Below are 56,868 nucleotides of genomic sequence, written 5' to 3'. Positions count from 1 at the left end.
GGGCTGGTTCCGGTCACCGCCGGGCTCGTCACGGCCAGCGCCATCGTCATCACCCACGCATCGGCCTCGAGCTGGGGCACCATCCTGATCGCGGCCGGCGTCGCGATCGCCACCACCACGACGCGCATCCATCCGCTTGTCGCGCTCGCCGCCGGCGCGGTGCTCGGCCTGTCCGGCATCGGACAGCCCTGACGCTCTGCTTGCGGCGATGGCGTCTCGTTCCACGCGGCGATGTGCGCGCTTTCGCCGCAATGGATGCGACGTCGCCAGCGGCTATGTTGATAATGCCATGATCGACACGCTCCGCATCGACACCCGTATTGCGCGCCGCGAATTGCGCGCCGGACGTCTGCACGCAGGCAATTAGCCGGCCGGCGATCGCGCGCCGTCCGGATTCCTCTACGTCACCAAATCATTTCAGTCCGTCGCGTCGCGAGATGTCCGCGCGCCGGCGCTCGTGCGCCTCCGATCAACCGCAAAGATCAACCCACATGACCCGAACCATTCAGAACAGCTTTACCGCCCCGGCATTGCCGCCGATCGTGATCACCGCGAGCGAGGCGCATCGCCTCAGCGCGCTGGCCGATTCCAGCATGGCGGTGTTTCCCCGCGTCGCCCAGTTCCTCGCACGCGAGACGGACCGCGCCCAGCTGGTCGCCGACGATGCCGATCTGCATGACGTGGTCCGCATGGGCTCGCTTGTGCGCTACCGCGACGACGAGACCGGCGACGTCAGGGAGGTCGTGCTCGTCTATCCGCACGAAGCCGACATCGCGCTGCGGCGCATCTCGGTGCTGACGCCGGTCGGTGCCGCGCTGATCGGATTGTCGGTCGGCCAGACGATCGATTTTCAGACGCCGAGCCAGCAGACGCGTTCGGTGACGGTTTTGGCCGTGACGCATGAGGGCTAGCGACTTTACGCCGCCTGATGACACTGTCCCATCTCGATCCCGTGCCGGCGCCCGCGCGCGATGCCTTCGGCGATCGCCTTCACGACGATCTCGGCGTCTTCGGGGGAGAGGTGATCGAGCGGCTGCCAGGCGCGCATGATGTCGCGTGCGCGATCGAGGTCGCCGTAGATTGCAAGGAGAGGAAGCGATTTGCTCGGCATGTCCGTTGCTCCCAACCGCAGCTGAGCGAGTCTACCTCATCTGGACAGGTCGAGCCATGCGTCCGGCAACCGCGATTGGGTGCATTGCAGATCGCCGATGCATGGCGAGGGCATTCCTGCCCCCGCCGTCAACGCATTCGGTTACTCCGCGCCGGAGCCGCCCTGCACGATCTTCTCGTTCAGCTTCTGATCGACGGTCTCGACCGTGCGGTCGATCTCGGCGCTCGGCGTGCCGAGCTGATGCGAGATCAGCTTCACCAGCAGGTCGACGCGTTCTATGAAGGGCGCGCCGGCGGCGACCGCGCGGGCCGCCGATGACGGCTTGAGCAGGCTTTCCGCGGCCTTGGCGTATTTCGCGAACGGCACCTGGTCCGCGGGGTCGGCGCCGAGCTTGCGCGCGATGCCGTCGACGTGGTCGTAGATCGCCTGCGAGCGCGTCAGGTCGCCGTGCACGGCATCGCGGATCGATTGCGGCTCAGTCGGCGTGATGCAGCGATAGTTGCCGGTCAGCAGCATCGACCACTTCGCCAGCGGCACGAACAGCGAATCGAACACCTTCAGCTTCACCGGAACGTCCTGGCCGTCGAGCGTCACCGCGTCGATGTCGGCTTCGAGCTCGCGCAGCACCTTGTTGTGCTTGTCGTCGGCGAAGGCGGAGGCCTTGAAGTTGGTCGGCAGGCCGACATGCAGCACATTGGCCTTCTCCTCCGGCGGACGGAAGGCCTGCGGATCGGGCGAGCACAGCGTGACGAGGCCCGGCTCGAAGCGCTCCCACACCTGCGCGTTGGTGTAGGCCTCCTCGAGGTCCATGCCGGCGAGTGCGGGGATCCGCTTCAGATACGGCAACGGCGGCATGTTCATGATCGACAGGCAGGGCAGCTTCGCCGCCGCGATCTTGATCATCAGCACGCGAACCGTGTGGTTGGTGTATTGCGGCTCCTGCATCGCAAGGCCGACCATGTCGTAGCGCGACACGTCGACATCGGCGGGCGTGACGGCATCGAGCTTGCCCGGCAGATCGCGCGAGAAGATCGAGCGGTGCTCCTTCTCGTCGCGCAGCTTGATCCGCACCTCGGTGCCTTCGCGGTTGATCAGGTCGGCGGTGTTCTTCCGGCACACCAGGGAGACGTTGTGACCCGCCATCAGCAGCTTGGTCCCCAGCAGGGAGCCGTAGGAAGCTCCCAAAATCAGAATGTTGCGCGCCATGCTCTCTCCAATAGCCCTTCTCGCGAAAGGCTTGCTCTCCAAAATCCTGTCCGAAGCTGCTGCCGAACCGATGCCCGGTCGATATTGGCCGTCCCGCATCCACGGGCCGACGGTCGCCAAATCACCAGACAATCAAGACCGCTGGTGTATGGTATGCCACCGTCTATCGCAGATCGACAAGCGGCTGCCAAGGGGATTATCTCGCGTGCGGACTTTCGTTCCGCGGTTAAGAAGGGCATTCGAGCTTGCAAGTCGCCGCCGACCCGACGGATCGGGCTGAAGAAATCCTCGTCTCAGCTTCCCGGCTGTTTGCCCGCCACTCCTATGCCAACGTGACGATGGAGCAGGTCGCAGCATCGGTGCAGGCCGTGCCGGGCGCGCTGTATCACTATTTCCGCGACAAGGAAGATCTGATCTTCCACTGCTATCTGCGCGGCCTTGCGATCTATCGCCACGAGATCGAGGCGGCCGCCGAGCCCGGCATCGACGGGCTCGAGATCATCAGGCGCTTCGTGCGCGGCAGGCTGAGGCCCGAAGGCCAGCGCATGATCCTGTTCAGCGATATCGATGCGCTGGCCGCGCCCTACAGCAGCGAGGTCCATGCCAAGCGCTGGCAGAACGCCGCGCTGCTGGCGGACATCCTCGATCGGGGCGTGGCGGACGGCTCGATCGCCTGCGACGAGCCGCTGCTCACGGCGGTGGCGCTGATCTCCATCCTCGACTGGGTTCCGTTCTGGCTGTCCGAACGCGACTACTACACGCGGCAACAGGCGATCGATGCCATCGACGACATCATCACGCATGGCGTCTACCGGCGCGAGATCGCGCTCCCCAAAATGCCCGAGCCGCTCAGCCTCGCCCCTTTTCTCGAGGCTCGCGCAGCGTTGAACAAGCGGGCCGCCAAGTTCGACAGGATGCTGTCGATTGCTTCCGACAGTTTCAACCGAAGGGGCGCCTCGGGCACGTCGCTCGAGAGCATCGCCGTGGATGCGGGCATGACGCGCGCCGGCATCTACTATCACTTCAGTGAAAAAGAGAGCCTGCTGCTGGCCTGCCTGCGACGCGGGCTCGCCGGCGAGGTCAGCATTCGCGAGCATCTGCAAGAGCACAGCCTTGGAGCATTCGATCACATCGTTCAGCGAATTCGCCTGCTGTTGATGCTGCACGACACGCCCTGCGGCCCAAAGGCGACCTACCACAACATCAACTATCTCAACGACGCAGACCGAAAAGCCTATGTCGGAGACGTGCTGGCGACGATCCGACAAGACCAGAACAGCTATCAGCGCTGGGTCGACGAGGGCCGTTTCCGCCGCATCGATACCTATTTCGCGGAGCGCATTCTCACCGGAATGGGCCACTGGTATCCGATCTGGTTCAAGACCAGGCGTGACTGGTCTCCAGCCGAGATCGCCGATCATTTCGCGCGGCTGTTCCTCGCGGGCCTCAAGCCGCGCCGACATCCAGGCTAGATCCGCCACGGTAGCGATCCCGGTTTCCCCTTCCCCCTGAAAGGGGGAAGGTCGGGATGGGGGTCAGCCGCAGGCGACGCTCCAAGTGGAGACAGCCGATCCCCACCCGCTTCGCTCTAACGAGCGAAGCGACCTCCCCTTTTCAAGGGGAGGTTTTGGAGACGGACGACGCCGGTTCGGAACCGAGAATAAGCGTGAGCCCCATCCAAAAGTTTACCTGTAATTCAAAACTGCGCCCGATTCCGGCGACATATGGCCTATAACATCATAATACCTTCTGCTAAAACTTGACGCAGTATTCAAAGCGAAAGTTGCGAAGGCTCGGCGATTGGGGTTATGAGACGGCCTCGATCGCTAAAGATCAAGAAACACGAGCAAGGGAGAACGCAGGATGCATAGGCTGATCGTTGCCGCCGCGGCAGCGCTGACGGTGTTGGGAGGCGCGGCGTCCGCGCAGGAATCCATCAAGATCGGCTATATCGATCCGCTCTCCGGCGGCGGCGCCAGCGTTGGCGAAGGCGGCCTGAAGACGTTTCAGTATCTCGCCGACGAGTTGAACGCCAAGGGCGGCATCCTCGGCCACAAGGTCGAGATCGTCCCACTCGACAACAAGACCAATCCGCAGGAAAGCCTGGTGCAGGCGCAGAAGGCGGTCGACGCCGGCGTCCACTACATCACCCAGGGCAACGGCTCGTCGGTCGGCGCGGCGCTGGAAGACTTCGTCACCAAGCACAATTCGCGCAACCCCGGCAAGGAAGTGCTCTACTTCAACTACGCCGCGGTCGATCCGGCGATGACCAACGAGAAGTGCAGCTACTGGCACTTCCGCTGGGATGCGAACTCGGACATCAAGATGGAAGCGCTGACCAACTACATGAAGGGCCAGCCGTCCATCAAGAAGGTCTACCTGATCAACATGGACTATTCGTTCGGCCAGTCGGTGCGCACCACGGCGCGCAAGATGCTGGGCGAAAAGCGGCCGGATATCCAGGTCGTCGGCGACGAACTGCACCCGATGCTCAAAGTCACCGACTTCTCGCCCTACATCGCCAAGATCAAGGCGTCCGGCGCCGACACCGTCGTGACCGGCAACTGGGGCCAGGACTTCGCGCTGCTGCTGAAGGCGGCGGCTGACGCCGGCCTCAAGGTCAACTGGTACACCTATTATGCCGGCGGCGCCGGCGGACCGACCGCAGTCAAGCAGGCCGGCCTCGAGGGCCAGGTGTTCCAGATCAGCGAAGGCGTCCCGAACTCCGGCAACAAGGCGGCGATGGATTTCGAGAAGGACTTCCGCGCCAAGACCGGCATTTCCGTCTGGTATCCGCGCGCGGTCAACGAGATGCGGATGTTCAAGGCGGCCGCCGAGAAGGCCAATTCGATCGATCCGGTGAAGGTCGCGGCCGCACTCGAAGGCATGAAGTTCGAAGTGTTCGACGGCGGCGAGGGCTTCATCCGCAAGGACGACCACCAGTTCTTCCAGCCGATCTACATCTCCTCGTTCGGCGCGCTGGCCGACAAGACCAAGGAGCCGTTCGACGAGGAAAACACCGGCTGGGGCTGGCGCATCGTGTCCAAGATCGACACCGCGCAGACGATGCTTCCGACCACCTGCAACATGAAGCGGCCCTGATCGGCCACATCAGTCATTCCGGGATGGTGCGCAAGCACCAGACCCGGAATCTCGAGATTCCGGGTTCGCCCGCTGACGCGCGCGCCCCGGAATGACGGGTAAGTTCCTTTCACTCGACAGGCTTTACTCACGTGAACCGTTCCAGTCTCAAGCGAGTGCGCCGTGGCTGAGCTGATCGTCATCTCGACGCTCAACGGCGTCCTGTTCGGCATGCTGCTGTTCCTGTTGTCCAGCGGGCTCACCGTCATCTTCAGCATGATGGGCGTGCTGAACTTCGCGCATGCCAGCTTCTACATGCTCGGCGCGTTCTTCGGCTTTCAGCTCACCCGCTGGATCGGATTCTGGCCAGCCCTGGTGCTGGCGCCGCTGCTAGTCGGCGCGGTCGGCATGGCGGTCGAGCGCTACGGTCTGCGCAACACCCACAAGCACGGCCATGTCGCCGAACTGCTGCTGACCTTTGGTTTAGCCTTCGCGATCGAAGAGATCGTCTCGATGATCTGGGGCAAGAGCCCGGTCGACTACCGCGTCCCGGCGGCGCTCGACTTCCCGGCCTTCACCGTTTTCTCCACCAATTACCCCGCCTACAAGATCTTCATGCTGGTGATCTCGGTCGTGATCTTCATCGCGCTGCTGGTCACCTTGAAGAAGACGCGCGTCGGCCTGATCGTGCAGGCCGCGCTGACCCATCCGAGCATGGTCGGCCATCTCGGCCACAATGTCGGACGCGTGTTCATGCTGGTGTTCGGCGTCGGCAGCGCCCTTGCGGGTCTCGCCGGCGTCATCGCCGGTCCCTCGCTGGTGACGCAGTCCGACATGGCCGCGCTGCTCGGCCCGATCCTGTTCGTCGTCATCGTGTTCGGCGGCCTCGGCTCGCTGCCCGGCGCCTTCATCGCTTCGCTCCTGATCGGCTTGATCCAGACCTTTGCAGTTGCTTTGAACGGCTCGCTCGCCAGCGTGTTCGGCCCGCTCGATCCGAGCCTCGGCCCCTCGCCGCTCACGGACATCTGGAACGTCACGATCGCGCAGATCGCGCCGATCCTGCCTTATGTGCTGCTGGTGCTGGTCCTGATCTTCCGCCCCATGGGCCTATTGGGGACGCGCGAGTCATGAGCAACGCTTCCACGCCCTCCATCGCTGCGGCCAAGCAGGAGCCCGGCAGCGCCTTGAGCTTCTATGGTGTCTGGCTGCTCGCCGCGGTCGCGCTGGTCGTGCTGCCGCTGGTGTTCGGCACCGGCGGCTCGCTGACCTCCTTCAGCCTGATCGGCATCGCGATCATCTTTGCGCTGTCCTACAACATCCTGCTCGGCCAGACCGGGCTGCTGTCGTTCGGACACGCGGTGCAGTACGGCCTCGGCGGTTTCCTCGCCGTGCATGTCATGAACGCGGTCGCGAGCCACAACTGGCCGATCCCGCTGCCGGTGATCCCGCTAGTCGGCGGCATCGGCGGCATGGCGTTCGCCCTCCTCGTCGGCTGGGTGATGACCAAGCGCGCCGGCACCGTGTTCGCGATGATCTCGCTCGGCATCGGCGAGCTGGTCGCCTCGTCGTCGCTGATCCTGCGTAGCGTGTTCGGCGGCGAATCCGGCATCACCACCGACCGCACCTCGCTGATGCCGATGTTCGGCTGGACCTTCGGGCCGCAGATCCAGGTCTATTACCTGATCGCGTTCTGGGTGATGGTGTCGGCGATCGCGATGTATGCGCTGACCCGCACGCCGCTCGGGCGGATCTGCAACGCGGTGCGCGACAATCCGGAGCGCGTCGAGTTCATCGGCTACGATCCGCATGTGGTGCGCTATCTCGCCTACATGTTCGCCGGCTTCTTCGCCGGCATCGCCGGCGGACTCGCCGCGATCAATTTCGAGATCGCCAACTCGGCCTATCTCGGCGCGACGCAGTCGGGCCTCGTGCTGTTCTCCGCGTTCATCGGCGGCACCGCCTATTTCTTCGGTCCGATCTTAGGTGCCATCCTGGTGACCTATCTGCAGCTCGGGCTGACCAGCGTCACCTCGGTCTGGCAGCTCTATTTCGGCATCATCTTCATCGGCATCGTGATGTTCGCACCCGGCGGCATCGCCGGCATCCTGATGAAGCACCGCCCGCTGATCCGCGCCGGAACGCTTCGTTCCGTGATCCCGTCCTATCTGGTCGCGACGATCCCGACGCTGGCGCTGGCGCTCGGCATCATCCTGACCATCGAAACCGTTGCGCGCTTCTCGGGCGGCGATGTGATCAACCTGCTCGGCGTTCCCTTCGTCGCCACGGCGCCGACGACCTGGGCGGCCGCGGCGGTCCTGCTCGTCGGCGGCTTCCTGGTCGCGCGCATCACCTGGCGGCGCGTTGCGGAAGCCTGGGACCGCGCCGCGACGGTGGCCCGTGACCGGGGGTATCTCGCATGACCGCTGCCATCCAAGTCAACGCCGTCGAGAAGAGCTTCGGCAATGTCGCCATCATCCGCGATCTCAACCTGAGCGTCGCCAAGGGCGAACGTCACGCCATCATCGGCCCCAACGGCGCCGGCAAGTCGACGACGTTCAACCTGATCAGCGGCCACATCAAGCCGACCTCCGGCGAGATCCGCCTCAACGGCGAGGTGACCTCGGGCTTGCGGCCCTTCGAGATCAACCGGCGCGGGCTGTCGCGCTCGTTCCAGGTCACCAACGTGTTCGCCCGCATGACGGTGTGGGAGAACGTCCGCTGCGCCGTGCTGTGGGCGACCGGCCACCGCTACGCGTTCTGGAAGAACGTCGACAATCTGCCCGAGGTGAAGCAGCGCACCGCGCAGATCCTCGACGACATCCATCTCAGCCACCGCCGCGACGTGCCGGCGGGCCTCTTGACCTATGCCGAGCAGCGCGAGCTCGAGATTGGCATCACGATCGCGGGCGGCGCCAGCGTCATCATGCTGGACGAACCGACCGCGGGCATGAGCCACGCCGAGACCGAGCGCGCCGTCGCGCTGATCCGCCGCCTCACCGAGGGACGCACGCTCGTGATCGTCGAGCACGACATGAGCGTGGTGTTCGGCCTCGCCGACCGCATCTCGGTCTTGGTCTACGGCCACATCATCGCCTCCGGCACACCGGAGGAGATCCGCGGCAACCCGAAGGTCAAGGAAGCCTATCTCGGCGAGGAGGTCGACTGATGCTCGAGGTCAGGAATCTTCACGCCTATTACGGCAAGAGCCACATCCTGCAGGGCGTCGATCTCGACATCGCGGCCGGCGAGGTGGTGAGCCTATTGGGGCGCAACGGCGTCGGCCGCTCGACCACCGTCAAGGCGATCATGGGCGAGGTGCCGCCGCAGGGCACCATCCGCTTCAAGGGCCAGGATATCGCGGGCCTGCCGAGCCACAAGATCGCACGCCTCGGGCTCGGCTATGTGCCGGAGCATCGCGACATCTTCCCGAGCCTGACGGTTCGCCAGAACCTGATCCTCGGCATCAAGGACCCGCGCCGCCCCGGCAAGTGGCGGCTGCAGGAGATGCTCGACATGTTCCCGAACCTCGCCGCGCGCGCCGACACGCCGGCGGGCGTGCTGTCAGGCGGCGAGAAGCAGATGCTGACCACCTGCCGCACGCTGCTCGGCGACCCCGAATTGATGATGATCGACGAGCCGACCGAAGGCCTGGCGCCACTGATCGTGCAGCAGGTCGGCGAGCTGATCGCGCGGATCGCGAAAGCCGGCGTCGCGATTCTCCTCGTCGAGCAGAAGCTGTCGATCGCGATGAAGATCTCCAACCGGGTCTACATCATGGGCCACGGCCGCGTGGTGTTCGAAGGCACCCCCGACCAGCTCAAGAGCAACGCCGCCGTTCGCGAGGAATGGCTCGAGGTGTAAGGCGGGTGACGGCGGATCGACGAAGCAATCGAACGTCGACGTAGCAGAGCCATCAGTCAGTTCGCGAACACGACCCAGACCAGCGCGACCAAGAGACTGTGGAAACAAATTATCGAAGCCAGGAATAGCCAGTCGTCCCCGGTCATGGGGCCGAAAACCACGGCCGAAGCGCGGCGACAGCGACACGCGAGCTGGGACAAGAGGTTCGACTGCATCGGACTGCCCTAGCGGAGTACACTCCGCCAGGTCTTGCTCGTCTGTGCCAGCTAGTTGAGAGCTGGTGTCAGCCCATCACCGATCGCCATTCGAGCTGCGATAGGCCCTCGGCGTGAGGCCGGTCCAGCGGACGAACGCATGCGTGAAGGAAGAGACCTCGCTGTAGCCCAATAGCCATGCGATCTTGGAAATCGGCAGCTCCTCATCTTCGAGGTAATGGCGGGCAAGGGCAATTCGAAACGCCTTGAGAACGTCTGAGAAGTCCACCCCCTCCGACGACAATGCGCGAGCGAGAGTTCTCCGGCTCATGCCAAGACGACGCGCGACCGCCTCGGCATTGGCTTTGCCGTGCGGAAGCAACTGGGCGATGTGTCCTTCGACGCGTGACTGCACGCTGCTTCGTCTCGGTGCCCGGTTAAGAAGCGCTTCGTCGGCATATTGAAGCAACATCCTGTTGAGATGCAAATCGGCCCCCACGACAGGCAATGCGCCGATCCGGGACGGAAACAAGAGCTCGTCGCTGTCCGCTGCAAATTCGATCTCGCATCCAAGAAGAGATCGCACATCCGACGGCGTTTCTCGTCTGGAGTGCTTCAACTTGATTTGCTTCGGGACCAGCCTGCCGTCAGTCAGTGCGCGGCAAATACGGATCAGCGCAACCAGCCAGAATTCCGCATGGTGACGATCCGACGACCGATCGATGTTGACATATTCGAACCCGATGGCGAAGCCGCGATCCAGAGAGCTTCGCAACCGCACACCCTCGTTGTTGATCGCGCAGTAGCGTCCGCCGATTTGCAAGGCGTCAACGAGATGCTCCGATGAAGCCATGACGTAGTACAGAAGCCCGATCTCGCCCAGCTCGAAGCCTTGAGCCAGATGGAGTCCGAAGCAGTCGTCCTGCAATTCCCTTGCGGCGAGTTCGAGCAGCCTGACCTGCGCTCGTGCATCGATGCGGCGCTTGTGGTCCTCGACGTCGTCGATTTCCAGGCCTGCAGCTGACACGATCGGGACCGGATCAACCTGCGCATCGCGCAGCCGGGCACATGCGAGACGCGCGATTCCCCCGGCAGAGCTCGGTATCGACGGCAAGGCGCTAGCAACGCGTGTGGCGGCTTTCATTCGGCACCGAACTGTGTTCGTGGCTCAACGTCGGGAGCTTCCGGGATCGTATTTTGACCTATGTCAAACGAGCTCATGGGTACGAGGCATCCGGTCTGACACCATCTCGCAATTTAACGACCCAGGATCACAAGACGCAACGGGAGCAAATCGTCTAGCCGATTGCTCCGCGGCCACTCCATTTCTGCCTTGAAACGACGGCAGTCAGCTTCCAATGGGCCCGCGCAGGGGCGAACGCGTCATGGGCTTGGTCAAGCATGCAAATTCGCTGGGACAGGCGATTGGTGCCCAAGCGAACAGCCATATGAGCTAGGTCGTGGTTGGACAAACACCTGCCCAGCATAGCGGCATTCATCGTTCAATTCATTACACGATCATTGAAGGCGAGACCGCCGGCACCTGGCGTTACTCGTTCTCCATCGGCGATCGCAACTTCTCGGGAACGGTTCAGGCGGTCCTGGGATTGCTGGCGGCACGCCGCGTGAGGATGAAGATCGATCGGATGTTAAGGCAAAACGCGTCAATTGATCATCAAGGCCGGCAGCGGGTGGAGAAAGAAGTCGAGACGCCCACTCCGCTCGTCCCGCCGGCCGATCCCAAGGACTAAGCGCGGCTGTAGCCGCGCTAGCCCGGCCGGAGCAACGCCACCACATCGCCCGCGCGCAGCGTCTGGCCGGGCTTCACCGGCACCGAGGCGATGCGGCCCGCCGCGGGTGCGTGCACGGAGATCTCCATCTTCATGGACTCGATGATGGCCAGCACGTCGCCGGCCGCGACCTTGGCGCCTTCCTCGACCAGCACCTTCCAGATGTTGCCGGGCACTTCGGAGAACGCGCCGATCTGACCGTCGGGAATCCCCGTCGCGGCGGCTGCCGCATCGATCGTTTCAGCCGGCGCCTCGTCGAGCTTCATCTCGCGCCAGCGCTGGCGCTCGGCGTCGAACGCGGCCTGCTGCGTTGCCTTGAACGCGGCGATTGACGGCTTGGCGTCGGCCAGTGTCCCGGCATAGTCGGCGTAGGAGAACTCGCCCTCTTCGATCCTGATGTCATACTGCCCGTGCGGGAACGCGGCGCGGGCGTCGAGGAGTTCATCGGCGTCGACCGGGAAGAAGCGGATCTTGTCGAAGAACCGCAGCAGCCAGGGATGGCCCGGCTCGAACACCCGCGTGGTGCGCCAGGTGTTCCAGACCTGGATGGTACGGCCGAACAGCTGGTAGCCGCCCGGCCCTTCCATGCCGTAGATGCACATATAGGCGCCGCCGATGCCGACCGCGTTCTCCGGCGTCCAAGTCCGCGCCGGGTTGTACTTCGTCGTCACCAGCCGATGCCGCGGGTCGAGCGGCGTCGCCACCGGCGCGCCGAGATAGACGTCGCCGAGGCCGAGCACGAAATAATCCGCGTCGAACACGATGCGGCGGACATCGTCCTCGCTCGCAAGTCCGTTGATGCGCCGGATGAACTCGACATTCGACGGACACCATGGCGCATCGGCGCGCACCAACTCCTGATATTTGCGCATCGCAAGCTCGGCCTCCGGATCGCGCCACGACAGCGGCAGATGCACGGTGCGGCTCGGCACCCGCATCGCGTCGACCGGCGGCAATTCGCGCTCGATCCGCCTGAGCACGTCGAGCAGCTTCGTTCGCGACAACGCGGTGCCGTCATAATGGATCTGCAGCGAGCGGATGCCGGGCGTCAGATCGATCAGGCCACTGAGCTTCGCCTCTTCCAGCGCCTGCGCCAGCACATGCACGCGCAGCCGCAGCGCGATGTCGAGCTCCATCGGACCATACTCGACCAGCAGATTGTCGTCGCCGGCGCGGCGATAGACCACCGGAATCGGGCCGGCGTCATTCCGACCGACGATCGCCGATCCGAGCTCAGGCGCGCGCAGCACCGTGGGGCCGGCCACCGGATCGTCGCGTTTGACCGGCACGAAGCGGACGGTGTCGCCCGGCCTGAGCTGGCCGACCTTCCATAGCTCGTCGCGGGCGACCACGGCCGGACAGACGAAGCCGCCGAGGCTCGGTCCGTCGGGCCCGAGAATGATCGGCATGTCGCCGGTGAAGTCGATCGAGCCGACCGCATAGGCGTTGTCATGGATGTTCGACGGATGCAGCCCGGCCTCGCCGCCGTCGGCGCGCGCCCAGCGCGGCTTCGGCCCGATCAGCCGCACGCCGGTGCGGGCGCTGTTGAAATGCACCTCGTAGCTCGCCGCGAACAGCGTCTCGATATCCTCGTCGAGGAAGAAATCCGGCGCGCCGTGCGGGCCGTAGACGACGCCGATCTGCCACGCCGATGTGAGTTGCGGCCGCTCGTGTTCCGTGGCGCGCCGCGGCGCCGCAAGGCCCGATGGCTCGGCACCGATATGCAAGACGTCGCCGGCCTTCAGCGATCCCGTCGCATGGCCGCCGAAGGCGCCGAGCGCAAACACAGCACGCGATCCGAGAATTTCGGGCACGTCGATGCCGCCGCGCACGGCGAGGTAGGTGCGCTGCCCAGGGCCCTTGATGCTGCCGATCGCGAGCGTCTGGCCGGCGCGTACCGCGAGCGGCTCGTCATACGCGACATCGGCGCCGTCGAGCGATGCCTTCATCAGCGCGCCCGACAGCGCGACGATCGCGTCGGTGTTGAAGCGCAAGGTCGGCCCGTTGACCGTCAGCTCCAGCGCGGTCGTTGCTTCCGGATTGCCGACCACGCGATTGGCGAGGCGAAACGACCGTTCGTCCATCGGGCCGCTCGGCGGCACGCCGACATGCCAGAGATGCAGCCGGCCGGGCAATTCCTGCACCCCGCTCTGCGCGCCCGGCGCGACAACGTCGATGGTGCCGGGGCGATAGCCGAATTCGCCAAGCACGCTCGTCGCCACCTGCCCGCTGCGGAACACGTCGGACGCCGCAATCGCGCGCAAATAGTCGAGATTGGTCTCGATGCCGGCGACGACCGTATCGTCCAGCGCTTTCGAAAGCCGGGCGATCGCGGCCTCGCGCGTCTCGGCTGAAACGATGATCTTGGCCAGCATCGGATCGTAGAACGGCGACACCTCGGTGCCGGTCTCGATCCAGCCGTCGATCCGCGCCTCCGGCGAAAAGCTGACCTGCGTCAGCCGGCCCGCGCTCGGGCGGAAGCCGGCGCCCGGATTCTCGGCATAGAGCCGCACCTCGATCGCAGCGCCCTTTGGCGTGAGCGCGCCCGCCTGGCCGAGCACGTCCTCGCCGGCCGCCTGCCGGATCATCCATTCGACGAGGTCGACGCCAGTGACCTGCTCGGTGACGGGATGCTCGACTTGGAGACGGGTGTTCACCTCGAGGAAGTAGAAATCCTCGCGCTCGACGTCGTAGATGAACTCCACCGTGCCGGCAGATTCATAAGACACGGCCTTGCCGAGCGACACCGCGGCCGCATGCAGCCGCCGGCGGATGTCGGCGGACAGCCCCGGCGCGGGCGTCTCCTCAAAGACCTTCTGGTTGCGCCGCTGCAGCGAGCAATCGCGTTCGCCGAGGGCCACCACGCCGCCCTTGCCGTTGCCGAAGATCTGCACCTCGATATGGCGGGCACTGGCGACGAACCGCTCGAGATAGACCCGGGCATCGCCGAAGCTGGCCCGCGCCGTGCGCTGCACCGATTCGAAGCGCTCGCGCAGTGTCGCCATGTCGTGGCACAGCTGCATCCCGATGCCGCCGCCGCCCGCCGTGCTCTTCAGCATCACCGGGAAGCCGATCGTTTCGGCCTGCTGCACCGCCTCGTCGATGGTCTCCAGCAGGCCCGAGCCCGGCAGCAGCGGCACGCCGCTGCGCTCGGCGATCTCCCGCGCCTTGTGCTTGAGACCGAAGGCGTCGAGATGCTCAGGCCGCGGCCCGATGAATTTGATGCCGTGCCCGGCGAGCCGCTCGGCAAAGCGGCGGTTCTCCGACAGGAAGCCGTAGCCGGGATGCACCGCCTGCGCGCCGGTGGCAAGGCACGCCGCCATGATCGCATCGACATTGAGGTAGCTCTCCGCGGCGGGCGCAGGACCGATCCGCACCGCCTCGTCGGCGTCGAGCACCGGCCGGGTGAAACGGTCGGCGTCGGAATAGACCGCGACCGAAGAGATGCCCATGCGGCGCAATGTTCTGCCGATCCGCCCGGCGATCTCGCCGCGGTTGGCAATCAGGACCTTGCTGAACATGCCTCACGCCTCCGGCTCGAAGATCGTCACCTGAACCGGCGTCGGAAAGAATCCGTTGCAGGGGTTGTTGATCTGCGGACAGTTCGAGATCAGGCACAGCACGTCCATCTCGGCGACCAGCTCGATGGCGTCGCCCGGCTTGGAGACGCCATCGACCACGGTGAAATTGCCGGCGGGATCGATCGGCACGTTCATGAAGAAGTTGAGATTCGGCACGATGTCGCGCTTCGACATGCCGTATTTCGCGGCCTCGATCACGAAATTCTCGCGGCAGGCGTGCTGGTAGCGGGTCTGGTGCCCGAACCGCACGGTGTTGCTTTCGCACGAGCAGGCGCCCGCCGAGGTGTCGTGCAGGCCGCAGCTGTCGGCCGTCACACGCAGCATCACGCGGCCTTCGTTGGACATGATCGTGGTGCCCAGCCCGACATAGGCCGAGCCCTGCGCGCGCAGCGTATCCTGGCCGCTGTAGCGCTCGCCGAAATCACTGGCGCAATAGAACAGCGTGTCGACCGCCTGTTGGCCATGGCTATCGGTGATCCGCAGCGTCTGCCCCTTGCGGATGATCGCCGACCACGGCTTGCGCGCGGGAATTTCGACATCGAGAACGATGCGGCCGGCGGTGCGAACAGGTTGCATGGTCATCGCACGGCTCCTTCCAGGGCTTCGCCGAGATACAGCGCATTGTTCTCGTAGGCGCGGGCCGCTTCCGCGGTCGCAGTCCGGCACAGATCGTCGGCCGCCGGCGCGGCCGCGCGGTAGCGCACGATCTCCACGCTCGCCTGCGGATAGATTTTGGCGGGATCGAGCGGATGCGGGCAGTTCGACAGCGCGATCAGAAGCTCCATCTCCGCGCGCAGATCGACGAAATCGCCCTGCTGCCGCCGCTGCTCCGACCAGACAAACTTGCCGTCGGCGTCGATCGCGACCGGTGCGAAGAAGCTGACGCAGGGATGCACGTCGCGGCGATCAAGGCCAAGCTTGGCTGCGGCGAGAATGAAATTGTCGCGCGTGTTGCGGAAATTCCCGTCGCCGTATTTGGCCACGTTGGTCGCCGCGGTCGAGCCGCCGACCACGGCATCATGTGCGGCGCTGCTGTCCTCGGTGATCCCGAGCAGCGCGCGCCCCATGTCGGACAGCAGCACCCGCCCCTTCTGCAACCGCGCCGCCCACTGCACCTTGATGGTGTCGGCGTGGTTGAGCCGTTCGGTGGTGTCGGTGCTGTTCCAGGCGAGCAGGCTGACGGTTGACGTCCCCGACGTGTTGACGATGCGCAGCGTGTCGCCGCGATTCAGCCGCGTGGTCCAGTACCAGCCGGATGGGATCGTCTCGCGGTGAATGACAGTGTCGGCATCGATCGACGCGGCGTCGCGCGCAGTCGGCGCCGGCAGTGCCCGCGGCGCGTGCTCCTGCCCCGCCGCCTTCAGCTCGTTATACCGCCGGGTATGCGCCGCGATCTCGGCCTTTTGTTCCTCTGACAGGATCATGGTTGCTCCTTCAAGACGAGAGCGCCGGGCCGTCCCGGCTGATGCTCCTTGCCTGACCGGGTCGTCCCGGTCGGAGCTGGTTGAACTGACGACCGCAGCTCCGCACTGCGGCGCGGAAATATCTCGAGGTCGCGCGACACGGTGGCGCCGTAGCGCTCGCGCTCCTCGGGGCGGTTGCGCTGCCGCTCCAGCGCGATCACCCGCGTCGCGAGTCCGAAGGCTTCACTGAGATCATGCGTCACCATCACGACCGTCAGATGGGTCTCGTTCCAGAGCCGCTTCATCAGAAGGTGAATGTCGGCGCGGATTCCGGGATCGAGCGCACCGAACGGCTCGTCGAGCAGCAGGATCTTCGGCCCGCGCATGATCGCCTGCGCCAGCGCGAGCCGCTGCTGCATGCCGCCCGACAAAGCGGACGGATATTTGCTCTCCTGGCCGGCGAGCCCGACCTCGGCGAGCAGCTTCATCGCTTCGTCGGCGGCGGCGCGGCGCGCGGCGCCGAACAGCCGGCCGGTGAATTTGGCGTCGCGCAGTTCGCGCCCGAGCATGACATTCTGCAAAACCGTCAGATGCGGAAACACCGAGTAGCGCTGGAACACCACGCCGCGGTCGGCGTCCGGCTCGCCGGGCAACGGCTTGCCGTCGACCAGGATCTGGCCGCGGGTCGGCTGCTCCTCGCCGAGCAACATGCGGAGCAGCGTGGTCTTGCCGCAGCCGGACGGGCCGACCAGCGCAATGAAGGCGCGCGGCTCGACCTCCATCGTGATGCGCTCGAGCACGATGTGGTCGCCATATTCCTTCCAGACGTCGTCGAAGCGGATCGCGCTCATTCCGCCCTCACCGAGGCAAACCAGGGAAACAGTTTTCGCTGCGTGACGCGCAGGCCGACATCGATCAGGAACGCCAGCAGCGTGATCCAGGCGACGTAGGGAATGATGACGTCCATCGCGAGATAGCGGCGCACCAGGAAGATCCGGTAGCCGAGCCCGGAATCGGAGGCGATCGCCTCCGCCGCGATCAGGAACAGCCACGCCGGCCCGAGCTGCAGGCGCAGCACGTCGATCAGCCGCGGCAGGGTTTGCGGCATCGCGACGCGCAGCGCGATCTGCCAAGTCGAGGCGCCGAGCGTCTGTGCCTTGACGATCTGCTCGCGCGGCAGCTCCTGCACCTTCATGGCGAGATCGCGGATCATGCAAGGCAGCGTCCCGATCACGATCAGCGCAATCTTGGAATTCTCCCCGAGCCCCATCACGATGAACAGGATCGGCAACAGCGCCAGCGGCGGCACCATCGAGGTGACAGACACGAACGGCCCGAGCAGGGCGTTGGCGCCCGGCAACAGCCCGATCACGATCCCGAGCACCAGCGCAGCCGCCGTCGAGATCGCCAGCGCCGAGCCCAGTCGCCCCAGGCTGGCGACGGTGTCGGAGGCCATCAGATAGCCGCCGGTGCGCGGGTCGACCTCGAACGCCATCTGCTTAACGGCCTGCACCATGCTCGGCAGCGCCGGCAGCAGCTTGTCGTTCGGGTTCTGCGCGAGCCGCGCGCTGGAGCCGGCGAAGTAGGCGATTGCGACCAATACGAACGGCAGCGCGAGCAGATAGAATCGCGTCTGCCGTCCCGGCCGTATGTTCACAAGTCGCATGGGCAGCTCCTGCTTGGGGCGACGCGCTGCGCGTCAGAGCTTGGCGTCAGAGCTTGCCCTTGGCGGCCTCGTCCATGTAGGTCGGGTCGAAGCGCAGCTTGACGTTCGACTTGTCGCCCAGCACCGATTTGTCGGCGAGCTCGATGCCGACGGCGTCGGCCGACTTCGCGCCCTTGCCGAGCAGGTCCTTCTCGAACAGGAACTTGCGCACGCGATCCATGGTCGCGCCGACGGTCTGGCTGCGCGTGAAGGCTTCGGCGTCGGTTGCCTTGTCGAACAGTTTTGTGGTCGAGAGCTGGCTGTCGAAGCCGGCGAGGTCGGTGCCGGAGGCCTTGGCCATCGCTTCCTTAGCGGCCTTCGCCGCGGCATCGTTCGCCGTCATTTTCGACAGCGTCTCGTACCAGATGCCGACCAGCGCCTTGGCGAAGTCCGGGTTGTCCTTGGCGACCGCGGTGTTCACCACCATCAGGTCCATGATCTCGCCGGGGATCTGCGAGGAATCGAACACCTTCTTCGCGTCGGGCGAACCGAGGATTTCGGTTACGATGGGATTCCAGGTCACCACCGCGCTGACGTCAGGCGTCTTGTAGGCGGCGGCGATATCGGCGTCGGAGGTGTTGATGACCTTGACGTCCTTCTCGCTCAGCTTGCTGGTCTCGAGCGCGCGCGCCAGCAGATAATGCGACACCGAGAACTCGACCAGATTGACGGTCTGACCCTTGATCGCGGCGAGATCAGACTTGTTCTTCAGGATCACCGCGTCGTTGCCGTTGGAGAAATCGCCCATCACGACCGCGGTGGTGTCGACGCCGCCGGCTGCCGGAATCGACAGTGCGTCCATGTTGGTGATGGTGACGGCGTCATAGCCGCCGGCGGTGTACTGGTTGATCGATTCGACGTAGTCGTTGAACTGCTTGACCTCGATCGCGATGCCGTATTTGTCGGCCCATTTCTTGACGATGCCGGTGTCGGCCGCATAGCCCCACGGCATCCATCCGACATAGATCGACCAGGCGACCTTGAAGCTTTTCTTCGGCGCGGCGTCGGCCGCAGGCGCAGCCGCCAGCACGACCGCGCAGCCGATGACAACAGAGCGAAGGAAGAAAACGAATTTGTTCATTGCCGATCCCTCTTGCGAAATTTCACAAAAAGGGACTGGCGAAAAGACCATCGCTCCGCCAATCCCTTGGCTGACGAGGTCTCCCGGGCTTTTATCCCGCCGTGCACCTGCGGGGATGTCTCCCCCGCAAGCGGCTGCTCTCGGACCAGCACCTTGCTTCGCAAGATCGGAACCCTAGCGGCCAACTCGACGCCATTGATGCACGAGGCGTGCCAGCGGGCCGGCAATTGAATCTCATGAGATTTTTCCGCGCGCGCGGCGCGGCCACGACAGTGTCTTGCTTAAAGATTGCGCAGATCTGCTCAGAATTGGCTCTGTCCTTTCGCCACCGGCATCAGCAGGATCGCACGATGGCTGATGTCGAGGGAGTTCGATGCGCAAGCTTCTGAGCGTTCTGTGCGCCGGCTTCTGGCGCGGATTGCACGGCCGGTTCGGCCTGGTGCCGAATTCCGAACTAAAAGACTGATCGCAAGATCGCAAAAAAAGAGCCCCGCTCTGCAGCGGGGCTCCTGCACAGAGATCCTATTTCCGATCGGAGTTTTGCGCCGGCGTCTGCGGGCTCTGGCCTGAGCCTGACGACGGCGGGTTGTTGTTCTGGTTGGGCTGGCTGGACTGCGTGTCCCGGCCGGCATTTGACTGATTGCCGCTGCCCTGACCGACGGTCGACTGGTTCTGCGGTGCAGCCTGGCCCGTCGTATTCTGCTGCGGGGCCTGCTGCTGAGCGGACGGCTGATTTCCGCTCTGGCCGGTTGTCGACTGGTTCTGCGGCGAGTTCGCCTGACCCGTGGTCTGCCCGGTCGTGTTCTGCTGGGAAGGCTGCTGAGTGCCGGTCTGGCCGGTCGACTGGTTCTGCGGCGCGTTGGTCTGACCGGTCGTCTGTCCAGTCGTGTTCTGCTGGGTGCGGCTCTGGCCGACCGTCGACGATGCGCCCGCGCCCTGACCGATCCGATCCGACAGGCCGAGTGCGGTCACCGTGCGCGTGTCGACGCTGCCGCTGGTCGTGATGCCCTCCTGACGCTGGAAGGTGATCAGCGCCTCGCGGGTCCGCGATCCCAATACGCCGTCGGCCTCGCCGACCAGCAGGCCGCGGTCGATCAGCACCTGCTGCACCTCGCGGATCTGCTGCGGGTTCAGGTCCATCATCGCAACGCTACCGCCACCACCGCCGCCGCGATGGCTGAAGCGCGTCCGCGGTCCGACCGGGACCACGTCGACGACGCGGCGCTCGCGATCGAGGAACACGACTTCATCCTCGACGACGAAGAAGCTGTCGTCGCGATAATACGGGAACGCATCGATCAGCGCCGGGAAGGCGGCAACCGACACCGCGTTGAACCTCCGCGGCACCACCACGCCCGGATTGACCGCGAAGTTGATCGTACTGACATTGACACGCGGTGCGTTACGCGCCGACAGCACCGAGCGCTGGATCGTGCTCTGCTGCTGCGCGGTCACGGTGCGCCCGGCCTCGGTCTGGACCGTGGCGTTCGACTGCGCCTGGGTCTGAGCGGTTGTCCCGGCTTGTCCCTGAGCCTGACCGGTGGTCTGTCCGGAGTTCATCCGGTTTTGCGTCGTGCCGGACTGCGGAGCGGCCGCGCCCGTGGTCTGGCCGGCTCGCGTATTCGGGGCCGCCGTTGTGCCCTGGCCGGTGGTCGTGTTGGCGCCTTTTGCCTGGTCCGTGGTCGTGCTCTGGCCGGTCGTCGTGCCCGCCTTGCCTTGAGTCTTGCCTTGAGCCTTGTCCTGAGCCGTCCCCTGACCGGTCGTGGTGCCCTGGCTGCGGTTCGCAGTATTGGCGCGATTCTCCTGCTGCTGCTGGCTTTGCCGCGTCGTGGCGTTGCCGCGTTCGCGGGATTCAGATCGCCCCATCTGCTCGCGCTGGTTTCGGCTCTGGCCGACGGTCTGCTCTTGCTTGCTCTGGTCCTGCTTGCTCTGGCTGCGCTGACCCTGCTCGGCGCGGCCGCTCTCGCGGGCCTGGCCGGTGGTCTGGCTGCGCTCGGCGGCACCGCGGCCCATCTGTCCTTCAGCCCTGCCGGTTTCTCGTGCGCCGCCCTGGCCGCGACCGACCGTCATGCCTTCGCTTCGCGATGCCCCGGGACTGCCATGCATTGCGCCGCCGGAACTGCCGGCCGACGAGCCTGCGGAGCGGCCGGGTTCACCACCGCCGCCACCGCCCGCACCGACGCTTCCGCCGCCGCCCGGGCCGCCACCACCCATGCCGCCCCCGCCACCCTCGCGCATGCCCTGCGCCGATGCGAGGCTGACGCCTGCCAACAGCACGGCCGTCGTCAGCAGAAATTTGCTCTTCATCATCTTGCTCTGCATTACCGATTCCTCCTGCAGTTTGGCGGCTATCCGGATCGCGAAGCTGGCGCCGATGGCTGGCACGCTCCGCGCCGGGGCCGCGTTCCAACAAAGCCGGCGAGCGACGCGACGCAACGGTACGCGCGTCTCGCCGGTGAACTCTGAGAAAACAGCGGCGCCGCCCGCACCGTTCCTAGACACCGCCGCGACGCGACATTTCGCGCCAAGGGAACACCACACGTTCATCTTGAGTTCATCTTGAGTTCATCTTGAGCCAGCGGCCTGATGTCTGGTCACGCTTCAGGAACCGATGGCCACGCTTTCCCGTTTTCAATCGAAGTGTGCGTTCGTCGTCATGACGATGCTCAGCGAGCTCACGCGGATCATCGTCCGCTGCGACTGGCGGTGGATCGAAACAGGCTCCGTTCGGCTTTGAACATTGGATTCGCCGTCAACGGCAGCACCACTGCGCCCACCTCGCCGCCGGGCCCGGATCCCTTGCAGGCGCGCGGCCATACGCAACCAATGCCACTCTCCTCCGTTGACCGGCTGGGCATCATCATCGAGGAGGATCACATGCGGAAAACAGGGCTTGTTCTTGCAACCGTCGGTACGCTTGGGGTGAGCGCCATCGCGGCCCCGGCGCCCGCCGAAGCACGGTGGGGACACGGAGGGTGGGGGTGGGGTCCGGCGGTCGCGGGCGGATTGATTGCCGGCGCAGTCGTCGGCGGCCTCGCCTCGTCAGCCTACGGCTATCCCGGCTATTCCTATGGTTACGGCTACCCCGGCTACGGCTACGGTTATGGCTATTCGCCCGCCTATTACGGCAGCTATGCCTATGACGACGGCTATTACGCTGCGCCGTATCGTTGGGGCGGCGGCTACACGACGACATATTATAGCGGATACCGGCCGGCCTATTACGGCTACCGCTATCGTCACGTGGTGCGGCCGGCATACGCCTATTATCGCGGCGGCTATCCGCGCTGGCGTCATTGGTGAGATCGGCCAGAGCAACCCGGCGCGGCCAGCCGAGCTGACTGGCGCCGGCAAGAGGCCGACAAGGGTCGACCGGGTTGAGCGGCAGCGTTACCCGGCGACCCGCAGCGCGGTCACGGCGACGCAGGCGTTGCCTAACGGAATCAGCACCACCTGCGCGCCGTTCGGCAGCGCCATCGTCGCGAGATCACCGAGCGTGCCGGTCTGTCCGTTGAGCTTGGCGAGTTCGGCGGCCGGTGCTCAAGCCTGCACGCGCGCGGACTTCCTGTACTGCGCGGTTTCGGCGCGCAGCAGATCGCAGAATTGAAGTGCGAGACGGCTTCGCGGCCGCTGCGAAGGAAGCAGCAACATGGTGGCGATCTCCAGCCGTGGCACGAACGGCTTGAGTACAATTTTGGAGCTTGCAAAATCCCGGGCCACGATCGGGTCGACGATGGAGAAACCCAGTCCCTGCGCAACCAGGGCACAACGCTGCATGCTGTACTGGATCTCCGCGACCGTCTTGATCTCGACCTTGGCCTCATCGAGGACGCGCTCAAAGCGGGATCGATGCGGTGCGCTCGGGGAAGCTGCGATCATGGGCTCTCCCCGCAGATCTTGCGCTGCGATCGATCGCTTCGAGCGTAACCGGTGCTGGCGGGGCAGGACGCAGACCGCCTCCGTTGTCATGAGGAGCTCGTCGTCGACCGCGGCAAACCCCGCCTGCGGCCGCGCCAGCCCGACGTCGCATTGTCCCGAGGCCACCAGGCTCCAGACGCGCTCGGGGCTGTGGACGGCCACCGATACGACGATGTCGGGATTCTTCCTCAGGAAGCTGCTGACGATCTGCGGCATCAAGGAATAGGTGAACGCCGGAAGACATGCGATCCTGAGCGTCCCGCTGCCGCGCTCGCGAATGCCGCGCGCGGCGCGCGCCAGATACTCGAGGCCGGCCTGGTTTCTCTCGACCTCGCGCAGGAATATCTCGCCTTCCGGAGTCAGCGTGACGCCGCCTCGCCCGCGTTCGAACAACGCAAAGCCGATCTCGCGCTCGAGACGTGCGATCGCGCGGCTGATGAAAGGCTGTCCCACCCGAAGGCTCAAGGCGGCCTTGGTGATTCCGTTGTGGCGCACGACCTCTCGAAACAGGTCAACATGTCTTGGATTCAAGGGCATGACTAATTTGCATATGAACTGGCTTTCCGGTCATTTGACGGCATGCGCATCGGGTGCGTCAATACGGCATGTACCCGTCGAGCAACCATGCAAGCTTCGCCACCGACCGCATCCTGTTGACCAGGATCACCGGCCCGGAGTCTTCGCGCGCACAGCAGCTTCGCGAGGCAGCGATGCTGCGGCGGCTCGATCGCGGCACATCGGATCGGCCGAATGCCGCACGCCCGGCGGCGGCACGGGACCAGGTCGACACCGCGGCCGCGTTCGCAATCGAGGCCGCGGGATCGGGAGACCTGCTCGGCGTGTCCGGGTTCGGCACGATCGACCGGCACGAGAAGCGGGCTACGTTCGCTCCAATCTGGAGCATCGGACGACTGGACGAGGCCGTGCTCGTCAGTCACGTTGCGCATCTGATGACGCGGTATGCGTTCGAAGTGCTCATGGTCGAGCGGGCCGAGGTGCATCTGGACTGGCGCCTGAGGCACATGCTTGATCTCTACGCCGACCTCGGTTTCCGCCGCGAAGGCAGGCTTCGCGCATATTTCGCTGCCGATGAAAAGCCGTCAGCCGATGCTGCGGTCCTCAGCGTGGTTCGCTCCGAATGGCCCTCCGTTGTGCGTCGGCAGCGCGGGGTTCTCGCCGGCGAAACGTGGCGCTACCGGCTTCCGTCCGACCGCCCTCCATAGCGGCGGCCAAGCTCGGACAAAACGATGTCACGAGAATGCGGGCGTATGACTCAACGGTCGAGCCACCCACTCAGTGTCGTCCCCGCGAAAGCACTAGTGCATCTACACGTTTGTCGGGCCATTTGCGAGGATTTGGAAGCGGGCCATTCCGGTGTGGAAGGTGATTGGTCCAGGTGGACGGTGGGAGGCGTAGCCGGTCCATCCGCCGAGTTTTGCGATGATCCATGCCGCCCAAGCAAGAGTGTTGGGGCGATGGTGGTTTTTCTGAAGCTCGGTGCGACCTTTCATGGTTTTGTTGATGGCCCTGAGCGTCTCGATCTCTTCTGCGGTGAAGACAAATTCAGCCGGCAATTCTTCGCCACTGTTGCGGGCCTGAACGAGTTGAATGACGATACATGCCGCTCTGGTGGCGACCGCCACGAGCTTGATCAGGCCTTCGGCGCTCTCGATCTGACTATCCTCGATGCGCAAACCCTGGCTCTTCAGCGAGCGAAAGAGTTGCTCAATGATCCAGCGCTGGCGGTACCAGGAGACGATCTGCCAGGCGTCTTTAACGGTGGCGACCGGATGAGTGGTCAGGAGCAGCCAGCGAATGGGCTCCGCACCTCTCGGCGGATGCAACTCGACCACTTCTACGAAGCTGAGTTTGATGCCCTCCGCCAAGTCGGTGACGCCGGGCCTCTGCGGCCGCTTGAGCACGACGGTTCCGAAGCGCATCGAGAGATGGGCCTGCCGGCCGCGCCGATCCATTCGCTGCGGCAGATCGATCACCGCGTTGTCGCAGAAGCGGCTCCGCTCGACCGCCTGATAAAGTGTGTCGCCATCGACCAGCGCATGGTCGTGCATGGCACGCGACAGAAGATGGACATTCTCGGCTGGCGTCAGCGCCCAGTGAGCAAAGAAATCCCCCTCGCGGTCGTTGACGACGGTGATCATGCGGGCATCTGCCAGGACGTCGCGGCCTTGCTCGGCGGCCGTCACCCAGCGCGCCGACTCCTTGTCGGCCAAGGCGCGCCGCTCATGCGGGATTTTTACCTTGCCTTTGCGCGTCCAAACGTTGCCGCCAGTAAGGCCAAGACAGACCCCGCTGTCGGCATCCACCGCCATCATCGCATGCAACAGCACGCCGCGAGCATTGCCCTTGCCGACTTTGCCCAGCCCGCGCCGCCGTCCCGCCTGGGTCTGGAACTTGACCTCGCTCGTATCCTGGATCGCCAGCACATGACGCCCGCTGACCGCAGTCCGCGTCTGCGCGCTCCAGCCCTCAATCAATTTATCGATCGTGACTTGGGGGTTGTTCACAAACCGCCAGAACGCCATATTGGCAGCCCAATCGCCCCGGGCCATCTGGCGCAAGCAGACGCTGCGCGTGCAAAGCATAGCCCGGAGAAGCGTCGCCCCCTTTTGTCGAGACGAACGTCCCCGAACTCACCCAAAGACAAATCCGGCTGCATCGCTGGCGCTCCTTCGAATCAAAGCGCCAGTGAGAGAATCATACAACATGCTGCAGAGACGCCACTTCTTGCTGCACCGAGTCAATCTGTCGCGCCCCAAAACCGTGTAGACACGCTAGCGCGAAAGCAGGGACCCATGACCACGAATGGTCATTGTTGCCCGATGGCTGAACGACGAATCCCTTCAACAGCATCCGCCGCGGAGTATGGGTCCCTGTTTCGCAGGGACGACGTGTGGAGGGAGCCGCAGTCCCTCGGTTCAAACACTGCTGTCTCTGGAATACTGGGTCACCCGCATGCGACGGGTGATGACACCAACAAGACAGGAAACCAACCACGTCATTGCGAGCGAAGCGAAGCTATCCTCCCACCCGCATATGCCGAGCGATGGATTGCTCGTCGCTTCGCTTTTCGCAATGACTGGTCGAGAGATTTATGGAGGTATCAAGAAACGGCTTGCCGAGCCGCAGCTCGCGGCCAAGGGCCCGCCTCCGCCCATTGGGCTTCGGCGCGGCATCCTTCTCTCGCTGCGCGAGCGAAGGATGGTGGGTGCGACAGGGATCGAACCTGTGACCCCTACCATGTCAAGGTAGTGCTCTCCCGCTGAGCTACGCACCCAAAGCGTATTTGGATCGGGTCCCTATAACGGACGGCGGCGGGGCAGGCAAGGATACAAAGTGAAGGTTTTTTGGCGAATCAGGCCGCCAGCAACTTGTTCACTTCGCTGACCAATTCCCTGAGGTGCACGGGCTTGGCCAGCACTTTGGCGTTTTTCGGCGCCTCCGAATCGGAATTGAGGGCCACCGCGGCAAAGCCGGTGATGAACATGATCTTGATATCGGGATCGAGTTCCGAGGCACGGCGCGCCAGCTCGATACCGTCCATCTCGGGCATCACAATGTCGGTGAGCAGCATTTCGAACGGCTCCTCGCGCAGCCGCTGGTAGGCCGACATGCCGTTGTCGTGCGGCGAGACCTTGAAACCCGCGTTTTCGAGCGCCTTGACCAGGAAGCGGCGCATATCGGTGTCGTCTTCGGCGAGAAGTATTTTCGGCATGGCAGGAATCGTCGAATCCGGCTTGAGGAGCAGTCCGAACAGTAAGCCCGACAGACGGTAAATTTCGGGTGAAATTTGCGTCAAGCCAGCGGCAAATGCGCGCCACCCATTTGTGGACCGAACCGGACATCGAATCAACCGGGTGCCGCATTTGCTGCTTTTAAGACGCGTTCCAGCTGAAACCACGCTCTTTTCACTTGGCAGAATGATCGCGATTACCGACAATGCGTCCCCATAAATCTCCGCTTTTCCGGCAGACTCAGTTGCTGCGGGGCGAGGCGGACGCAAGGGACGGCGCCAAGGGAATGACCGAATTTGCTGGCGAGTTGTCGCCCCCGTTCGAGATCGTTGAGCCGCAGGCCTGGCGCGCGCCGATCATCTTCAATTCCCCGCATTCGGGCTCGGTCTATCCGGCCGAATTCCTCGACGCGTCGCGAATCGATGTGGTGTCGCTGCGGCGCTCCGAAGACTCTTTCATGGACGAGCTGATCGCTGGCCTCAGCGATCGCGGCTTTCCGATCGTGCGGGTCAACTTCCCGCGCTCCTATGTCGACGTGAACCGCGAGCCCTACGAGCTCGACCCGCGCATGTTCACCGGGCGGCTGCCGAGCTTTGCCAATACGCGTTCGATGCGGGTGGCCGGCGGGCTCGGTACCATCCCGCGCGTGGTCGGCGACGGCCAGGAGATTTATCGCGAGCGGCTCGACGTCGACGAGGCGCTGCGCCGGATCGAGGTGCTCTACAAGCCCTATCACCGCGCGCTGCGCCGGCTGATCAACAAGGCGCACCAGGCGTTCGGCGCCGTGATCGTGGTCGACTGCCATTCGATGCCGTCGGTCGGCGTGTCGCGCGACGAGCCGCGCCGGCCCGACGTCGTGATCGGCGACCGCTACGGCACGAGCTGTGCGGCGCTATTGCCCGACCTCGTCGAGGAGATCATGAGCTCGCTCGGCTATTCGATCGGCCGCAACAAGCCCTATGCCGGCGGCTTCATCACCGAGCATTACGGCAATCCGGCGAGCGGCCTGCACACCGTGCAGATCGAGCTCAACCGCGCGGTCTATATGGATGAGCGCCGCCGCGAGCGCGGCCCTCGCTTCGCGCAGGTGGCCGCCGACTTTGCGACCCTGGCGGATGCGCTCGCGAAAATCCCGTTCGGCGATCTCGGCCCGTTCCAGGCGGCAGCGGAGTAATCAATCCTTCGTCGGGCACTCCGATCCCGACGAAGTCATGAACCAGGAATTCAAGTTGGCGGCGCGATAAGCGCCGAACTGAATTCTCAGTTCACTTGCGGAAACGACGGCCCAAGAAAAAAGGGCCGCTTGAATGAACAAGCGGCCCAAGTCTAGGGAGGAAACGCCCAAGGAGGGCAGCGATAGCGCGAGGCGCTACCGCACCGCAACAATATGCGACCGCGCTGCACAAAACGCAAGAACTTTCGAAACATTTCTTGGGTAATATTGGAAAGTCTGGCGAAACTGCAACAGGCCGGCAGGAGCGGCTTTCCGTATGTAGGATCAATATCTTACAAGGAAAGCCCCCGGGCGGGCAGCGCTCTGCGCATAGCTTGTATACCAGAATTCGCAACTTCGTGATCGAGACCGGGACCCGGGGCGCTTTCGAATCCGAAGCCAAATCGAAAGTCCGGAACCGCGTCATCGGGCTGGATAACACTCCGTTAATCGTGCGCGCCGCGCCGGATTGAGCTAGGCAAGACCGCATCCGATTTCTACCGCGTCGTTTGCGCAGTTCAGGGACATGCCGTGACGGTCATCGACTTTACCGCCTTCATCGGCCGCCTTGCGACCGCATCCGGCGAAACCATCCTGCCCTTCTTCCGCACCTCGCTCTCGGTCGACAACAAGAGCTCGAACGATTTCGATCCGGTCACCGAGGCCGACCGGGCGGCGGAAGCCGTGATGCGGCGGCTGATCAAGTCGAACTTCCCCCAACACGGCATCGTCGGCGAGGAGTTCGGCAATGAGCGCGAGGACGCCGACTATGTCTGGGTGCTCGATCCGATCGACGGCACGAAATCCTTCATCGCCGGCTTTCCGATCTGGGGCACGCTGATCGCGCTGCTGCACAAAGGTACGCCGGTATTCGGCATGATGCACCAGCCCTATATCGGCGAGCGCTTCTCCGGCGACAACGGCTCGGCGCATTACTCCGGCCCGTCGGGCGAACGGCGGCTCTCGGTACGGCGCTGCGCCTCGCTGAAGGAGGCGACCGTCTTCACCACGAGCCCGCTGCTGATGAATCCGGATGACCGCGCCCGCTTCGGCCGCATCGAGAATGCAGCGCGCCTGTCGCGCTATGGCGGCGACTGCTACTCCTATTGCATGCTCGCCGCCGGTCATCTCGACCTCGTGGTCGAGACCGAGCTGAAGCCTTACGACATTGCCGGCCTGATCCCGATCATCACCGGCGCCGGCGGCGTCGTCACCACCTGGGACGGCAAGCCGGCGCAAAGCGGCGGCCGAATCATCGCGGCCGGCGACCCGCGCGTGCACGAAGCGGCGATGAAGCTTTTGAACGCCTGAGTTCCCTGCCTGATTCTTGAGTTGCCGGGCGCCTGATCTGCGCCCATCCTGACCGCAACCAGAAAAGCCAGGGATGGGCGACATGACGATGCGCGGCAGGCTGCTGGCAGCCCTTCTCCTGCTTCTCGCGCCCGTCACGGCTTTCGCCCAGGATTTCCCGACCAAGCCGCTCCGGCTGATCGTGCCGTTCCCGCCCGGCGGGCCGAACGACATCATCGCGCGGGTGATCGGGCAGAAGATCTCGGAGCTCGCAAGGCAGCCCGTGATCGTCGACAACCGCGCCGGCCAGGGCGGCGTGCTCGGCACCGACGCGGTCGCGAAGGCGGCGCCCGACGGCTACACGGTGGCGATCGCGAGCGCCGGCGCGCTGGCGATCAGCCCCAGCATGGAGAGGGTTGCCTACGACACGCTGAAGGATCTCGCGCCGGTGACGCTGGTCGCGACCGTGCCGGAGATGCTGGTGGTCGCCGCCAACGTGCCGGCGAGGAACATGAACGAACTGGTCGGGCTCGCCAGGGCGCAGCCGGGTAAGCTCAACTTCGCCTCCTCCGGCCCCGGCAGCCTGCCGCATCTCGCCTGCGAATTGTTCAAGCTGACGGCCAAGATCGACATCGTGCACGTGCCCTATCGCGGCGCCGCGCCGGCGGTGAACGACCTGTTGGGTCAGCAGGTGCAGATGACCTTCCTCGACCTGCCGGTGATCCTGCCGCAGATCAAGGCGGGCGCGCTGCGGCCAATCGCGCTCGGTGGGCGCGAACGCGCGCCGACCGCACCCGACGTGCCGACCACCGCCGAGGCCGGCATGCCCGAACTGGTCATCGAGAACTGGTACGGCATGGTCGCGCCCGCACGCACGCCGCCCGCGATCGTCGCAAGGCTGAACCAGCTCGCCACCGCGGCGATGGCCGATCCGATGGTCAAGCAGAAGCTCGCCGAGCAAGGCCTGACGCTGGCCGGCGACACGCCGGAGCATTTCCGCGACTTCATCGCCGCCGACATCAGGAAATGGGCGAAGGTGATCGAGGACGCCGGCGTGGTGACGACGAAATGAGCCAGCCGTCAGCGCTGCGCTTCGGCGCGCAGATAGTCCACAAGTTGCTTGGCCGCCCGCGGCAGCGCCTTGAAGCTGCGCGCGCAGATCGTCAGCCGGCGGTTGGCCCAGGCGTCGCGGATCCTTATCGTCGTGATCGGCATCGACGCCGCGCAGCGCCGCGCCGCGGTCTCCGGGATCACGGCGATGCCGACATCGGCGGCGACCATCTGGCAGATCGCGTCGAAGCCGCGCAGGCGGGCGCGGAAGCGCAGCCGCGCCCCGAGCTTTGCGGCATGCCGCGAGATATGAACCTGCAGTGCGGATGTTGCCGTGAGGCCGACGAAATCGCGGCCGACCACTTCCTGGAAGTCGATCTGGCGGCGGCCGCCGAGATCGCCGCGCCGCGACGCCACCAGCATCAAGCGGTCCTCGCTGAACAGGAAGCGCTCGACGCTGTCGGGCAGCGCGTGCTCCGCGGCGAAGCCGAGATCGGCGGCGCCGCTGGCGATCGCGGTCGCGATATCGGTGCTCTCGCGCTCCTCGACATCGACGCTGATATCGGGATGCTCGTGCAGGAAGGCCGCGAGCGCGCGCGGCAGATGCTCCGACAGGCCCGAGGTGTTGGCGAGCAGCAGCACGTTGGCGCGCACGCCGCTGGCATAGGCGGCGAGATCGCTTTGCAGCGCCTCGACATTGTGGATCACGATGCGGGCGTGGCCGAGCAAGCTCTCGCCCGCCGCAGTAAGTTCGACGCCGCGGCGGCCGCGCTTGAGCAGCGCGACGCCGAGCGCTTCCTCGAGGCCCTTGATCCGCTCGCTGGCCGAAGCCAGCGCAAGGTTCGCGCGCGCCGCGCCCTGGGTGATGCTGCGCGCATCGGAAACCGCGATGAACAATTGCAAATCGGTCAGGTCGAACCGCATGACGTTTCCCACCCCATACCTTCGGGTCGTCCGAAGGCTAACTCCGTAACCTCCAGATTGTGCCGTTCGCATCGATCGGTCAATGTGCCGCCATGGTCGACCATCTCCTGATCTTCATCGCTTTCGCCTTCCTGCTCGCCGGCTTCGTCAAGGGGACGCTCGGCCTCGGCCTGCCGACGGTCGCGATGGGGCTGCTCGCAACCACGATGGCGCCGGGCCAGGCGATTGCTATCGTGATCGTGCCGGCGATCGTCACCAATATCTGGCAGACCTTCGTCGGCCCCTATCTGCGCGACATCATCAAGCGGCTGTGGCCGTTGATGCTCGGCACCGTGGCGGGCATCTGGATCAATGCCGGGCTGCTGACCGGGCCTTACGCGGCCTACGGCACCGTCGTGCTGGGCGTGCTGCTGGTGATCTACGCGATCGTCGGCCTGAGCAGGTTCAGCTTCAAGATCGCGCAGCGCGACGAGAAATGGATCGGCGGCATCGTCGGCGTCATCACCGGGCTGATCTCGGCGGCGACCGGCGTTCAGGTCATCCCCTCGATGCCGTTCATGCAGGCGATCGGCATGGAGAAGGACGAACTGGTGCAGGCGCTCGGCGTGTTCTTCACCACTGCGACCGTGGCGCTCGCGTTCAACCTCACGGCATCGGGCCTGCTGACGGCAGCCACCGCACTGCCTGGCGCGGTCGCGATGACGGCGTCGTTCACCGGCATGTTCATCGGCCAGGCGGTTCGCACACGGATGCACCCCGAGGTGTTCCGCCGCTGGTTCCTGATCTCGATGATCCTGCTCGGCATCTATCTCGCCGGCAGCGCACTGCTCAAGATCCACGGCTAGAGCGGCAAAGCCAGAGCGCCAAGGCGCGAGCTAGCGCGCCTCCAGCGTCGCGACGCGGACGCCGAGATAGATGAAGAGCGCGCCGAGCGAGCGGTTGATCCAGGCGATCACGCCGGCCGATTGCCTGATGTGGCCGGCAGCCCGCGCCGCGAAGGCCGCAAGACCAAGGCACCACAGCGTGCCGCCGGTGATGAAGATCAGCCCGAGCACCAGGAAGGCGAGCGTCTTGTGCGGCGAATCGGCCGCCACGAATTGCGGCAGGAAAGCCAGGAAGAACAGCGCCACCTTGGGGTTGAGGATATTGGTCAGCGCCCCCTGCCAGAACACACGCGAGATCGAGGTCTCGCCGCCCTGCCCCGTGATGTCAGCGACTGGCCTGGCGCGCGCCAGCAGCATCTGCAGACCGGTCAGCACCAGATAGGCCGCGCCGACCAGCTTGACGGCCAGGAACGCGGTCGACGAGGCCATCAGCAGCGCCGACAGCCCGATCGCCGCACCCAGCACATGAACCAGGCAGCCGCAGCTGATTCCGATCGCCGCAGCGGCTCCGCCGCGCCATCCGAGCTGAATCGTGCGCCCGATGATATAGGCGGTATCCGGCCCCGGTGTGACGTTGAGCAGCAGGCCGGACAGGACAAACAGCCAAAGTTCGTGAATTCCCAGCATGGCAGTGAGATTAACCTATGCAAGTAACCGCCCGGAAAGGATGATCAGCCAGCCGGCGCCATCCCAGCGACACACGAATTCAGTAGAGAAACCACTGTACGATCCGTTGGTCGCATGCCAATTCCTGCTACTATGCATTATAGGTGCCTGCAAACCGGGCTTCCGCCGGACCCGGCCTGTCTTGTAAGTATCGGATTCGGTCACCTCGGCTAAGTGGCCATTCCAGGGCACAGGAGACATGGAAAGACGGCTCGCTGCCATTCTTTGCGCTGACATCGCCGGCTATTCCCGCATGATGGGTGCCGACGAGGCGGGGACGCATGCCTCGTTCAAGGCGCACCGCAGCGCGATTTACCCGATCATCCTCAATCATGGCGGCCGAATCGTCAAAAACACCGGCGATGGCTTCCTCTTGGAATTTCCGAGCATCATCGGCGCGATCGAGGCCGCCGTCGCGATGCAGACCCTGATGGCCGAGCGCAACGAACATTTGCCGGCCGACCGCGCCATGCACTTCCGGATGGGCGTCCACATGGGCGACGTGATGGCCGACGAGGACGAGGTGTTCGGCGACGACGTCAACATCGCAGTCCGTCTCGAGACGGTCGCAACGCCCGGCGGCATCGCGGTGTCGGACAAGGCCCGCACCGAAGCGGGACGGCGGCTTGCCGTCACCCTCGTCGACGCCGGCCCGCACCGCTTCAAGAACATCGCCGAGCCGGTCAATGTCTGGACTTGGGCGCCGGCCGGATCCGATGCCCAGGAGCAGGTTCCGGACGACGGCCCGCATCTGCCGGGGCAATACCGGACCGCAATCGTCGGCGTGCTGCCGTTCGACAATCTGAGCGGCGGCGCCGACGAATATTTCTCGGACGGCCTGACCGAGGACCTGATCCACGCGCTGTCGCTGCAATCCTTCTACCGCGTGCTGAGCCGCAACTCGACCTTCGCCTACAAGGGCAAGAACGTCTCGACGCGGCTGATCGCGCGCGAGATCGACGCGACCTATCTGATCCAGGGTTCGGTACGGCGCGCCGGCAACAAGATCCGCGTCTCCGCCGAGCTGATCGCGCCCGAGAAGGGCGAGCAGCTGTGGACCGGCCGCTACGACCGCGACATGGGCGACCTGTTCGCGATGCAGGACGAGATCACCGCGAATCTCTCCGCCGCCGTCGCGCAGGAGATCTATCGCGCCGAAGCATCGGCACCGGCGCGCTCGCCGAACGCCGAACTGACGGCGTGGGATCGCTTCCTGAAGGGGCTGTCGCACTACTACCAGCAGACCAAGGACGATTGCGAAACCGCGATCGCGCTGTTCAAGGAAGCGATCGAGCTCGACCCCGCGCTGTCGATCGCGCGCGCCTATCTGGCGCTGATTCAGATCCAGAGCATCCAGTTCGGCTGGATTCCGAGCACGCGCGAATTGTGGGCCTCGTCGGTCAGCCTGGCCGAGAGCAGCGTGCGGCTCGACCCGCGCTCCTCGTTCGCGTTTTCGCTGCTGGCCTATCTGCACGCGATGCAGGGCCATTACGAAGCCGCGATGGACGCCATCAAGCGGGCGATCGAGCTCAACCCCTACGACATGGGCGCGCGCGGCGTGCTGGGAATCTGCCACATGGTGATCGGCGACCATCGCAAGGCGGTCGATCTGTTCTCGACGGCGGTCCAGCGCGGCAACAGCGACCCGCGCTACCAATGGGCGGCGCTGAACGCGTTCAGCCATTATCTGCTCGGGCAATATGACGCGTCGCTGTCGTGGTCGCGCGAGGGGCTGTATCTGAACCCGAACCATCTGCAGTGCCTTGCGGTGCGCACCGCAGCGCTCGCCCAGCTCGGCCGCGCCGACGAGGCCGCGCAGGCGGCCGAGGCCCTGCTCGCCAACCATCCCGAGCTGACGGTCGAGCGTCACTTGCGCAATTTCCACTGGAAGAACCCGGCCGATATCGCGCATTATCGCGACGGCCTCTTGAAAGCCGGGCTGCCGTTCGGCAAACTCGCTCTGGTTGCATCCACCTCGAAATTCGCCGTCGACTCCTGAGCGAATTCATCCACCGGTAATGGATGCTTTTTAAGCTGAAGCTTTTCAGGATGTGGTTTGATGTCCGATACGGCTGCAAGCGCGGCGCCCGCCCCGCAGATTTCTCCTGACAATCCCTGCCCGTTCCTGCGGGCGCTCGTCGCCGGCAACTATGTCGGCGGCCATATCGTGCCGCTGCCTGAACTGACCGGGACCATCGGGCGCGCAACCGGCAAGACCGGCTTCGAGGGATTCACCGCGCAGGCGAAGATCTTCATGGTGGCGCAGATCGCCAACGGCCTCGGTCCTTTCAGCCAGCTGCGCAGCCTGTTCCAGGGCGCCATTCTCGACGCGTTACGCAACGGCCCGCTCGACAAGCACGGCGCCGGCTCGCACATCCTCGACCAGCACGCGGTGGTCCATGAGGACGAGATCGCGCGGCTCGCGACCTTCGGCAGCGACCACAAGGCACCCGACGGCAGCGTCGAACGCGGGCTGTCGGCCGCCGAGATCAAGACCTTCATGGCGGCGAACTTCCAGCGCGCCAAGGACGAGCATCCGCCGTCCTACGGCATCCTGCACTGCTACTATCCGCTCCTGATGCTAGGCGAGTGGCCGGTGCTGCTCGACATCATGGGCAAGGGCGAAGGCAAGGACCGCTATCTCAGCGTCGCCGAGGTCAGGACGCTGTTCGTGGACAAGCGCTTTCCTGACCGGATCGTCGCGCTGCTACAGCGCTAGATTTTTGTTGGACGCGTTTTCTTCACGCGAACCGGTTTCCCCTTCGCTCGAAAACGCCATGTTTCACTTGAACAGCGGCGTGCCCGGCACGAACGCATCGAACGCCGCCCAGAATTGGCCGCGGTAGCGGTCCTGCTCCTGCAGGATTTCGTGCTTGGAGCCGGCGATCACCAGATGCGAACCGGCGCGCAAGTGATAGGCGAACTCCTCGATCGCGGCCGTCGACACCACCTCGTCATTGCTCGCCGCCAGCATCAGGATCGGCTGGCGGATTTCGGACGGATACGACGTGCCGCGGAAGGTGCGCATCGCGGTGAACGCGGTGTCGGCCCATGCGATCGTCGGCGCCGCGATGCCGAGCGTCGGATCTTCTTCCAGGATCGCCGCGTTGCGGGCATGGCGCACCGGATCGCTGGTGACGGGATTGCCGATGAAGGGCGCGAGGCCGACCAGTTCGTCGCTACCGCCGGGAACATAGCGGCCGCCCTGCCCGGCCAGCCGCATGATCCGAAGCAGCGCGCTCGGGAAGAACGACACGCGGCGGCGCGGCAGGTCGATCATCGGCGCCGACAGCACCATGCGGTCGAACCAGCGCTTGCCGGCATGCGCGAGGCGCAGCATCACCGCACCGCCCATCGAATGCGCCAGCGCGAAATAGGGCGGCGGGCAATCCGGCAGCACCACCTGCTGCACGAAGGTCTCGACGTCGACCTCGTAGTCGGCGAAGTCGCGCACATAGCCCTTGCGGGGATCGCGCAGCCGGCGCGACGAGTGGCCCTGCCCGCGCCAGTCGATCATCGCCACCGCAAAGCCACGGTCGCGCAGATCGCGCACGGTCTCGAAATATTTTTCGATCATCTCGCCGCGCCCGCCGAACACGCAGACCGTGCCCTTGCGGCCGGGCGGCGGCGCCCAGCGCGCAAAGCGCAGCTCGGCCCCGTCTGGTGTCTTGATGGTACCACTGACAACGTCGTCCGGAACCGGGTTGGCGGGAATCGAGACGAGCGTCATGAAGGGGACCGGAGTGGTGAGACAGGGTGGAGATCAAGGACGCCGGCGCCGAAAAATGCGACGCGGTTTCCGCCTCTTGAACGCGACGTGACCCCTCCCATATCATTTCCGTGCAGGCCGCTACCAGTGCTTCGGAACCGAAACATCAGGCTGCACACATCTAAGCCCGGCCCGATGGCGGGCGGCTAACTGAAACAGTCGCTCAATGGAGGACTATTCCTATGCGTAGCTACGACCTCACTCCGTTCTATCGTTCCACCGTCGGCTTCGACCGCCTCTTCAACCTGCTCGATCAGGTGACCTCGGACGGCAGCCCCGGCTATCCCCCCTACAACATCGAGCGCACCGGCGAGAATGCTTACCGGATCAGCGTTGCGGTCTCCGGCTTCTCGCAGGCCGAGCTTTCGATCGTCGCGAAGGAGAACACGCTGACGATCAAGGGCGAGAAAACCGCCAACGAGAACTCCGGCAACGGCGCCGAAGTGCTCTATCGCGGCATCGCCTCCCGCGCCTTCGAGCGCGTCTTCCAGCTTGCCGACTTCGTGCAGGTGAAAAACGCTTCGCTCGAGAACGGTCTGCTCCACGTCGATCTCGTCCGCGAGATTCCCGAGGCCAAGAAGCCCCGCAGCATTCCGATCGGCGGCGGCGAGAAGGCTCCGCAGGTCGTTGACGGCTCGGCCGGCAAGGTCGCCGCCTAAGCAACAAACCCCGCGTCAGCAGATATTGGCTGATCGCGAAAACGCCCCGGGAAACCGGGGCGTTTTTTGTTGCCGGTAACCGCTACTCCAATCCCTGCACCTTGGGCATTGCCTGGGTCGGCAGGATCGCGGGAGCGGGCGCCGGCGGCGGCGCACCCTGACCGACGGTCGGAGCCTCGGCTTGCTGGACGGCTTGCTGCGCAGCCTGGGCCTCGGCCGGCTTCGGGGCTGCGGCCTGCTCGGCCGTCGCGGGTGCAGCTGCCTGGGCAGGCTGCGGCGTGGCCGCCTGCGGGACGGCGGCCTGGGCCGCCGGGGCGGGAGCCTGGGCTGCCGCCGGCGCTTGGGCTGCCGCCGGAGCCTGGGTCGCCGGAACCTGAGCCGCCGGAACCTGGGCTTTGGCCCCCAGTGGGTTCCGCTTCGGCACCGGCACGCGGCTGGCGACATGCGGGATGGGGAGTGGCGGGCGCGGCACCCGGGCCTGGATCGGCCGCGGCATCGGCCCGACGGGACCGTCGGTCGCGCTCATTTCCTCTTCGTAATTGTCGCCGAGCCGGGAGGCCGGCGTGAAGCGGATGATGTGGCCGTCGCGGGCATCGATCACCAGCCTGCCGTCGTCGCCGCCCTGGTCGATCACCGAGATCGTGTAGACGAACCCGCGCTGTCGGGGCGCGCCAAGCGGCAGATAGCCGTTCTCGCGGAGCACGGTATAGACCTCGACCGGCGGCAACAGGCTCGGGACCCGGCCAAAGCGCGGCGGCGGCGGAACCTCGGGCATGGCGGCATAGGGCCCGTCCATGTCGGATACCCTGACCAGAAGCGGGCTGCCGATCCGGGCGGACGTCGCCAGCTGGGCCTCGGCCGAGGCTGCGCTGAGCGCGAGGGCGGCGGCAGCAACCGAACCTGTGAACAACTTCATCGCCGTAACTCCTGTCTGCCCCGCCCTGGAGCGTTTCCGCTCTCTTGCCGGCTTGCCCGGGGCAAAACTTCAGTTTCAAATTCGGCGGTCCTTGGTCCCTCCTTGGGCCAGATCACGGCGTGTTTGCTTCGAATCGGGGGCGCCACATGCCCGTCGAGCCGTTCGATCCGAGCATGCGGGCGAGGACTTCCTCGCGCTTGTGTGATAGACAAAAATTTGGCAAGGTCGAAGTTAGGACAGTAAAGCTGTCTCAATTTCGAGGCCATCCCGGCATAGGGATTGCAACGAGACCTCGGCGCCCCGAGCTCCGAGAATGCTGCAGGCAGGGCCGTCCCTCAGGGGACGTTGAAACGCCCGTCGTCTGAATTTAGGAAAATGCGGCTCGCGGCGGACGAGCGGTGGCCCGGTGGGTGCCGCAACGTCCAAGGTGCGCCAAATACGGTGGGGCCCTTACGAAAGGGAGAGGACACATGAGCGGGTCGGAATTCGAGCGCGAAAACATCGTGGCAGGAACGCTGTCGGCGACCGCGGACTCGAAAGCCGCCGAGCCCGCGCGTGAGTTGCATACTTGGCGCCCCGAAGCCGAGGGCCTGTACGATCCCAGCCTGGAAAAGGATTCCTGCGGCGTCGGCTTCATCGCCAACATCAAGGGCCAGAAGTCGCACCAGATCGTCTCCGACGCGCTGAACATCCTGTGCAACCTCGAGCATCGCGGCGCCGTCGGCGCCGACCCGCGCGCCGGTGACGGCGCCGGCATCCTGGTGCAGATCCCGCACGCCTTCTTCGCGCGCAAGACCGCGGAGCTCGGCTTCAAGCTGCCGCAGCCCGGCGAATACGCCATCGGCGCGCTGTTCATGCCGCGCGATGCCGCGTGGCGGAACGTGATCAAGAGCATCATCGCCGACGAGATCAAGAACGAGGGCTTCAAGCTGCTCGGCTGGCGCGACGTGCCCAGCGACAATTCATCGCTCGGCGTCACCGTGAAGCCGACCGAGCCCTACCACATGCAGGTCTTCATCGGCCGCAATGGTGCGGCCAAGACCGAGGACGATTTCGAGCGCCACCTCTACATCCTGCGCAAGTCGATCTCGCAGGCGATCTATCAGCGCCGCGACCGCGGCATGGCGGGCTACTATCCGTGCTCGCTGTCGTGCCGCACCGTGATCTACAAGGGCATGTTCCTCGCCGACCAGCTCGGCAAGTACTATCCCGACCTGCATGAGGCCGACTTCGACAGCGCGCTGGCGCTGGTGCATCAACGCTTCTCGACCAACACCTTCCCGACCTGGTCGCTGGCGCATCCCTACCGGATGATCGCCCATAACGGCGAGATCAACACGCTGCGCGGCAACGTCAACTGGATGGCGGCGCGACAGGCTTCGGTGCATTCGGAGCTCTACGGCAAGGACATCAGCCGCCTGTGGCCGATCTCCTATGAAGGCCAGAGCGACACCGCCTGCTTCGACAACGCGCTCGAATTCCTGGTGCAGGGCGGCTACTCGCTGCCGCACGCCGTGATGATGATGATTCCGGAAGCGTGGGCCGGCAATCCCCTGATGGATGAGCAGCGCCGCGCGTTCTACGAATATCATGCCGCGCTGATGGAGCCGTGGGACGGCCCGGCCGCAATCGCCTTCACCGACGGCCGCAAGATCGGCGCCACGCTCGATCGCAACGGCCTGCGCCCGGCGCGCTACCTCGTCACCAAGGACGACCGCATCGTGATGGCGTCCGAAATGGGCGTGCTGAAGATTCCGGAGGACCAGATCGTCACCAAGTGGCGGCTGCAACCCGGCAAGATGCTGCTCGTCGACCTCGAGCAGGGCCGCCTGATTCCCGACGACGAGATCAAGGCCGACCTCGCCAAGAGCCATCCCTACAGCGACTGGCTGCATCGCACCCAGATCCAGCTCGAGGAGCTGCCGGATGCGCCGGCCAAGGGCGTGCGCTCCAACCTGCCGCTGCTCGATCGGCAGCAGGCGTTCGGCTACAGCCAGGAAGACATCGCGATCCTGATGACGCCGATGGCGGCCACCGGCGAGGAAGCCGCGGGCTCGATGGGCAACGACACGCCGATCTCGGCGCTGTCGGACAGGCCGAAGCAGTTGTTCACCTACTTCAAGCAGAACTTCGCGCAGGTGACGAACCCGCCGATCGATCCGATCCGCGAGGAAATCGTCATGAGCCTCGTCTCGATCATCGGGCCGCGGCCGAACCTGTTCGACCTGCAGGGCGTCGCCTCGACCAAGCGCCTCGAGGTGCGGCAGCCGATCCTGACCGACGCGGATCTGGAAAAGATCCGTTCGATCTCCGACGTCGCCGAGACCCACTTCAAGTCGCGCACGCTCGACACCACCTTCCACGCCGGGTTCGGCGCGGCGGGCATGGAGCAGGTGCTCGACGAGCTCTGCGCACGTGCCGAGGGCGCGGTGCGCGAGGGCATCAACATCATCATCCTGTCGGACCGCATGACCGGCACCGACCGGATTCCGATCCCGTCGCTGCTGGCCTGCGCCGCCGTGCATCATCACCTGATCCGCACCGGCCTGCGCACCTCGGTCGGCCTCGTCGTGGAATCCGGTGAGCCGCGCGAGGTGCATCACTTCGCCTGCCTCGCCGGCTACGGCGCCGAAGCGATCAACCCCTATCTCGCGTTCGAAACCATCCTCGCGATGAAGGACCGGCTGCCCGGCGCGCTCGACGACTACGAGATCGTCAAGCGCTACATCAAGTCGATCGGCAAGGGCCTGCTCAAGGTGATGTCCAAGATGGGCATATCGACCTACCAGTCCTATTGCGGCGCGCAGATCTTCGACGCGGTCGGCCTGAAGGCCGACTTCGTCGCCAAGTATTTCGCCGGCACCCACACCCGAATCGAGGGCGTCGGCCTCGGCGAAATCGCCGAGGAGACCGTGCGGCGTCATACCGACGCGTTCGGCGACGGCCAGATCTACAAAAGCGCGCTCGATGTCGGCGGCGAATATGCCTACCGCACCCGTGGCGAGGACCACGCCTGGACCGCGGAATCGGTCTCGACGCTGCAGCATGCCGTGCGTGGCAATTCGCAGGAGCGCTACCGGGCGTTCGCCAAGATCCTCAACGAGCAGTCCGAGCGTCTCTTGACGCTGCGCGGCCTGTTCCGGATCAAGAGCGCCGAGGACGACAAGCGCAAGCCGGTCAAGCTCGAGGACGTCGAGCCGGCCAAGGACATCGTCAAGCGGTTCTCGACCGGCGCGATGTCGTTCGGCTCGATCTCGCGCGAGGCGCACACCACGCTCGCGATCGCGATGAACCGGATCGGCGGCAAGTCGAACACCGGCGAAGGCGGCGAGGAGTCCGACCGCTTCAAGCCGATGCCCAACGGCGACTCGATGCGCTCGGCGATCAAGCAGGTCGCCTCGGGCCGGTTCGGCGTGACGACGGAATACCTCGTCAACTCCGACATGATGCAGATCAAGATGGCGCAGGGCGCGAAGCCCGGCGAAGGCGGCCAGTTGCCCGGCCACAAGGTCGACGCGACGATTGCCCGCGTCCGGCATTCGACGCCGGGCGTCGGCCTGATCTCGCCGCCGCCGCATCACGACATCTACTCGATCGAAGACCTCGCCCAGCTGATCTACGACCTCAAGAACGTCAATCCGGACGGCCAGGTCTCGGTGAAGCTGGTGTCCGAGGTCGGCGTCGGCACGGTTGCCGCCGGTGTCGCCAAGGCGCGCGCCGACCATGTCACCATCGCGGGCTTCGAGGGCGGCACCGGTGCCTCGCCGCTGACCTCGATCAAGCATGCCGGCTCGCCGTGGGAGATCGGTCTTGCCGAGACCCATCAGACGCTGGTGCGCCAGCAGCTGCGCAGCCGCATCGCGGTCCAGGTCGATGGCGGCTTCCGCACCGGCCGTGACGTCGTGATCGGCGCGCTGCTCGGGGCCGACGAGTTCGGCTTCGCCACCGCCCCCCTGATCGCGGCGGGCTGCATCATGATGCGCAAGTGCCACCTCAACACCTGCCCGGTCGGCGTCGCGACCCAGGATCCGGTGCTGCGCAAGCGCTTCACCGGCCAGCCCGAGCACGTCATCAACTACTTCTTCTTCGTCGCCGAGGAAGTCCGCGAGATCATGGCGCAGCTCGGCTACAAGACGTTCGACGAGATGGTCGGCCAGGTCCAGATGCTGGACCAGACCGCGCTGGTCTCGCATTGGAAGGCCAAGGGCCTCGATTTCTCCAAGCTGTTCGTGCGGCAGAAGGAGGAGAAGGGCCAGACGATCTATCACTCGGAGAGCCAGAACCATCATCTGGAAGCCGTGCTCGACCGCCGGCTGATCGAGAAGGCGCAGGCCGCGCTCGATCGCGGCGCCCCGGTCAAGATCGAGGAAGAGATCAACAACACCGACCGTTCCGCCGGCGCGATGCTGTCGGGCGCGGTGGCCAAGATCTACGGCCATGCCGGCCTGCCGCTCGACACCATCCATGTCGGCCTGAAGGGCACGGCGGGACAGGCGTTCGGCGCCTGGCTCGCCAAGGGCGTCACCTTCGAGCTCGAGGGTGAAGGCAACGACTATGTCGGCAAGGGCCTCTCGGGCGGCTGCATCATCGTCAAGCCGCCGAAGATCTCCGGCATTGTGCCGGAAGAGTCGATCATCGTCGGCAACACCGTGATGTACGGCGCGATCGCGGGCGAGTGCTACTTCCGCGGCATCGCCGGCGAGCGCTTCGCGGTGCGCAACTCCGGCGCGGTCGCGGTCGTCGAGGGCGCCGGCGATCATTGCTGCGAATACATGACCGGCGGCATCGTCGTGGTGCTCGGCAAGACCGGACGCAACTTCGCGGCCGGCATGTCCGGCGGCATCGCCTATGTGCTGGACGAGGCCGGCGACTTCGACAAGCTGTGCAATCTTTCGATGGTCGAACTCGAGCCGGTGCTGTCGGAGGAGATGATCAACGCCGACACCTACCACCACTCCGGCGATCTCGAGGCGCATGGCCGGGTCGACGTGTTCCAGAACCTGCTCGACTCCGACGTGGAGCGGCTGCACGTCCTGATCACGCGTCACGCCAAGCTGACGGGTTCGAAGAAGGCGGCGGAGATCCTCGCCGACTGGAAGAGCTGGCTGCCGAAATTCCGCAAGGTGATGCCGGTCGAGTATCGCCGCGCGCTGAAGGAAATGAAGGCGAACGCCGACGCCGAGCCGAAGATCGCGATCGGCGCGTAGGGTTCATCACGCGTCATTCCGGGGCGCGCAAGGCGCGAACCCGGAATCTCGCAAGGCAACTTCAAGGTTCCGGGTCTGCGCCTTCGGCGCAGCCCGGAATGACGGAACAACTGAGATGCAGGGGCATCGGGTTTCAATGGGTAAGATCACAGGTTTTCTCGAGATCGAGCGGCATGACCGCAAGTACGAGCCGGTCGCCGATCGACTCAAGAACTTCAGGGAATTCGTCATTCCGCTGAGCGAGAAGGACACGCGCGACCAGGCTGCGCGCTGCATGAATTGCGGCATCCCCTATTGCCACGGCACCGGCTCGACCGCGCCGGGCACGCCGGGCTGCCCGGTCAACAACCAGATCCCCGATTTCAACGATCTCGTCTATCAGGGCAACTGGGAAGAAGCCTCGCGCAACCTGCACTCGACCAACAATTTCCCCGAATTCACCGGCCGCATCTGCCCGGCGCCGTGCGAGGCGTCCTGCACGCTCAACATCGACGACAACCCAGTCACCATCAAGACCATCGAATGCGCGATCGTCGACCGCGCCTGGGACAATGGCTGGCTGAAGCCGGAGATCGCTGCCGTTAAGACTGGCAAGAAGGTCGCCGTGATCGGCTCGGGTCCCGCCGGCATGGCCGCCGCGCAGCAGCTCGCGCGCGCCGGCCACGAGGTGCATGTCTACGAGAAGTTCGCCAAGGCCGGCGGCCTGCTGCGCTACGGCATTCCCGACTTCAAGATGGAGAAGGGCATCATCGATCGCCGCGTGGCGCAGATGGAAGCCGAGGGCGTCACCTTCCACTACGGCAAGGCCGTGGGCGGCTCGACGCCCGGTGCGATCGATCCGCAAGAGCTCGCCAAGCAGTATGACGCCGTGGCGCTGACCGGCGGCGCGGAAGCTCCGCGCGACCTGCCGATTCCCGGCCGCGAGCTTTCCGGCATCCACTTCGCGATGGACTTCCTGCCGCAGCAGAACCGCCGCGTCTCCGGCGAGCCGCTGAACGGTGCCGCCGACATCCTCGCCGGCGGCAAGCATGTCGTCGTGATCGGCGGCGGCGATACCGGCTCGGACTGCATCGGCACCTCCTTCCGGCAAGGCGCAAAGTCGGTGACCCAGCTCGAGATCATGCCGGCGCCGCCCGAGCACGAGAACAAGGGCGTGACCTGGCCGAACTGGCCGCTGAAGATGCGCACGTCGTCGAGCCAGGCCGAAGGCGCGGTGCGCGAATTCGCCGTGCTGACGACGAAGTTCGAAGGCGTCGACGGCAAGGTGACGAAGCTGCATTGCGTCAAGGTCGACGATAAGTTCAAGCCGCTGCCCGGCACCGAGTTCACGCTCGACGCCGAGCTCGTGCTGCTGGCGATGGGCTTCGTCCATCCGGTGCACGAGGGCCTGCTCAAGACGCTGGGCGTCGAGCTCGATCAGCGCGGCAACGTCCGCGCCTCTCTGCACGACTACCAGACCTCGCGCGCGAAGATCTTCTCAGCCGGCGACATGCGCCGCGGCCAGTCGCTGGTGGTCTGGGCGATCCGCGAAGGCCGCCTGTGCGCGCGCTCGATCGACACCTTCCTGATGGGGAAGACGGATCTGCCGGGGTGAGCCCTCGGCGGTTTCGGCAAGCTATCTCCACACACTGAACTGTCATCGCCTGCGAAAGCGGGCGATCCAGTATTCCAGAGACGTCAGAGAACAACGGAGAAGCCGCGGCATACTGCGTGCCCCGCGTTCGCGAGGCACGACACCTCATTTGAGATGCGACTTGCGCACCCTCGCCGCTAATTCTGCACCCGCACGCCGAGCATCACCACCGTCGACGCCGAGCTCTGTCCCGGCTGGTTGGAATCCAGCCAGTCGCGGCGCAGCGTGCCCTTGATCCAGAGGCTGCGGGTCAGCTTGTAGATCAGGTCGCCTGACACCGAGTAGATCGTGTCGGTGCGGTTATCGCCCTGGTAATCGAGCGTGCCGTAGGTGAACTTGCCGATGCCGGTCAGCCAGCGGCGGAAGTCGTGATCGACCTCGACAGTGTAGGTGCGTGACAGCACGCCCGAGGTGCCGGGCAGCGTGGTCTCGCCGATCTGGGTGTCGGAATAGAACTTTGCCGTGGTCAGCGGCGTCGCGGTCCAGGTCAGCGAGGCCGTGGTGAGCAGGCCTTCGAGTCGGCTAAGCCGCGGGTCGACATAGTCGCGCATGGCATAGCCGATCGAGATCTCACCGAACAACAGCCGGGTGAACTCGAACGACGTGCCAACCTTGGCGTAACCGCCCGATGAATTGCGCGCGTAACCGTTGCGGTCGAGATAGAGATCGTGGAAGCGGCTGTCGCCCTCGACTTCGACGAACGGCTTCACCGCCGGGTTGAGCTCGTAGCTCACTCGGCCGACGCCGCCGTATTGGGTGAAGTTGCGGTCGTCGTTCGACGAAGAGGTGCCGTCGGTGAGCTTCGACCATTGGTAGTCGGTGCGGTCGACGGTGCCGCCGAGCGAAACCTGCATGCGGTTGAAATGCTGGTCGATGCCGAAGGTGCCGCCGACCGTGGTGTAGATCGGATATCTGGCGAGGCCGGCCTGCACGTTCGGGCTGCCGGGATTGTCGGTCGAGACCAGCAGGCGGGCCTGCCCCAGCAGATGCGTGTCCTTGGTGACGTCGACACGGCCGTCGATATGGCCGGTGAAATTCGGACGGTCGATGTCGAGCGGCGCCGACAGCGGCGTGCCGTCGGCGTTCGGCGTCAGCCCGGAGCCATAGCCGTTGAAGGAGCCGCGCAAATCGGCGACGACGGCGTGACGCTCCCAGTCGGAGACCGCGAGGAATTCCGGCGCGACCATGTAGAACGCCCTGCCCTGCGGCGAGTAGAGCCGGCCCGGATTGGTGTCGTAGCCGGCCATCGCCTCGACCGCGGTCTTGACCATGAACGAGCCGGCGTAGTCGCCGACCGCGCCGAACGGATCGTCGTCGATCCTGAGCCGCTTGCGCGGCGGCTGGCCGACGATGGTACCGGCCATCGCCGGCGGCAGCGGCGTCTTGTTGGCGGTCTCCGAGGGCGGGATCGACAGCCGCAGCTGCCCCGTGCCGTTCAATGGCACCGGCGTCGGCTGCGGCGAGCCGGGTCCGGCCGGCGGCTTCGGTTTGGCCTGACCCGGATAGTATTTCGGCTTCTGGCGCTTGCGGTTGAGCGAGTCATAGCCCGACGTCGAGGCGCCGTTCGCCGCGGGGAGCCCGTAGGTCGGGACCTGCCCGATCCGCGTCGTCGATGTTGATGTCGATGAAGACGAGGAGGAACGGCGATCGCGATCGGCGTCGGGCAGCTTCAGGCCGTTGAGCGGATCCATGGCGTCGGCCATGGTCCGGCGCAGCGGCGAATCCTGTGTGATCACCTGGCTCTGGCGATTGGGACTGAACAGATCGGGCGTCACGGTCTGGGCCGCAGCGAGCCCTGTGGTCACGGTCAGCGCCAGAGCGGTCACGGCCGGACATGGCAAAACCGCGCGGACAAGGCGTCCACGCCGGTCTGGGCCGCTTGCTGGCCGCCGCAACACGATGGAAAAACTCCAACGAATTCACATACTTGTCGGACGCACTCCGCCGGGCGGCGGAAAACGTCGTTAATGGAGTTAAAACAATTATGGTTAATGAGCCGTTGAGGATCGGCCGCCGCGCGTCGCATCGCGGAATCGAACGTGCTAAGGGAGACGCCCGGGTGCAAAGCCCTTCCTTGGAATTCTAAATGGCCAAACCGAAACCGCTGATGACCAAATCATCCGGCCCCGATGACGGCGCCGTTCAATCGGCGCTCCGCACCCTCGATGCCGAAGCAAGCGGCGTCGCAGCCCTCTCCGCGGCACTGAAGTCCGACCTCGGCGCGCCGTTCGCCGCCGCGTCCGAGTTGATCGGCAATGCCAAGGGACGGCTGATCGTCACCGGGCTCGGCAAGTCCGGCCATATCGGGCGCAAGATCGCCGCGACCTTTGCCTCGACCGGCACGCCGGCGTTCTTCGTGCACGCCGCCGAAGCGAGCCATGGCGATCTCGGCATGATCACGATCGATGACGTGATCCTGGCGCTGTCATGGTCCGGCGAGCAGCCGGAGATGCGCAACCTGATCGCTTATGCCGCCCGCTTCGGCATTCCGCTGATCGCGATGACGGCCGACAAGGACTCGACGCTGAGCAAGGCGGCCGACGTGCAGCTGACGCTGCCGAAGGCCCGCGAGGCCTGCCCGCACAATCTGGCGCCGACCACGTCCTCGCTGATGATGCTGGCGCTCGGCGATGCGCTGGCGATCGCGCTGCTCGAGGGCCGCGGCTTCACCTCGACCGATTTCAGCGTGCTCCATCCGGGCGGCAAGCTCGGCGCGCTCCTGAAATATGCCCGCGACCTGATGCATGGCGGCGACGCGCTGCCGCTGAAGCCGCTCGGCACCAAGATGTCGGATGCGCTGGTCGAGATGACCTCCAAGGGTTTTGGCTGCGTCGGCATCGTCGACCGCCACGGCCATCTCGTCGGCATCGTCACCGATGGCGATCTGCGCCGGCAGATGCGCCCCGACCTTTTGACGCTGTCGGTCGACGAGGTCATGACCAGGACGCCGAAGACGATCAGCCGCGATACGCTCGCCGGCGAAGTGCTGGAGCTGCTCAACGCCTCGAAGATCACGACGCTGATCGTGACCGATGCGAAGAAGCCGGTCGGCATCATCCATCTGCACGATCTGCTGCGGGCGGGCGTGGCGTAGAGCCGCGCTTTCTTCCGTCATTGCGAGCGAAGCGAAGCAATCCATCTCTCCTCTTGCGAGAAATGGATTGCTTCGTCGCTTCGCTCCTCGCAATGACGATGATTACCTCGGAAACCGCGCCGCGGTTTCCTCCAGCGGCAGGGCCAGCGCGTTGGCGAGGTAGGAGACCGTGCGGTAGAAGCCGCACAAGAGGATGATCTCCAGGATCTGGTCCTCATCGTAGTGCGCCGACAGCGCCGCGAATTCCTCCTCACTCAATGTCGCGCGGGCATGCAGCGCGTCGACTGCCGCGATCATTGCCTGTTCGGCCTGCGACCAGCAGCCGGCATCGGCCGCACCGCGCACGGTGGCGTGGACCTGCTGCTCCGTCAGTTCGGCGGCCGCGCCGAACGCCGTGACGTGGACGCCCCATTCATATTCGCAGGCATTGAGCGCACAGGTGCGGTCGATCACGATCTCCCGCGCCCGCAAGGGAAGCGGCCCGCGGTCCAATAGGCTGCCGCCGCGAAACTTCTCCCAGGCGCGCGGATGGCCGGCCATCACGCGGAACAGTACCAGCGGTGGCTTGCCGCGCATGATGCGATCGAAATGCTGTTGAACGTCCACCGGATAGGGCGGATCGAGCGGCGCGAGGCGTGACATGGGCTGATCCCGTTGCTACATTTAATGTAGCGAAATGCTACAATATCTGTAGCGCCTCGCAAGAGGAATTCGAAAGGAATGCGCGACATGCCGAAGCAGGGCCCAGTCACAAGACCCGGCGTCCGCGGCTCGCGGACCGGCCGCCCGATCATGGCGCTGCTCGATCTATTGGGACGGCGCTGGACCTTGCGCATCATCTGGGAGCTGCGCGAGGGCGCGCTGACCTCGCGCGCGCTGCGCACGGCCTGCGACGAGGCCTCGCCGACGATCCTGCAGACGCGATTGACGGAGCTGCGCGAGGCCGGCTTCGTCGAGCTGACGGAGGATGGTTACGGCCTCACCGCGCTCGGCCGCGAGCTATTTGCGACATTCACGCCGCTCAACCGCTTCGCCGAGCGCTGGAGCAAGCAGGGCGGCAGCTAGACCTCGGCGGCCGTCAGTGTGTAGCCCGCATGAGCGGAGCGACATGCGGGACCGGTTTCCCCGGGTATCGCGGAGCCTGTCATCGGGCGCGCATGCGCGCGACCCGTTGGCTCACCCGGGCTACGGATTACTCGCCCGAAGCAGCATCCGACGCTCGGGGCCGAGTCGTCGTCGATGGCTCAGGCCAGACTAAGCGATCGCCACCGTCAGGCTGGCGCCGTCGGCGCGGACGACCTTCACCCGGCTGCCGGCCGGCGCATCGGGGCCGGCGACGCGCCACACCGTATCGTCGATCCGCACCGTGCCTGAACCGTCAACGATCGGCTTCTCCAGCGTGAATTCGCGGCCGACCAGGGCTTCGTTGCGGCGGTTGAGGAAGGGATTGGTCTTGCTTGCCGCCGTCGCGCCCTTCGCGAAATGCCGCCATGCCGGCACCGCCAGGGCGGCGAACACTGCGAACATCAAGAGCTGTATCTGCCAGGACGGCGTGAAGGCGAACGACAGCAGGCCGACCAGCAGTGCCGCGAGCCCGAGCCAGAACAGGAACACCCCGGGCGCCACAAGCTCCAGCGCCATCAGGATGAAGCCGAAGATCAGCCAGTTCCAGGTACCCAATGTCGAAAACATCTCGGCCATGACGTGACCTCTACCATTGCGGGCGCGACGCCGTCACGCCCTTACCGCTGCGGCGGCACCGGAGGCGGCGCCGTCGGGCCGGCCGGCGGCACTGAGCCGCCGCGCCGTGCTGCGGCCGTAGCGGACGCCGCACTCTCGCCGAAGGTAGCGCGGGCGATCTCGCCGATGCCGGCCAGCGAGCCCAGCACACTCGAGGTCTCGATCGGCAGCATCAGGACCTTCTGGTTCGGCGATTCCGCGAGTTGGCCGAACGCCTTGATATACTTGTCGGCGATGAAATAGTTCAGCGCGGCGACGTCGCCCTTGGCGATCGATTCCGACACCATCTGGGTAGCCTTGGCCTCGGCCTCGGCAAGCCGTTCGCGCGCCTCGGCGTCGCGGAAGGCGGCCTCGCGGCGGCCCTCGGCCTGCAGGATCTGACCCTGCTTGGCGCCCTCGGCGCGCAGGATTTCGGATTGCCGCTGGCCCTCGGCCTGCAAAATGTCGGCGCGCTTGACGCGCTCGGCCTTCATCTGCCGGCCCATCGCCTCGACGAGGTCGGCCGGCGGCACGATGTCCTTGATCTCGATGCGGTTGACCTTGACGCCCCAGGGCGACACCGCGGCGTCGACCACGCGCAGCAGCCGCTCGTTGATCTCGTCGCGATGCGACAGCACCTGATCGAGATCCATCGAGCCCATCACCGAGCGGATATTGGTCATGGTCAGGACGGTGATCGCCTGGTTGAGATTGGCGACCTCGTAGCTTGCCTTGGCGGCATCGAACACCTGGTAGAACGCGACACCGTCCACCGTCACGGTAGCGTTGTCCTTGGTGATCACCTCCTGCTCGGGGATGTCGATCACCTGCTCCATCATGTTGATCTTGCGCCCGATGCGATCGAAATAGGGCACGATCAAATTGAGGCCGGGCGACAGCGTGCGGGTGTATTTGCCGAACCGCTCGATGGTCCAGTCAAAACCCTGCGGAACGGTCTTGATCCCGGCGAACAGCGTAACGATGACGAGAAGAACAAACGCGATCGCGAAAACGTCGAAGCCAGTCATAAAGTCCTCCAGGGCCGGCGAGACCGTCGCCAGTCACGGTCGTGCATTGGTCGGCAGGACCGCTCCGCCGGTTCAGCCGGCTGTTGTTCTCCCTAGCACATAGGAAGCTGCTGTCGGATGACCAGATGCCAACGAATGCCCGTGCCCGGTGTCACGGATCGTTAACAATCAAATCCAGCCTTGTTAAATCCAGCCTTGTTAGATCCAGCCTTGCAGCTCGCGCAGCACGAGCTGGCGGATCACGTCCATGCCGCCGTCGCTGTCGTTGAGGCAGGGGATCGCCGCGAATTGCTCGCCGCCATTGTGCCGGAAGATCTCGGCATTCTCCTGCGCGATCTCCTCCAGCGTCTCCAGGCAATCGGCGGAGAAGCCGGGCGTGACCACGGCAATGCGCCGCACGCCGTCCTTGGCGAGTTTCTCGACGGTCTTGTCGGTATAGGGCTGCAGCCACTCGGCCTTGCCGAAGCGCGACTGGAAGGTGAGGATCAGCCGGTTGGCATCGAGCCCGAGCCGCTTGCGCAGCGCATTGGTCGTGGCGATGCATTGCGCCTGATACGGATCGCCCTTGTCGACATACTCCTTCGGCATGCCGTGGAACGACGCGACGATGATCTCGGGGTGGAACGGCAATGTCGCGAGGTGCGCATTGATCGAGACCGCAAGCGCCTCGATGTAGTCGGGATCGTCGTAGTAAGGCGGCGTCACCCGCAGGATCGGCTGTGCGCGCATGCCGGCCAGCACGCGAAACGCCTCATCGCAGACCGTCGCCGACGTCGCGGCGGAATATTGCGGATAGAGCGGCACCACCAGCAGCCGGCCGCAGCCCTGCGCCGCCAGCGCCTCGATGCGCTGCTTGATCGAGGGGTTGCCGTAGCGCATCGCCCAGTCGACCACGACGTGGTCGTGATCGGCGATCGCCTCCGCCAGCTTGTCGGCCTGCGAGCGCGTGATGGTCTTCAGCGGCGACTCGTTCTTCTCGGTGTTCCAGATCTTCAGATAGTCGCGCGCCTTGCGGGCCGGACGGACCCGCAGGATGATGCCGTTGAGGATCAGCTTCCAGAGCAGGCCCTGATCCTCGATCACCCGCGGATCGGACAGAAATTCCTTGAGATAGACCCGCACGCCGGCGGCATCCGCCGTATCGGGCGTGCCGAGATTGACCAGCAGCACGCCGACGCGTTCCGGCTTCGGCGCCGCGGCAGACTTCGCGCTCTCGAAGGGGATCACCGTGCTCATGATGGCCTTGCGCTTGATATCCTTCGCCTGGGAGCTTTGGGCTTCGCGCGTTGCTCCAACCTTGTCAAGCCGAGTGCGGGTTGGCTACGTTCCCCTGCGGAATAAGGGGGAACCATGACGATCGCCGAATGGTGCGTCTTCGGGACGCTGATGCTCTCGCTGCTGACGATCGTGTCGGTGAAGTGGACCGGCTTCCGCAGCTTCGACAATGCCAGGCCGCGCGATCCCGACTTCTACGACGACCCGATCCGCTCGCGGGCGCTCGGCGCGCACCAGAACGGCATCGAGGCCTTCCCGTTCTTCGCCTTCGCCGTGCTGCTCGCCGAATTCCGCGTCGGCCCGCTGCGGCTGATCGACGAGCTCGCCGTGCTGTTCCTGATCGTGCGGATCGCCTACGTCTTCACCTATATCGGCAACCGCCCGACGCTGCGCTCGATCCTCTGGAGCATCGGATTTGCGATCAACATCGCGATCTTCCTGCTGCCGGCGATCAGGGGCTATCTGACGAGTTGAGCCTGTTTCTTCTCCCTCTCCCCGTTCTTACGGGGAGAGGGCTGGGGTGAGGGGCCGTCTCCGCAAATTCGATGGAAGCGAGCGTGCGGAGACTCCCCCTCACCCGAAATTCGCGCACGCGAATTTCGACCTCTCCCCGCAAGCGGGGCGAGGTGACTTCAAAGGCACGTCGCGCGCTCGGCCGCGATGTAGCCGAACAGCAGCCCGAGCCCGAACAGCAGCACAAGGCCCGCGGCGGCGAACTCCAGGCCGCGCATGATGACCATGCCGCCGCCGTCGCGCGCCGCGCTCAGCCGCTCCGCCACGCCGCGCGCCGACACCGCGACCAGCGCGATCGCCGCCACCGTGATGGCGGTGCCGAGCCCCATCACGAAGGTCGCGGCAATGCCGGCCCAGAACAGGCCCTGCGCCAGCGCGAACACCAGCACCAGGATCGCGCCCGAGCAGGGCCGGATCCCGACCGTGAGGATCGCGCCGAGCCCCCGCCGCCAGCCGCCAGGACCGGCGAGCTCGGCCGGCGTCGGCCCGTGCGAATGGCCGCAATGCTCGTCATGGACGTGCTGCGCGTCATGCCCGTGATCGTGACCGTGATCATGATGATGCCCGTGATCGTCATGCGCGTGACGGTGACGGTGATCATGGCCGTCATGGTGATCGTGATCATGGTGGTCGTGATCGTGCTGATGCGCGCCGGCCATCGCCAGCGTCGGGCGCGGCATCTGCAGCGCACGGAAGAAGCCGCCGCCCTTGACCCACACCAGCCGGGCGCCGAATGCCGCGATCAGCGCGTAGCTTGCGATCTCGATCGCCTTCTCCGCCCCGCACATGGTCTTCGCGGTCGCGTTGAGCAGCCAGGCACAGATGCCCACGATCAGAACGGCGACCACCGACTGCATCAGCGCCGAGGCGAACGACAGCACGATGCCGCGCCGCGCGGTCTCGCGATTGGCGACCATGTAGGATGAGATCACCGCCTTGCCGTGGCCGGGGCCGGCGGCATGGAAAATCCCGTAGGCAAAGGAGATCACAAGCAGGGTCCAGACCGCCGAACCGTCGGATTTCGCGGCGCGGATGGTCTGGGAGATCTCGCGGTAAAACTCCGACTGTTTCGCCAATAGCCAACCGACCAACCCGCCCTGCGGCTCCGCCGCGCGCGGCGCGCCGAACGGATTCTGTGCCAGCAGCGCATGAACGGCGCCATCGAGCAGCGCAAACGCCGTCAGTACGGCCGCGGCCACGGCGAGGCCGCGCGTCATGCGCGAGACGATCGGCGTCATGGGCACTCCACCGAGACCTTGTTGGCGAACATCATGCCGAAATTGCCGTTGCCGCCGTCGAGAAAGGTCTGCTCGCCGAGCTTCTGCGCGGCGGCGGTGCCGTCGCTATTCGGCCGCTCGAACTGCATCTTGCAGTTCGCCGCGGCGCCGACCAGCTTGACCGGCTCCTTCTCGGCATACTGGAAGTCGATGAAATAGGTCGGGTCGAACACTTCGAGCGAGAGCTGCCTGGCCTTGAACGGCGTCTTCACCGGCAAGGTGAAGTGCAGCGTCAGCGCCGAATCCTTGTATTCGAGGAAATAGTCGACCGGCTCGGTGAACTTCTGCTTCTTGCCGTCGCCCTTGGCGAAGGTGAAGTAGGCGTATTCCTTCAGCGATTCGACATTGGTCTGCGCCAGCGGCGCCAGCTCCTCGCGGCTGTAGGCGCCCTTCACCTTGGTCTCGATGCCCTGCAGCGCGTAGGTCGAGAACATGTCGTCAAACGTCCAGGCGTGCCGGACCCCCGTGATGGTGCCGTCGGGCGCGTAGATCAGCTCGCTCCTGGCGACGATCCAGACATGCGGATGAGCCTCGGCGGCCGCCGTGCCGAGCACGACGGACACCGCGACCACGAGCCAGCCGATCAGCCGGTTCAACGACGGCCGCACCTCAGGCCGCCTCAGGCGTCTCGAGCAGGCCGCGACGGCGCAGCAGCGCGTCCGGCTCGGGCTCGCGGCCACGGAAGGCGACATAGGCCTCCTCCGGATCGCGCGAGCCGCCCGACGAATAGATGTCGTCATGCAGCCGCTTGGAGGTCGCGGGATCGAAGATGTCGCCGGCCTCCTCGAAGGCGCCGAAGGCGTCAGCATCCATCACCTCCGACCACATGTAGCTGTAGTAGCCGGAGGCATAGTGGTCGCCGGAGAAGATGTGGCCGAACTGCGTCGGCCGGTGCCGCAGCGAGATTTCGGCGGGCATGCCGATCTTCTCCAGCTCCTTCTGTTCGAAGGCGCGGACATCCCAGCTCGCCGCTGCCGGCTGGGTGTGGAATTCGAGGTCGATCAGCGCAGAGGAGACGAACTCCACGGTGGCAAAGCCCTGGTTGAACTTGCGCGCGGCAAGGAAGCGCTTGAGCAGGTCGTCCGGCAGTGCCTCCCCGGTCTCGTAGTGGCGGGCGAAGCGCTGCAGCACCTCGGGCCGCTCCTGCCAGTGCTCATAGAGCTGCGAGGGCAGCTCGACGAAGTCGGTGAACACGCTGGTTCCGGACAGTGACGGATAGGTCACGTTGGACAGCATGCCGTGCAGGCCATGGCCGAACTCGTGGAACAGGGTCCGCGCGTCGTCGGGCGACAGCAGCGACGGCGCGCCAGCGGCGCCCTTGGCGAAGTTGCAGACATTGATGACCAGCGGCGCGACGTCGCCGTCGAGCTTCTGCTGGTCGCGCAGCGAGGTCATCCAGGCGCCGGAGCGCTTCGAGGGTCGCGCGAAGTAGTCGCCGTAGAACAGCGCCTTGTGCTGGCCGTCGCGGCCCCTGACCTCCCAGACCCGGACGTCCGGATGCCAGACCGGGATATCCTTGCGCTCCTCGAAGGTGACGCCGAACAGGCGGGTGGCGCAGTCGAACGCGGCCTCGATCATGTGGTCGAGCACCAGATAGGGCTTGATCGCGGAATCGTCGAAATTGGCGCGGCGCTGGCGCAGCTTCTCAGCGTAATAGCGCCAGTCCCAGGACGCCAGGGTGAAATTGCCGCCCTCCTCCGCGATCAGCGCCTGCAGCGCGTCGCGGTCGGCGAGCGCCCGGGCCCGCGCCGGCTTCCAGACCCGCTCCAGGAGGCCACGCACGGCCTCCGGCGTCTTGGCCATGGAATCCTCGAGGCGGTAGGCGGCGTAGGTCGGGAAGCCCAGGATCTTGGCGGTCTCCTCGCGCAGCCTGAGGATCTCCACGATGGTCGCGTTGTTGTCGTTGGCGTTGCCATTGTCGCCGCGCGCCGTGAAGGCCTTGTAGACCTTCTCGCGCAGGTCGCGCCGCGACGAGCTCTGCAGGAACGGCTCGACCGAGGAGCGCGACAGCGTCACGATCGCCTTGCCCGGCATGCCGCGCTCTTCCGCCGCAGCCTTGGCGGCCGCCACAAATGTGTCGGAAAGGCCGGCGCGGTCGGCCTCGCCGAGCTCCATGAACCACTCCTGCTCGTCGCCGAGCAGATGATGGCTGAATGAGGTGCCGAGATGGGCGAGGCGCTCGTTAATCTCGGCCATGCGGGCCTTTGCCGCATCGTCGAGGCCGGCGCCGGAGCGGCGGAAGCGGGTGTAGGTGCGTTCCAGCAGCCGCATCTGCTCGCCGGTCAGGCCGAGGGAGGCGCGCTTCTCGTGCAGCATGGCGATGCGGCCAAACAGCACAGCGTTCATCATGATCGGATTCCAGTGCCGCGCCATCCGGGGCGACACCTCCTTGTCGATCTCCAGGATCGCCGGGCTCGAATGCGCCGAGACCAGGTCGTAGAACACCGCCGAGACCTTCGACAGCAGCTTGCCGGAGCGCTCCAGCGCGGTGATGGTGTTGTCGAAGTCGGGCAGCGCCGGATCATGGGTGATCGCAGTCACTTCCGCGGAATGATCGGCGAAAGCCTGCTCGAAAGCGGGGAGGAAATGCTCCGGCTTGATCTCGGCGAACGGCGGCGTCTCGAGCGGCGTCCGCCATGCCTTCAGGAGGGGGTTGGCAAGAGCCTGAGCCTTGGCGTCTGCGCTGGTTTCTGACATCGAATGTCCCGTTTTTCGCCTTGAAAATGCTGCCCGATCTATATCACGCGATACGGCATTTTTGGGCCTTTTGCGCTTGATAGATGGGCACTTTTCGGAGAGATTGCGCCCCCTGAACAGGACCTATTTCATGACCATGCAGCCCTCCAACTCAGGCAACCGCACCATCGCCTGGCCAAGCGTCATCACCGTGATCTCGGCGGCGATCCTGATCGGCGCGGAAGTGTTCGGCGCGGCGTTCGCCGGCGGCTGGGCGCTCGCGATTCTGCTCGGGCTCGACGACGTCGCCGCGCACATCCTGCAGGCGGTGCTGTTCGGCATCGGCGTGCTGATCATGATCGCCTTCATCCGCGCAGCGCAGCGCGTCGAGC

The 56,868-nt window shown here is 65.1% G+C and carries 49 protein-coding genes, 1 tRNA gene and 1 riboswitch (2 of these 51 only partly in view); of the genes, 24 read left to right on the top strand and 26 right to left on the bottom strand.

Going from position 1 to position 56,868, the window contains the following annotated elements:
* Together ACVI1L_RS19735 and rnk are read left to right on the top strand one after the other, a co-directional pair.
* A protein-coding gene (locus ACVI1L_RS19735) for a chromate transporter (RefSeq protein WP_168858497.1) crosses the window boundary here: on the top strand, positions 1-192 show its final stretch. It extends 339 nt beyond the left edge of the window; only the last 192 of its 531 coding nucleotides appear in the window; its start codon lies off the left edge, out of view; it ends in the stop codon at positions 190-192.
* 299 nt (positions 193-491) lie between these two features.
* Positions 492-911 (top strand): nucleoside diphosphate kinase regulator, encoded by a 420-nt coding sequence (gene rnk, locus ACVI1L_RS19730; protein WP_057017910.1) that lies wholly within the window; start codon positions 492-494, stop codon positions 909-911.
* Positions 912-916: 5 nt separating this feature from the next.
* On the opposite strand, the gene ACVI1L_RS19725 is transcribed toward rnk, so the two are convergent.
* Entirely contained in the window at positions 917-1,111 is a 195-nt protein-coding gene (locus ACVI1L_RS19725; protein ID WP_076827654.1) for a hypothetical protein, read from the bottom strand.
* A 141-nt stretch (positions 1,112-1,252) separates the two neighbouring features.
* On the bottom strand, positions 1,253-2,317 hold the full coding sequence (locus tag ACVI1L_RS19720; RefSeq protein ID WP_028332920.1) for a ketopantoate reductase family protein: 1,065 nt from the start codon (positions 2,315-2,317) through the stop codon (positions 1,253-1,255).
* 245 nt (positions 2,318-2,562) lie between these two features.
* On the opposite strand from ACVI1L_RS19720, the gene ACVI1L_RS19715 reads away from it, so the two are divergent.
* The 6 genes from ACVI1L_RS19715 to ACVI1L_RS19690 all read left to right on the top strand — a co-directional run bounded on the left by ACVI1L_RS19715 (position 2,563) and on the right by ACVI1L_RS19690 (position 9,259).
* Complete coding sequence (locus ACVI1L_RS19715) at positions 2,563-3,789, top strand: TetR/AcrR family transcriptional regulator (RefSeq protein ID WP_076827656.1); 1,227 nt, start codon at positions 2,563-2,565, stop codon at positions 3,787-3,789.
* A 391-nt stretch (positions 3,790-4,180) separates the two neighbouring features.
* The gene (locus tag ACVI1L_RS19710; protein ID WP_057017914.1) at positions 4,181-5,419 is read left to right on the top strand and encodes a branched-chain amino acid ABC transporter substrate-binding protein; all 1,239 of its coding nucleotides are present in this window, start codon (positions 4,181-4,183) and stop codon (positions 5,417-5,419) included.
* Positions 5,420-5,581: 162 nt separating this feature from the next.
* On the top strand, positions 5,582-6,529 hold the full coding sequence (locus ACVI1L_RS19705) for a branched-chain amino acid ABC transporter permease (RefSeq protein WP_016847025.1): 948 nt from the start codon (positions 5,582-5,584) through the stop codon (positions 6,527-6,529).
* A complete protein-coding gene (locus ACVI1L_RS19700) occupies positions 6,526-7,818 on the top strand; it encodes a branched-chain amino acid ABC transporter permease (protein ID WP_456783590.1) in 1,293 nt (430 codons plus the stop codon). Before ACVI1L_RS19705 ends, ACVI1L_RS19700 begins: the two co-directional genes overlap by 4 nt.
* Positions 7,815-8,564: an ABC transporter ATP-binding protein gene (locus ACVI1L_RS19695; protein WP_028332917.1), complete on the top strand. Its 750-nt coding sequence runs from the start codon at positions 7,815-7,817 to the stop codon at positions 8,562-8,564. Before ACVI1L_RS19700 ends, ACVI1L_RS19695 begins: the two co-directional genes overlap by 4 nt.
* The gene (locus ACVI1L_RS19690) at positions 8,564-9,259 is read left to right on the top strand and encodes an ABC transporter ATP-binding protein (protein ID WP_050385202.1); all 696 of its coding nucleotides are present in this window, start codon (positions 8,564-8,566) and stop codon (positions 9,257-9,259) included. The genes ACVI1L_RS19695 and ACVI1L_RS19690 overlap by 1 nt, the downstream gene beginning before the upstream one ends.
* A 291-nt stretch (positions 9,260-9,550) precedes the next feature.
* On the opposite strand, the gene ACVI1L_RS19685 is transcribed toward ACVI1L_RS19690, so the two are convergent.
* Positions 9,551-10,597 (bottom strand): AraC family transcriptional regulator, encoded by a 1,047-nt coding sequence (locus ACVI1L_RS19685; protein WP_229191778.1) that lies wholly within the window; start codon positions 10,595-10,597, stop codon positions 9,551-9,553.
* 316 nt (positions 10,598-10,913) lie between these two features.
* Between ACVI1L_RS19685 and ACVI1L_RS19680 the strand changes: the two genes are divergently transcribed.
* Positions 10,914-11,204: a hypothetical protein gene (locus ACVI1L_RS19680; protein ID WP_057017917.1), complete on the top strand. Its 291-nt coding sequence runs from the start codon at positions 10,914-10,916 to the stop codon at positions 11,202-11,204.
* A 17-nt stretch (positions 11,205-11,221) separates the two neighbouring features.
* Here the strand turns inward: ACVI1L_RS19680 and uca are convergent, their stop codons facing one another.
* The 7 genes from uca to ACVI1L_RS19645 form a co-directional block, all read right to left on the bottom strand.
* Entirely contained in the window at positions 11,222-14,764 is a 3,543-nt protein-coding gene (uca, locus tag ACVI1L_RS19675) for an urea carboxylase (protein ID WP_456783589.1), read from the bottom strand.
* Between the two features lie 3 nt (positions 14,765-14,767).
* The gene (locus tag ACVI1L_RS19670; protein ID WP_141339589.1) at positions 14,768-15,406 is read right to left on the bottom strand and encodes an urea amidolyase associated protein UAAP2; all 639 of its coding nucleotides are present in this window, start codon (positions 15,404-15,406) and stop codon (positions 14,768-14,770) included.
* Positions 15,403-16,248 (bottom strand): urea amidolyase associated protein UAAP1, encoded by an 846-nt coding sequence (locus ACVI1L_RS19665; protein ID WP_456783588.1) that lies wholly within the window; start codon positions 16,246-16,248, stop codon positions 15,403-15,405. Before ACVI1L_RS19665 ends, ACVI1L_RS19670 begins: the two co-directional genes overlap by 4 nt.
* Positions 16,245-17,078, bottom strand: coding sequence for an ABC transporter ATP-binding protein (locus ACVI1L_RS19660; protein ID WP_168858506.1), 834 nt, complete (start codon positions 17,076-17,078; stop codon positions 16,245-16,247). The genes ACVI1L_RS19665 and ACVI1L_RS19660 overlap by 4 nt, the downstream gene beginning before the upstream one ends.
* Positions 17,075-17,893 (bottom strand): ABC transporter permease, encoded by an 819-nt coding sequence (locus ACVI1L_RS19655; protein WP_076827666.1) that lies wholly within the window; start codon positions 17,891-17,893, stop codon positions 17,075-17,077. The genes ACVI1L_RS19660 and ACVI1L_RS19655 overlap by 4 nt, the downstream gene beginning before the upstream one ends.
* Positions 17,894-17,939: 46 nt before the next feature.
* Entirely contained in the window at positions 17,940-19,013 is a 1,074-nt protein-coding gene (locus ACVI1L_RS19650) for a putative urea ABC transporter substrate-binding protein (protein ID WP_057017922.1), read from the bottom strand.
* Positions 19,014-19,091: 78 nt separating this feature from the next.
* A riboswitch (guanidine-I (ykkC/yxkD leader) is annotated at positions 19,092-19,202 on the bottom strand.
* 333 nt (positions 19,203-19,535) lie between these two features.
* Positions 19,536-21,335 (bottom strand): peptidoglycan-binding protein, encoded by a 1,800-nt coding sequence (locus ACVI1L_RS19645; RefSeq protein WP_456783587.1) that lies wholly within the window; start codon positions 21,333-21,335, stop codon positions 19,536-19,538.
* Between the two features lie 555 nt (positions 21,336-21,890).
* Here ACVI1L_RS19645 and ACVI1L_RS19640 point away from each other — a divergent pair.
* Entirely contained in the window at positions 21,891-22,316 is a 426-nt protein-coding gene (locus ACVI1L_RS19640; RefSeq protein WP_229193406.1) for a hypothetical protein, read from the top strand.
* Positions 22,317-22,553: 237 nt separating this feature from the next.
* Here ACVI1L_RS19640 and ACVI1L_RS19635 read toward each other — a convergent pair whose 3' ends face one another.
* Entirely contained in the window at positions 22,554-23,468 is a 915-nt protein-coding gene (locus tag ACVI1L_RS19635; RefSeq protein WP_076827668.1) for a LysR substrate-binding domain-containing protein, read from the bottom strand.
* Between the two features lie 116 nt (positions 23,469-23,584).
* On the opposite strand from ACVI1L_RS19635, the gene ACVI1L_RS19630 reads away from it, so the two are divergent.
* On the top strand, positions 23,585-24,154 hold the full coding sequence (locus tag ACVI1L_RS19630; RefSeq protein WP_456783586.1) for a GNAT family N-acetyltransferase: 570 nt from the start codon (positions 23,585-23,587) through the stop codon (positions 24,152-24,154).
* Positions 24,155-24,256: 102 nt separating this feature from the next.
* On the opposite strand, the gene ACVI1L_RS19625 is transcribed toward ACVI1L_RS19630, so the two are convergent.
* The 3 genes from ACVI1L_RS19625 to cpdR all read right to left on the bottom strand — a co-directional run bounded on the left by ACVI1L_RS19625 (position 24,257) and on the right by cpdR (position 26,664).
* Positions 24,257-25,501 (bottom strand): IS4 family transposase, encoded by a 1,245-nt coding sequence (locus ACVI1L_RS19625; protein WP_229193590.1) that lies wholly within the window; start codon positions 25,499-25,501, stop codon positions 24,257-24,259.
* Positions 25,502-26,151: 650 nt separating this feature from the next.
* Positions 26,152-26,226 (bottom strand) — tRNA-Val (locus tag ACVI1L_RS19620).
* A 78-nt stretch (positions 26,227-26,304) separates the two neighbouring features.
* On the bottom strand, positions 26,305-26,664 hold the full coding sequence (gene cpdR, locus ACVI1L_RS19615; protein WP_016843340.1) for a cell cycle two-component system response regulator CpdR: 360 nt from the start codon (positions 26,662-26,664) through the stop codon (positions 26,305-26,307).
* Between the two features lie 305 nt (positions 26,665-26,969).
* Between cpdR and ACVI1L_RS19610 the strand changes: the two genes are divergently transcribed.
* From ACVI1L_RS19610 to ACVI1L_RS19600, 3 genes are all read left to right on the top strand, one after another.
* Positions 26,970-27,857 (top strand): N-formylglutamate amidohydrolase, encoded by an 888-nt coding sequence (locus tag ACVI1L_RS19610; protein ID WP_057016267.1) that lies wholly within the window; start codon positions 26,970-26,972, stop codon positions 27,855-27,857.
* A 570-nt stretch (positions 27,858-28,427) separates the two neighbouring features.
* The gene (hisN, locus tag ACVI1L_RS19605; protein ID WP_076827670.1) at positions 28,428-29,207 is read left to right on the top strand and encodes a histidinol-phosphatase; all 780 of its coding nucleotides are present in this window, start codon (positions 28,428-28,430) and stop codon (positions 29,205-29,207) included.
* An 82-nt stretch (positions 29,208-29,289) separates the two neighbouring features.
* Entirely contained in the window at positions 29,290-30,258 is a 969-nt protein-coding gene (locus tag ACVI1L_RS19600) for a tripartite tricarboxylate transporter substrate binding protein (protein WP_456783585.1), read from the top strand.
* Positions 30,259-30,266: 8 nt separating this feature from the next.
* Here the strand turns inward: ACVI1L_RS19600 and ACVI1L_RS19595 are convergent, their stop codons facing one another.
* Positions 30,267-31,160, bottom strand: coding sequence for a LysR family transcriptional regulator (locus ACVI1L_RS19595; RefSeq protein WP_076827672.1), 894 nt, complete (start codon positions 31,158-31,160; stop codon positions 30,267-30,269).
* 92 nt (positions 31,161-31,252) lie between these two features.
* On the opposite strand from ACVI1L_RS19595, the gene ACVI1L_RS19590 reads away from it, so the two are divergent.
* Positions 31,253-32,005, top strand: coding sequence for a sulfite exporter TauE/SafE family protein (locus ACVI1L_RS19590; protein ID WP_456783584.1), 753 nt, complete (start codon positions 31,253-31,255; stop codon positions 32,003-32,005).
* A 30-nt stretch (positions 32,006-32,035) separates the two neighbouring features.
* Here the strand turns inward: ACVI1L_RS19590 and ACVI1L_RS19585 are convergent, their stop codons facing one another.
* Positions 32,036-32,671 (bottom strand): LysE family translocator, encoded by a 636-nt coding sequence (locus tag ACVI1L_RS19585; protein ID WP_229193137.1) that lies wholly within the window; start codon positions 32,669-32,671, stop codon positions 32,036-32,038.
* Between the two features lie 238 nt (positions 32,672-32,909).
* Here ACVI1L_RS19585 and ACVI1L_RS19580 point away from each other — a divergent pair, with 238 nt between their 5' ends.
* Both ACVI1L_RS19580 and ACVI1L_RS19575 read left to right on the top strand, forming a co-directional pair.
* A complete protein-coding gene (locus ACVI1L_RS19580; RefSeq protein ID WP_057016253.1) occupies positions 32,910-34,709 on the top strand; it encodes an adenylate/guanylate cyclase domain-containing protein in 1,800 nt (599 codons plus the stop codon).
* 60 nt (positions 34,710-34,769) lie between these two features.
* A complete protein-coding gene (locus tag ACVI1L_RS19575) occupies positions 34,770-35,429 on the top strand; it encodes a hypothetical protein (RefSeq protein ID WP_456783583.1) in 660 nt (219 codons plus the stop codon).
* 63 nt (positions 35,430-35,492) lie between these two features.
* Here the strand turns inward: ACVI1L_RS19575 and ACVI1L_RS19570 are convergent, their stop codons facing one another.
* Positions 35,493-36,440 (bottom strand): alpha/beta fold hydrolase, encoded by a 948-nt coding sequence (locus tag ACVI1L_RS19570; protein ID WP_057016251.1) that lies wholly within the window; start codon positions 36,438-36,440, stop codon positions 35,493-35,495.
* Between the two features lie 221 nt (positions 36,441-36,661).
* On the opposite strand from ACVI1L_RS19570, the gene ACVI1L_RS19565 reads away from it, so the two are divergent.
* Complete coding sequence (locus tag ACVI1L_RS19565) at positions 36,662-37,138, top strand: Hsp20 family protein (protein WP_076827682.1); 477 nt, start codon at positions 36,662-36,664, stop codon at positions 37,136-37,138.
* Positions 37,139-37,220: 82 nt separating this feature from the next.
* Here the strand turns inward: ACVI1L_RS19565 and ACVI1L_RS19560 are convergent, their stop codons facing one another.
* On the bottom strand, positions 37,221-38,054 hold the full coding sequence (locus tag ACVI1L_RS19560) for a hypothetical protein (RefSeq protein ID WP_456783582.1): 834 nt from the start codon (positions 38,052-38,054) through the stop codon (positions 37,221-37,223).
* A gap of 470 nt (positions 38,055-38,524) precedes the next feature.
* Here ACVI1L_RS19560 and gltB point away from each other — a divergent pair, with 470 nt between their 5' ends.
* Positions 38,525-43,261, top strand: coding sequence for a glutamate synthase large subunit (gene gltB / locus ACVI1L_RS19555; RefSeq protein WP_057016248.1), 4,737 nt, complete (start codon positions 38,525-38,527; stop codon positions 43,259-43,261).
* Positions 43,262-43,397: 136 nt separating this feature from the next.
* Positions 43,398-44,855, top strand: a complete 1,458-nt coding sequence (locus ACVI1L_RS19550) for a glutamate synthase subunit beta (RefSeq protein ID WP_168857876.1) — start codon at positions 43,398-43,400, stop codon at positions 44,853-44,855.
* A gap of 176 nt (positions 44,856-45,031) precedes the next feature.
* On the opposite strand, the gene ACVI1L_RS19545 is transcribed toward ACVI1L_RS19550, so the two are convergent.
* Positions 45,032-46,720 (bottom strand): outer membrane beta-barrel protein, encoded by a 1,689-nt coding sequence (locus ACVI1L_RS19545; protein WP_456783581.1) that lies wholly within the window; start codon positions 46,718-46,720, stop codon positions 45,032-45,034.
* Between the two features lie 260 nt (positions 46,721-46,980).
* On the opposite strand from ACVI1L_RS19545, the gene ACVI1L_RS19540 reads away from it, so the two are divergent.
* Positions 46,981-47,988, top strand: coding sequence for a KpsF/GutQ family sugar-phosphate isomerase (locus ACVI1L_RS19540; RefSeq protein ID WP_057016246.1), 1,008 nt, complete (start codon positions 46,981-46,983; stop codon positions 47,986-47,988).
* A gap of 102 nt (positions 47,989-48,090) precedes the next feature.
* Here the strand turns inward: ACVI1L_RS19540 and ACVI1L_RS19535 are convergent, their stop codons facing one another.
* Positions 48,091-48,630 carry a carboxymuconolactone decarboxylase family protein gene (locus ACVI1L_RS19535; protein WP_168857873.1) on the bottom strand — a complete coding sequence of 180 codons (540 nt, stop codon included), beginning with the start codon at positions 48,628-48,630 and terminating at the stop codon, positions 48,091-48,093.
* Between the two features lie 87 nt (positions 48,631-48,717).
* Here ACVI1L_RS19535 and ACVI1L_RS19530 point away from each other — a divergent pair, with 87 nt between their 5' ends.
* Positions 48,718-49,053 (top strand): winged helix-turn-helix transcriptional regulator, encoded by a 336-nt coding sequence (locus tag ACVI1L_RS19530; protein ID WP_168857872.1) that lies wholly within the window; start codon positions 48,718-48,720, stop codon positions 49,051-49,053.
* 189 nt (positions 49,054-49,242) lie between these two features.
* Here the strand turns inward: ACVI1L_RS19530 and ACVI1L_RS19525 are convergent, their stop codons facing one another.
* From ACVI1L_RS19525 to hemH, 3 genes are all read right to left on the bottom strand, one after another.
* Positions 49,243-49,689: an NfeD family protein gene (locus tag ACVI1L_RS19525; protein ID WP_057016243.1), complete on the bottom strand. Its 447-nt coding sequence runs from the start codon at positions 49,687-49,689 to the stop codon at positions 49,243-49,245.
* Positions 49,690-49,730: 41 nt separating this feature from the next.
* A complete protein-coding gene (locus tag ACVI1L_RS19520; protein WP_076827695.1) occupies positions 49,731-50,735 on the bottom strand; it encodes an SPFH domain-containing protein in 1,005 nt (334 codons plus the stop codon).
* Positions 50,736-50,933: 198 nt separating this feature from the next.
* The gene (hemH, locus tag ACVI1L_RS19515) at positions 50,934-51,971 is read right to left on the bottom strand and encodes a ferrochelatase (protein ID WP_057016241.1); all 1,038 of its coding nucleotides are present in this window, start codon (positions 51,969-51,971) and stop codon (positions 50,934-50,936) included.
* A 114-nt stretch (positions 51,972-52,085) separates the two neighbouring features.
* Here hemH and ACVI1L_RS19510 point away from each other — a divergent pair, with 114 nt between their 5' ends.
* Positions 52,086-52,484 carry an MAPEG family protein gene (locus ACVI1L_RS19510; RefSeq protein WP_016842609.1) on the top strand — a complete coding sequence of 133 codons (399 nt, stop codon included), beginning with the start codon at positions 52,086-52,088 and terminating at the stop codon, positions 52,482-52,484.
* A 158-nt stretch (positions 52,485-52,642) separates the two neighbouring features.
* Here ACVI1L_RS19510 and ACVI1L_RS19505 read toward each other — a convergent pair whose 3' ends face one another.
* The 3 genes from ACVI1L_RS19505 to ACVI1L_RS19495 are packed head-to-tail and all read right to left on the bottom strand — an operon-like array spanning position 52,643 to position 56,497.
* Positions 52,643-53,761, bottom strand: coding sequence for a nickel/cobalt transporter (locus ACVI1L_RS19505; protein WP_456783580.1), 1,119 nt, complete (start codon positions 53,759-53,761; stop codon positions 52,643-52,645).
* Positions 53,758-54,396, bottom strand: a complete 639-nt coding sequence (locus tag ACVI1L_RS19500; protein WP_168857883.1) for a DUF1007 family protein — start codon at positions 54,394-54,396, stop codon at positions 53,758-53,760. Before ACVI1L_RS19500 ends, ACVI1L_RS19505 begins: the two co-directional genes overlap by 4 nt.
* Before the next feature lie 13 nt (positions 54,397-54,409).
* A complete protein-coding gene (locus ACVI1L_RS19495; RefSeq protein WP_456783579.1) occupies positions 54,410-56,497 on the bottom strand; it encodes a M3 family metallopeptidase in 2,088 nt (695 codons plus the stop codon).
* 130 nt (positions 56,498-56,627) lie between these two features.
* Here ACVI1L_RS19495 and ACVI1L_RS19490 point away from each other — a divergent pair, with 130 nt between their 5' ends.
* Positions 56,628-56,868, top strand: partial view of a hypothetical protein gene (locus ACVI1L_RS19490; protein WP_168857868.1) — the 5' portion only. It continues 20 nt past the right edge of the window; 241 of the gene's 261 nt are visible here — the first part of the coding sequence; it begins with the start codon at positions 56,628-56,630; its stop codon lies beyond the right edge, outside the window.

It is taken from the genome of Bradyrhizobium sp. USDA 4516, from assembly GCF_054055915.1.
The sequence above is the reverse complement of the archived record's forward strand: the minus strand, read 5'-3'. Positions and strand labels throughout refer to the sequence as shown.

What these genes read in the sequence shown, in the direction of transcription:
- rnk (WP_057017910.1), top strand. Translation starts at nt 492, where the DNA reads ATGACCCGAACCATTCAGAACAGCTTTACCGCCCCGGCATTGCCGCCG.
- ACVI1L_RS19725 (WP_076827654.1), bottom strand. Translation starts at nt 1,111, where the DNA reads ATGCCGAGCAAATCGCTTCCTCTCCTTGCAATCTACGGCGACCTCGAT.
- ACVI1L_RS19720 (WP_028332920.1), bottom strand. Translation starts at nt 2,317, where the DNA reads ATGGCGCGCAACATTCTGATTTTGGGAGCTTCCTACGGCTCCCTGCTG.
- ACVI1L_RS19710 (WP_057017914.1), top strand. Translation starts at nt 4,181, where the DNA reads ATGCATAGGCTGATCGTTGCCGCCGCGGCAGCGCTGACGGTGTTGGGA.
- ACVI1L_RS19700 (WP_456783590.1), top strand. Translation starts at nt 6,526, where the DNA reads ATGAGCAACGCTTCCACGCCCTCCATCGCTGCGGCCAAGCAGGAGCCC.
- ACVI1L_RS19695 (WP_028332917.1), top strand. Translation starts at nt 7,815, where the DNA reads ATGACCGCTGCCATCCAAGTCAACGCCGTCGAGAAGAGCTTCGGCAAT.
- ACVI1L_RS19690 (WP_050385202.1), top strand. Translation starts at nt 8,564, where the DNA reads ATGCTCGAGGTCAGGAATCTTCACGCCTATTACGGCAAGAGCCACATC.
- ACVI1L_RS19685 (WP_229191778.1), bottom strand. Translation starts at nt 10,597, where the DNA reads ATGAAAGCCGCCACACGCGTTGCTAGCGCCTTGCCGTCGATACCGAGC.
- uca (WP_456783589.1), bottom strand. Translation starts at nt 14,764, where the DNA reads ATGTTCAGCAAGGTCCTGATTGCCAACCGCGGCGAGATCGCCGGGCGG.
- ACVI1L_RS19670 (WP_141339589.1), bottom strand. Translation starts at nt 15,406, where the DNA reads ATGACCATGCAACCTGTTCGCACCGCCGGCCGCATCGTTCTCGATGTC.
- ACVI1L_RS19665 (WP_456783588.1), bottom strand. Translation starts at nt 16,248, where the DNA reads ATGATCCTGTCAGAGGAACAAAAGGCCGAGATCGCGGCGCATACCCGG.
- ACVI1L_RS19660 (WP_168858506.1), bottom strand. Translation starts at nt 17,078, where the DNA reads ATGAGCGCGATCCGCTTCGACGACGTCTGGAAGGAATATGGCGACCAC.
- ACVI1L_RS19655 (WP_076827666.1), bottom strand. Translation starts at nt 17,893, where the DNA reads ATGCGACTTGTGAACATACGGCCGGGACGGCAGACGCGATTCTATCTG.
- ACVI1L_RS19650 (WP_057017922.1), bottom strand. Translation starts at nt 19,013, where the DNA reads ATGAACAAATTCGTTTTCTTCCTTCGCTCTGTTGTCATCGGCTGCGCG.
- ACVI1L_RS19645 (WP_456783587.1), bottom strand. Translation starts at nt 21,335, where the DNA reads ATGCAGAGCAAGATGATGAAGAGCAAATTTCTGCTGACGACGGCCGTG.
- ACVI1L_RS19640 (WP_229193406.1), top strand. Translation starts at nt 21,891, where the DNA reads ATGCGGAAAACAGGGCTTGTTCTTGCAACCGTCGGTACGCTTGGGGTG.
- ACVI1L_RS19635 (WP_076827668.1), bottom strand. Translation starts at nt 23,468, where the DNA reads ATGCCCTTGAATCCAAGACATGTTGACCTGTTTCGAGAGGTCGTGCGC.
- ACVI1L_RS19625 (WP_229193590.1), bottom strand. Translation starts at nt 25,501, where the DNA reads ATGGCCCGGGGCGATTGGGCTGCCAATATGGCGTTCTGGCGGTTTGTG.
- cpdR (WP_016843340.1), bottom strand. Translation starts at nt 26,664, where the DNA reads ATGCCGAAAATACTTCTCGCCGAAGACGACACCGATATGCGCCGCTTC.
- ACVI1L_RS19610 (WP_057016267.1), top strand. Translation starts at nt 26,970, where the DNA reads ATGACCGAATTTGCTGGCGAGTTGTCGCCCCCGTTCGAGATCGTTGAG.
- ACVI1L_RS19600 (WP_456783585.1), top strand. Translation starts at nt 29,290, where the DNA reads ATGACGATGCGCGGCAGGCTGCTGGCAGCCCTTCTCCTGCTTCTCGCG.
- ACVI1L_RS19595 (WP_076827672.1), bottom strand. Translation starts at nt 31,160, where the DNA reads ATGCGGTTCGACCTGACCGATTTGCAATTGTTCATCGCGGTTTCCGAT.
- ACVI1L_RS19590 (WP_456783584.1), top strand. Translation starts at nt 31,253, where the DNA reads ATGGTCGACCATCTCCTGATCTTCATCGCTTTCGCCTTCCTGCTCGCC.
- ACVI1L_RS19585 (WP_229193137.1), bottom strand. Translation starts at nt 32,671, where the DNA reads ATGCTGGGAATTCACGAACTTTGGCTGTTTGTCCTGTCCGGCCTGCTG.
- ACVI1L_RS19580 (WP_057016253.1), top strand. Translation starts at nt 32,910, where the DNA reads ATGGAAAGACGGCTCGCTGCCATTCTTTGCGCTGACATCGCCGGCTAT.
- ACVI1L_RS19575 (WP_456783583.1), top strand. Translation starts at nt 34,770, where the DNA reads ATGTCCGATACGGCTGCAAGCGCGGCGCCCGCCCCGCAGATTTCTCCT.
- ACVI1L_RS19570 (WP_057016251.1), bottom strand. Translation starts at nt 36,440, where the DNA reads ATGACGCTCGTCTCGATTCCCGCCAACCCGGTTCCGGACGACGTTGTC.
- ACVI1L_RS19565 (WP_076827682.1), top strand. Translation starts at nt 36,662, where the DNA reads ATGCGTAGCTACGACCTCACTCCGTTCTATCGTTCCACCGTCGGCTTC.
- ACVI1L_RS19560 (WP_456783582.1), bottom strand. Translation starts at nt 38,054, where the DNA reads ATGAAGTTGTTCACAGGTTCGGTTGCTGCCGCCGCCCTCGCGCTCAGC.
- gltB (WP_057016248.1), top strand. Translation starts at nt 38,525, where the DNA reads ATGAGCGGGTCGGAATTCGAGCGCGAAAACATCGTGGCAGGAACGCTG.
- ACVI1L_RS19550 (WP_168857876.1), top strand. Translation starts at nt 43,398, where the DNA reads ATGGGTAAGATCACAGGTTTTCTCGAGATCGAGCGGCATGACCGCAAG.
- ACVI1L_RS19540 (WP_057016246.1), top strand. Translation starts at nt 46,981, where the DNA reads ATGGCCAAACCGAAACCGCTGATGACCAAATCATCCGGCCCCGATGAC.
- ACVI1L_RS19535 (WP_168857873.1), bottom strand. Translation starts at nt 48,630, where the DNA reads ATGTCACGCCTCGCGCCGCTCGATCCGCCCTATCCGGTGGACGTTCAA.
- ACVI1L_RS19530 (WP_168857872.1), top strand. Translation starts at nt 48,718, where the DNA reads ATGCCGAAGCAGGGCCCAGTCACAAGACCCGGCGTCCGCGGCTCGCGG.
- ACVI1L_RS19525 (WP_057016243.1), bottom strand. Translation starts at nt 49,689, where the DNA reads ATGGCCGAGATGTTTTCGACATTGGGTACCTGGAACTGGCTGATCTTC.
- ACVI1L_RS19520 (WP_076827695.1), bottom strand. Translation starts at nt 50,735, where the DNA reads ATGACTGGCTTCGACGTTTTCGCGATCGCGTTTGTTCTTCTCGTCATC.
- hemH (WP_057016241.1), bottom strand. Translation starts at nt 51,971, where the DNA reads ATGAGCACGGTGATCCCCTTCGAGAGCGCGAAGTCTGCCGCGGCGCCG.
- ACVI1L_RS19510 (WP_016842609.1), top strand. Translation starts at nt 52,086, where the DNA reads ATGACGATCGCCGAATGGTGCGTCTTCGGGACGCTGATGCTCTCGCTG.
- ACVI1L_RS19505 (WP_456783580.1), bottom strand. Translation starts at nt 53,761, where the DNA reads ATGACGCCGATCGTCTCGCGCATGACGCGCGGCCTCGCCGTGGCCGCG.
- ACVI1L_RS19495 (WP_456783579.1), bottom strand. Translation starts at nt 56,497, where the DNA reads ATGTCAGAAACCAGCGCAGACGCCAAGGCTCAGGCTCTTGCCAACCCC.